This is a genomic window from Streptococcus sp. 9903 (genome assembly GCF_013276625.1).
Lineage (GTDB): Bacteria > Bacillota > Bacilli > Lactobacillales > Streptococcaceae > Streptococcus.
The window spans coordinates 39,457-94,572 of the sequence record NZ_VMLI01000023.1 but is presented as its reverse complement, the minus strand read 5'-3'; the positions used below and the strand labels follow the sequence as shown (position 1 = coordinate 94,572).

Sequence of the window (55,116 nt, the reverse complement as noted above, 5' to 3'; positions counted from 1 at the left end):
GTTTGAATTTGATTTTCGAAGAGTATTAATCTAAATGTTCTTTCTTTTCCAAATGAAGGGCGATCATGCGCCACTCTGGATCCTCTTGCCAACCTTCTATCGAACTAATATAGCTAGCCACTTTTCTGGCTTCTTCTAAAATCGGAAAATCTTCGATAATATCAGCCACTTGAAATTCTGGAAGTCCTGACTGTCTGGTTCCAAAAATCTCACCCGAACCCCGCATTTTTAAATCTTCCTCAGCAAGAACAAAACCATTGGTGGTTTCTGTCATGATGCGCATACGGTCTTTCCCAGAGTCCGTCTTGGGATTGGCAACAAGAACTGCATAGGACTGCTTATCTCCCCGACCAACACGACCTCTGAGCTGGTGAAGCTGGCTGAGACCGAAGCGATCGGCATCCATGATAATCATGACGGTCGCATTGGGAACATTGACCCCGACCTCGATAACCGTCGTCGAAACCAGAATATCAGTTTTTCTCTCTTTGAACTCCTGCATAATCTGGTCTTTTTCATCACTCTTCATCTTACCATGTAGAAGAGCAACCTCTGCCTTACCTGCAAAATGAGCCGTCAACTCTTCTGATAAGGCAATGGCATTTTTCAGATCCAGAGCTTCTGATTCTTCAATCAAGGGAGAGATGACATAGACTTGGGAACCTTTTTGAATTTCCCCCTCTAACCAAGTCAAGACCTGAGGTAGTTGCTCATGCTTGATCCAGCGTGTCACAATAGGCTTACGCCCTGCTGGCATCTGGTCGATAATGGAAACATCCATATCGCCAAAGGCTGTGATAGCCAGCGTCCGTGGAATAGGAGTCGCTGTCATCATGAGAACATCTGGATTGTCCCCTTTTTCCCTTAAAATCCGCCTTTGTCCCACACCAAAACGGTGTTGCTCATCGATGATAATCAAGCCCAAACGAGCATACTCCACCCCATCCTGTATCAGAGCATGAGTTCCTATAATCAAATCAGCCTCACCCTTGGCAATGGTCTCTAAAACTTCTCTCTTTTCTGCAGCTTTTAAGGAACCTGTCAAGAGAGCCAGTTTCAAGTCGGGAAAAAGGTTCTGTAAACTCTCAAAATGTTGCTCTGCGAGGATTTCTGTTGGTACCATTAGGGCAGCCTGATAACCAGCTGTCACTGCCGCAAACATGGCCAAGCCAGCAACCACAGTTTTTCCACTCCCCACATCCCCTTGTAAGAGACGATTCATGTGGTGGTCCGACTTCATGTCGGCCAAAATTTCCTGCAAACTCTTTTCTTGAGCTTGAGTCAAGGCAAAAGGCAAGCTTTCTTTGACAGCTATCACCTTTTCCTGAGACCAATCCAGAACCAGACCGCTTCCCTGAACTCTATTTTCAGACTTGAGCGTCTGCAACTGCATTTGGAAATAAAAGAGTTCCTCAAACTTGATACGGCGAAGGGCCTGCTTGTATTCTGCCAAATTCTTGGGAAAATGCATAGCATGAACGGCCTGACAACGGGACATGAGTTTATATTTGTCCAGCAAAGACTGGGGAAGATTTTCCTCAATCAAGAGGTCCAGTCCCTGATCAAAAGCCGTCTTGATGACCTTGATCAGACTGGCCTGACTGATTCCCTGAGCCAAGCGATAAACAGGCTGGAGGTCATCTTCCACCTGAGCCAGGACCTTCATCCCAGTCAAACTAGCCTTGGCACGGTCCCATTTTCCAAAGACAGCAAGGGTTGCTCCCAACTCTATCTTATCAGCTAGATAAGGCTGGTTAAAGAAATTCACCGCAAAAACGACTTCTCCCTGCTTGAGGCTAAAACGCAGGCGATTGCGCTTGAAACCATAATACTGGACACTAGCAGGAGTCACGACTTGACCAGAAAGAACCGCCTTCTCACCGTCTTCTAGCTCCAGCACCTGCTTGGTTTTGAAGTCTTCATAACGGAAAGGAAAGTAGAGCAAGAGGTCTTGCAAGTTTTCAATTCCTAGTTTGGCGTATTTTTCTGCTGACTTTGGTCCCACACCAGGTAAGACATGCAAGGGTTGATGTAGATTCATGCTCCACTCCTTTCTTTTCTAATAATATTCTCTCGGAATGCGGTCGCTGAGAAGACAAACCACCTCATAGTTAATGCTTCCACGGTAGACTGCTACCTGAGTCGCTGTGATTTCCTTATCTCCGTCGGAGCCAATCAAGGTTACCTTTGTTCCTAAGGGATAAAGCTTAGGCAGACGAATGGTGATTTGGTCCATCGAAACCCTGCCGACGATTGGGCAAGTTTGGCCATCTACCAAGACAGAAAAATTCTGCATGTCACGTGTCCAACCATCCGCATAGCCAATCGGCACGGTCGCGATGACTTGCTCGCTGTCCGCCTGATAGGTGGCTCCATAGCCCATGCAAGCTCCAGCTGAAACTGTCTTGACATGAACCAGGGCAGATTCCAAGGTCAAGGCTGGTTTCAAGTCATAAGGTAAGTCCAAAACCTCTCCGCTAGGGTTAAGACCATACATAGCATCTCCCATACGGACCGCATTGAAAATAGTCTCTGCATGCCAAAGGGTCGTTGCAGAATTGCTAGCATGAACCAAGTCTGGAAGACCTTTCATACTAGCTAAAATAGTTTTAAACCGTTCTAACTGGGCATTAAAGTAGTCATCTGATTTCTCGTCTGCAGTAGCAAAGTGGGTAAAAATCCCTTCAACACGAGCACCATGTTGTTGGAGCAAATCTTGAGCCTGCTCGGCTTCACTAGCCTCTCGAAAACCAATCCGTCCCATTCCTGAGTCAATCTTGAGGTGAACTGTCAATCCAGTTAGGTCTTCTTCCTTATCTAAGAGTGCTTGAATCCACTCCAGTCCAGCCACAGTCAAGGTGATGTCATATTCTTTAGCTAGAGCAACAACTTCTAGCTCAGAAACTCCTAAAATGAGGATTGGCTTGCTGAGTCCAGCTTGTCTGAGTTCAACGGCTTCATCAATATTGGAAACGCAAAAACCGTCTACATCTTCTTGGATTGCCTTGGCAACAGCTACTGCCCCATGCCCATAGGCATTGGCTTTGACCACTGCCCACTTGAGTGTCCCCTCAGGGATATGAGCCCCCATTTGCTGAATATTGTGTCGAATAGCTCCCAGATGAATCAGAGCCTTGGTTGGTCTATGTGGACTAGCTTTCATGATTTTCCTCCAAAATGACACTGGCTGTCACAAACTGATCTGTATGGCTGATAGAAAGCCAAATCTTTCCTGAAAATGGTGCCTGACTAAAATAAGGTGCCCCGCGTTCATTATTCAAGACTTCCAAATCCTGAAAACCAAGCTTGCCAATGCCCGTCCCCAGAGCCTTGGAAAAGGCCTCCTTAGCCGACCAGCGACCAGCCAAATATTCAATCTGCCTGCGCCCTTTAAGACTGTTAAACCGTTCCATTTCCTTAGCGGTCAGCACGCGCTTAGCAAATCCTTCATGTCGTGTAACTGCACTTTCTATCGAAGCCAATTCTTCGATGTCAATTCCGTGTCCAACTATCATTCTCATCAAAAGGAGTTGAGATTCCCCAACTCCATCCTTTTCACTTATTTTGTCAAGGTAGCGTAAATCTCTTCTACCAAGGCCTCTGTATTTTCCCAACCTAGGCAAGGGTCAGTAATAGAGCAACCAAAGACCTCTGGTTGGTTTTGGCGACCATCTGCTAGGTAAGATTCAATCATAAAGCCTCGAACTGTCTTTTTGATTTTCTCATTCCAATCACGATTTTGCAAGGTCTGACGAACAATTCGAATCTGCTCCATATATTGCTTGCCGGAGTTATCATGGTTGGTGTCGATGAGGATAAAGGGATTTTCAAGTCCCATAGTTTCATAGCGTTCAATGGCTTGGAGTAGGTTTTCATAGTAGTAATTCGGCATATAATTGCCATACTCGTTAACTGCTCCACGGAGGATGACATGGGATAAAGGATTACCTGAAGTCTCAACTTCCTGCCCATGATAAAGGAAGGTTTGCTTGTTTTGAGCAGCATAGATGGCGTTAAACATAACACCCAAATTTCCAGAGGTTGGATTTTTCATCCCTACTGGTGCATCAATCCCAGAAGCCACAAAGCGGTGCTCTTGGTCTTCCACAGAACGAGCGCCAACGGCATGATAGCTGACCAAGTCATCCACCAAGATTAGATTTGACGGATAAAGCATCTCATCTGCCGTCGTCAAACCAGTCTCTGTAATCACGCGGTAGTGCAACTGGCGCACAGCCTGCAAACCGTTAATCAGGCTTGGAGCCTTAGAAGTATCTGGCTGGTGCACCAAGCCCTTATAGCCGTCTCCATTGGTACGAGGCTTAGCAGTATACACGCGCATAACCATGAAAATCTTGTCCGCTACCTTCTTTTGCAAGGCGGATAAACGGCGAGCATATTCCAAGACCGCCTCTTCATTATCAGAAGAGCAAGGACCAATCACCAAGAGGATACGGTCATCTTCCCCTGAAATAATGTCTGCCAATTCTCTATCACGGCTTTCCTTGAGTCTCAAGGCTTCCGCAGACAATTGGGTTTCAGCCTTGATGACTTCCATATCGATTTCTTGACCTTTTTCACTAAATGCCATCTTATTCTCCTAACGTTTTGTAAATTTCTCTGACAAGAGCTTCTGTGTTATCCCAACCCAGGCAAGGGTCTGTGATAGACTTACCAAATACTTCTGGCTCATTTTGTCGACCATCTTCCAGATAAGACTCAATCATAAAACCACGAACGAACTGCTTGATTTTTTCATTCCAAGCACGGTTAATCAAGGTCTGGCGGACAATTCGAATCTGATCCATGTATTGCTTACCAGAGTTGTCATGATTGGTATCAATGATGATAAAAGGATTTTCCAAGCCCATTTTCTCATACTGGGCAATGGTATCAATTAAATTGTCATAATAGTAGTTGGGAATATTTTTTCCATACTCATTAAGAGCACCACGAAGAATAGCGTGCGAAAGCGGGTTCCCAGTTGTTTCCACTTCTTTTCCTAGGAAAAGGAAACTTTGTTTGTTTTGAGCAGCATAAATCCCATTAAACATGACATTGAGATTTCCAGAGGTTGGATTTTTAAAACCAGTAGAAAATCCTGCCCCACTTGCCACAAAGCGGTGTTGCTGGTCTTCAACTGAACGGGCACCAACCGCCATATAAGAAATCAAATCATCTACAAGCGGCAGATTTTCAGGATAAAGCATTTCATCAGCTGTTGTCATACCGGTTTCCGTGATGACACGATAATGAAGATGGCGAACAGCCTTAATTCCATTGATAAGACTAGGCGCTTCTGTCGCGTTAGGCTGGTGAATCAAGCCCTTATAGCCATCTCCGTTGGTACGCGGTTTAGCAGTGTAAACACGCATAACCATAAAGATACGGTCTGCTACTTCTTCTTGCAAAGCTGCCAAACGCTTAGCGTACTCAAGGACAGCTTCTTCATTATCAGATGAGCATGGCCCAATTACCAAGAGAATTCGCTGGTCTTCTCCACGTATAATGGCTTCTAGCTCTTGATCGCGCTGTGATTTTCTCTCCAAAGCTTGACCTTCTAATTTTGATAAGGCACGAACTTCTTCAATATTAATTTTAGGACTTTTTGCTGTAAATACCATAACTCATCTCCTTATAAATCAAACGGATACCAAGTAAAAATTTACTTTTCACAAGGTATCCGCCTCTAAACTATCTCATTTTATTGTCTTTTACCGTGACAGTTTTTAAACTTCTTACCAGAACCACATGGGCAAAGTTCATTCCGTCCAATCTGGCTCAAATCCAAATCTTCAGGCATATTTGCTTGGTGGGCAGCGATATTGCGAGTCGCTGTTGTACTGATATGGTGTTCTGCCTGTGGTCTTTCTTGTTCATGAATTTGTGCTTTCATCATCAAGCGTGTCACATCAAACTCAATCGAACCAATCATGTCATTAAACATACGGAAACCTTCTGCCTGATACTCAACAACAGGATTGTTCTGAGCATAGCCACGAAGTCCAACCGCGTTACGTAATTGATCGAGGGCATCGATATGATCTGTCCACTTGTTATCTACCACTCGTAGAATCAAGACTTTTTGGAACTCTTTAACTGCTTCTTCATCACGTAGTTTTGAAACCTGACTATCGTAAACCTTCAAGGCACGTTGGAAAAGCTCTTCCTTAATAGCCTTATCAGACAAGCCTGACAAGTCTTCTATCGTAATAGAATCTTCAGGAAGCAAGTTGTACTTAGCAAAGTTCAAAATCGCTTCTAGTTTTTCATCTTGTTTGGCACGCGCATGACCATCAACGACACGTTCAATCGTGCGTTTAATCATAGACTGAATTTCAGGTGCCAAGTCACGATCTGCAGTGATAACGTCGTAACGTTGAGCGTAAATAATTTCACGTTGCTCACGCATGACGTCATCGTATTGAAGGACTTGTTTACGGGTATCGTAGTTATTTCCTTCGACACGTTTTTGTGCTGCTTCAACCTGACGTGTCAACATACGAGACTCAATCGCCTCTTCAGACATGTTGAGACGTTCAAAGATTCCCTTCAAGCGTTCAGAACCAAAACGTTTCATCAAATCATCTTCAAGAGATAGGTAGAATTGTGACTCACCTGGATCACCTTGACGACCTGAACGTCCACGAAGCTGGTTATCGATACGACGGCTTTCATGACGCTCTGTACCAATCACACAAAGTCCACCAAGTTCACGAACTCCTTCACCAAGCTTGATGTCGGTACCACGACCGGCCATGTTGGTTGCGATGGTAACGGCACCACGTTGACCAGCATTCATGATAATTTGGGCTTCTCTATAGTGGTTTTTGGCATTCAAGACTTCGTGAGGAACGCCAGCTGCGACCAATTTCTTAGAAATGTAGTCACTTGTTTCAACCGCTACTGTACCAACCAAGACAGGCTGACCTTTTTGGTAACGAGCCTTAACGTCTTCAACAACCGCCTTAAACTTAGCCTCGATACTTGCATAAAGAAGGTCTGAGTGGTCAATACGTTGAACAGGACGGTTGGTTGGAATTGGAATCACACGAATGTTGTAAATTTCACGGAATTCTTCTTCCTCAGTCTTACCTGTTCCCGTCATACCAGACAATTTCTTGTACATACGGAAAAGGTTTTGGTAAGTGATAGAGGCAGATGTCTTAGTTTCATCCTGAATTGGCACACCTTCTTTAGCTTCAATAGCTTGGTGCAATCCATCAGAATAACGACGACCTTCCATGGTACGACCTGTAAATTGGTCAACGATCAAGATTTCTTGCTCTTCGCTCACCACATAGTCAATATCGAGAAGCATGATGTAGTTGGCACGAAGGGCGTTATCGATAAAGTGAGTCAGAGCTACGTTTTCGATGTCATAGAGGTTTTCAAGTTTGAAGTAGCTTTCAGCCTTGTCAATCCCTGAATCAGATAAACCAATAGTCTTAGACTGCACATCGATGATGTAGTCGTCTTTGTCCAAAGATTTTACATAGTGGTCTGCCATGTGGTAGAGCTGACTAGTTTCGACCGCATTAGCACCTGATACGATCAAAGGTGTACGGGCCTCGTCAATCAAGATTGAGTCAACCTCATCGACCAAGGCATAGTTAAGCGGACGTTGTACCATGTTTTCAGCGCGAACGACCATGTTGTCACGAAGGTAGTCAAATCCGATTTCTGAGTTGGTTGAGTAAGTAATATCACACTCATAGGCTTCTTTTTTCTCCATTGGAGATTTGGCGGCCAAGTTAATCCCTACTGACAAACCAAGCCACGAGTACAATTCACCCATCTCAGTCGCGTCACGTTCTGATAGGTATTCGTTAACTGTAACTACGTGGACCCCTTTACCTGAAAGAGCATTGAGGTATACGGGCATGGTCGCAGTCAAGGTTTTCCCTTCCCCTGTACGCATTTCTGGCACGTCACCATGGTGAAGAACGATTCCCCCCATGACCTGAACCTTATATGGGAAGAGACCTAGGACACGTTTAGCACCTTCACGGACAACCGCAAATGCTTCATAAAGCAATGAATCCAGTGATTCTCCATTTTGATAACGTTCTTTAAATTCAACTGTTTTTGCTTTTAGTTGGTCATCTGTCAAAGCAGCCATTTGGTCTTCGTATTTGAAAACCTTGTCAGCCATCTTTTCCAGACGACGGATTTCTCCTTTATCATTTTCGATAATTGTTTTTAAAATATTAGCCATGTTTTTCCTTACTTTAAATTCCGAATATTTTAGAATGTTCTTTTAATTTTAGCACAATTACTGATTATTTTCAAGGAAGAATCCCCATTTTGAAAAGGAAAAAGAGGCTAGTTTCCAAGCTAACCTCTCTGACTTTTATGATGATTTAATTGCCAACAAAAATCGGCAAAATCGCAAATAGGATAAATAGATTTATCCAAAGAGAAAAACAGCAGATCAATCCAAAAACAAAGAGACTGACTTTCTTGGACAGCAAGGCCATCAAAATAGACAGAATACCAAAAACTAGCAAGACTTTCTGTATGCTGAAGAGGTCAATCTTTCCCCCCAGAATCGGACTGCCCCAAGGAAGAAAGAAGAAAGCAATCCAGATCAACAGAACTAAACCAATATAGACCTTAGAATAGCGTGTAATAAATGATTTTAGATGTGCCATAAGCCACCTCCTACAAATAAAAACCGATATAAATCAATGCCTTCCGCCTTTAGACTTCCCTAGTTCTCGTCTCAAGCGAAGCATTTTTTTGAAACAGGAATAAGTTAACCAATTCAGACCAATAGCTAGCAGAATAAAAAGAAACCAAATGCCCCATAACTTGATATCTGTCAAATTTCTCAAGACGATATTGAAAAACAGAACTGAAACAACTGCCCAAGCAAGGCTAAAAAGAGCATAGAGGGGAATGTAAAACCAGTAAAAATAGTAAAAAATTGGGAAAAATTTACTTTCTCTATTATCCTTTTCAATCCAGCTGAAAAAGTAAAACCAGGGAAATAAGATTATAAATTTAAACAAATGTTTCATCGACACCTCCTTTTTGATAGCGTTTTCTATTATTTTATTATATCAAAAAAATCTGGAAATGTCATTCCAGATTCTACTTTTTTATTTGCGTTTTCTTGCGATGAGATGGATTGGAGTCCCCTCAAAGACAAAGGCCTTGCGGATTTGATTTTCCAAGAAACGCAGGTAAGAAAAGTGCATAAGTTCTTCTTCGTTGACAAAGATGACAAAGGTTGGTGGTTTGGTTGCCACTTGGGTCGCATAAAAAATCTTGAGACGTTTTCCTTTGTCTGTCGGTGTTGGGTTAATGGCAATAGCATCCATAATCACATCATTCAAGACAGCTGATGGAATACGTGTATTTTGACTTTCGCTGATTTGCTTGATCATCTCAGGAAGTTTGTGGAGACGTTGCTTGGTCAAAGCAGATACAAAGATAATCGGTGCGTAAGGCAGGTATTGGAACTGCTCACGAATATCTTCTTCCCAGTTTTTCATAGTATGGTTGTCTTTTTCAAGAGTATCCCACTTGTTGACCACGATAATCATCCCTTTACCAGCTTCATGGGCAAATCCTGCGATACGCTTGTCGTATTCACGGATTCCTTCTTCCGCATTGATGACCATTAAGACCACATCTGAACGGTCAATAGCACGCATGGCACGCATGACAGAGTATTTCTCGGTATTTTCATAAACCTTACCAGATTTACGCATACCAGCCGTATCAATCATGGTAAACTCTTGACCATCTGTATCTGTAAAGTGGGTATCAATAGCGTCACGCGTTGTTCCAGCAACAGGACTAGCAATGACACGGTCTTCGCCCAAAATAGCGTTAATCAAGCTTGATTTTCCAACATTGGGACGTCCAATTAGGCTAAACTTAATCACATCTGGATTTTCTTCTTCATATTCATTTGGAAGATTTTCTACGATCGCGTCTAGCACATCCCCTGTACCGATACCATGGACAGATGAGATTGGCAGTGGTTCCCCCAAACCAAGAGCATAGAAATCATAGATATCATTTCGCATCTCAGGGTTGTCCACCTTGTTAACTGCGAGGATAACTGGTTTGTGGGTCTTATAAAGCTTACGAGCTACGTATTCGTCTGCATCAGTAATTCCTTCCTTACCAGACACGACAAAGACGATAACATCTGCTTCTTCCATGGCAATTTCTGCCTGATGCTTGATTTGTTCCATGAAAGGAGCATCGACATCATCGATTCCTCCTGTATCAATCATGCTAAAGGAACGATTGAGCCACTCACCCGTTGCATAGATACGGTCACGTGTCACTCCTTCGACATCTTCTACAATGGAGATTCGCTCACCAGCGATCCGATTAAATAGGGTTGATTTCCCAACATTGGGACGTCCTACAATGGCAATAGTTGGTAGGGCCATAATTTCTCACTTTCTACAATAACTTCTTCTGTTCAAGATTTTTTCTAGTTGAGCTTGGTTCTGCTTGACCAAACTGTTCTGCTAGACGCTGACTCCAGCTTGTGGTTGCACGCGCCCCAGCATAGTCAGCCTGTACACGGTCATAAGCTTGGATTGCCTCAGTTGACTGTTCTTGGTATTCTTCCTCAAAGACAATATTCTCTAGTGGCAGTCTTGGTTTCACATCATGATTTTGATTTGGCACACCTAGCGCCATTCCAAAGACAGGATAGGTGTAGTCAGGCAGGTTAAAGAGCTCTGCCACTTCTTCTGACTTGTAACGCACCAAGCCAATAATGACACCACCATAGCCCAAGCTTTCAGCTGCCAGCAGGGCATTTTGACCAGCAAGAGCTGCATCGACCGAACTAATCAAGAGACTTTCTACACCTTGTGGTTGGAATGAGTCAGTATGAAGCTGGGCTCCCTTTTCTGCTCGGTTCAAATCTCCGACAAAGAGAAGGAAAACAGCTGACTGGCGAATGGCTTCTTGAGGCACCAATTCATACAAGGCATCTTTCTTTTCCTGACTTCGTACCACAACAACAGAGTAGGATTGAAAATTCTTCCAAGACGAGGCCATCTGGGCTGCAGTCAGGATTTCAGTCAAGTCTTCCTGAGGAAGGGCTTGCTCCTTAAATCTTCGAACAGACTTATGAGCTTTCATCAGTTTAATCGTTTCTGTCATCGACGGTTTACTCCTTCTAAACGAGTCTCCTCAGCCAAATAACGGATGCGTTCCATGACGCGTCTGGCTTCCCAGGTTTCGTCATTTCCATGTTTCCCTTTAGCAAAATGCTGCTCCAATTCTTCAAAGTTGAAGTTGGAGGTGAAAAAGGTCGGTAAATCTTCCTGCATCCGATATTGGAGAATGACCTGCAGGATTTCATCACGCACCCAAGCTGTTGATTGCTCGGCACCAATATCATCTAAAATCAGGACTTCAGAAAGCTTAAGCTCGTCCACCAAGGTCTTAACATTGCCATCACCGATAGCATTTTTGACATCGATGACAAAACTAGGATAGTGGAGGAGAGTGGAGGAAACACCACGTTTTTCTGACAAATCATGGGCTAAGGCAGCCACCATGAAACTTTTACCCACACCAAAGTCTCCATATAAGTAAAGACCTTTTCGAATAGCTGGATATTGCTCCACGAAGGCTAATAGCTTTTCAAAAACTGGCAAGCGCCCCAAATCATCCAAGTCTACTTGAGCCAAGCTAGCTTGCTTGAGACTGGCTGGCAGATTGATTAACTTGAGACGATTCTTAATAGCCGCTTCTTTTTCAGCCGCAATTAGTTCAGGAGTTTCTTCATAAGAAACGTCCGCATAACCATGATTCATAACCAAAATCGGCTTGTAGCCTTTGGCGATATAATCCGTATCCCCACGGAGAAACTTGTCGCGCTCGGTGATGTACTGATTAAACTTGGAGATACTGCGATTCAATTCCTCTGGAGTCAAGGATTCTTGCTGGATAAAGGCCGCAACATCAGGATCCTTCATGATTTTTTGGACCAAATCTTGATAATGAAAACGGCTAGGTTGACGTTTAAGTACGTCTCCGACACTTTCCATCTAATCTCCTCCTTTTTCTAATCGAGCTAATAGTTCTTGTTTCTTACGTTCTAGTTCCAGACGAGTTTCCTCGCTGGTTTCATTTTTATAATCTGGATTGCTCCACTTGGGTACATTGGACTTGGTAGGACTAGGGTTACTGCTTTTTTGAGCCTGACTTTTCTGCCCACGTTCACGAATGCGCAAGACTGCCTCTTCTGCCGAATGAATCTTTTGATAGGCATAGTCATTGGCTACCTTCATGGCATATTTCTCATTGATATTTGCCGAATCCACCTTATTAAAGGTCAATAAGAGAATGATATTGATGACTTCGTCCAGCAAGCCCAAGCCAGCCATCTGTTGCAAAAGTTCTCTTTCTGTTTGGGTAATAGTCCCCTTGCGTGTTTGCTTGATTTCTGCCAAGAACTGCAAGGCCGTTTTACTTTTGGCTTCTTTGATAATGGTTGTTTCCTTAGGACTAAAGTCAGAGGAAACAGGTTTTTGAGCAATTTTTTTCCGCATGCGTTTGGTTGAAATAACCTGGGAAACAGCTGTTGACTTGGCCAATTGATAGGTCTCAAACCAAGTCCATTTCTTCTCCTCGGCAATGGCAAAGAGGTTCAAGACATCGGACTGCTCATCCGCAAAGCGAAGCCCATCTCGAGCCATAAGCTGACGAAAATGATCCAAGTCAAAATCGTTGGCCACTTTCTTCTTGAGACCAAGGTCTTCTTGACTTCCTAGTTCTGCCAAGTCTGGAAAGACTTGATTGAGTGAGACAGGTATTTCTTCTCCCTCAGCACTCTCAACTTTTAAATCCTCCACAGCTACATCGCCAATTTTTTTCTCCAAGAGTCTGCGATAAACAGGATGTTCCAAGAAATCCTGACTAGATAGAGGGGCATGGAGGGCTAGCTGATAGGTATCCCCCTTTTGATAGAGAGTCAAGAGATTAAAAGCAGATAAGATTTTCAATGATTTTATCAGTCTATCCATCCCAAAGTTGAGATGATTGAGGATACTTGAAAAAAGATATTCTTTTCTACCATTATCCCAAAAACTAATCGTATAAAGATAAAGGCTCAGTGCCTCCTGACCGATAATCGGGAGGTAGCACTGTACCAGAGATGAGGTATCTTGCGACACCCGATTATTCTTTAGATAAGAAAAACGGTCAATTGGCTTCATTTATCTTTCCTTTTTCTTTTTAGAGGACTGGGTAATTTGTTGGAGCAAGCTCTCTAACTCACTCACATCCTTAAAACTACGGTAGACGCTGGCAAAACGTACATAGGTAATCTCATCTAACTCAGCCAACTCCTCCATGACGAGTGAACCAATGTCCTCACTTTGAATTTCATTTTCATTTCGACCACGGAGTTTCTGTTCGATACGATTGACTACCATGTTGATTTCATCACTTGACACAGGACGTTTCTGGGCTGAGCGGATAATCCCATTAAAGATTTTATCTCTGGAGAACTGTTCCCGTGTGCCATCTTTTTTAACAACCACTAAGGTTCTTTCTTCTACTCGTTCGTAGGTTGTAAAACGGTGTTGGCATTCGTCGCACTCACGTCTTCTACGAATGGTGTTCCCTTCTTCTGCTTGGCGACTATCGATAACACTTGACTTGGTAGCCCCACATTTTGGACAACGCATCCTTTCCCTCCTTATCGTTTTCTTTTCATTATACCATTTTTTAAACGATTCCCAAAACAATTCTTCTTTTTGCTTGACAAGTTTTTTGTTTTGTTGTATTATTTAATTAAGACAAAAGGATAAAAGAAAGGAGACCAAGATGTCCTGGACATTTGACAACAAAAAACCCATCTATTTACAGATTATGGAGAAAATCAAGCTTCAGATTGTTTCCCATACACTGGAACCCAATCAACAACTTCCAACCGTGAGAGAGCTAGCTAGCGAGGCAGGTGTCAATCCCAACACCATCCAAAGGGCCTTGTCAGACCTCGAACGAGAAGGATTTGTCTACAGCAAGCGAACAACTGGACGATTTGTGACTGAGGATAAGGAGCTAATCGCCCAATCACGCAAACAATTATCGGAAGAAGAATTGGAACACTTCGTTTCCTCCATGACCCATTTTGGCTATGAAAAAGAAGAACTACCAGGCGTAGTCGGCGATTATATTAAAGGAGTTTAAGCCTATGTCATTACTAGCATTTGAAAATGTATCCAAATCTTATGGAGCAACCCCAGCCCTTGAAAATGTTTCTCTTGACATTCCAGCTGGAAAAATTGTTGGTCTCCTTGGGCCAAACGGCTCAGGGAAAACAACATTGATTAAACTAATCAATGGCCTCTTACAACCAGATCAAGGACGTGTCCTCATCAACGACATGGACCCAAGCCCAGCAACCAAGGCCATCGTGGCTTATTTGCCGGATACGACCTATCTCAATGAGCAAATGAAGGTCAAAGAAGCCCTAACCTACTTCAAGACCTTCTATAAAGATTTCAATCTTGAACGCGCCCATCATCTACTTGCAGACCTCGGTATTGATGAAAATAGTCGTCTCAAGAAATTATCAAAAGGGAATAAGGAAAAGGTACAACTGATTTTGGTTATGAGCCGTGATGCTCGTCTCTATGTTCTGGATGAACCCATTGGTGGGGTGGATCCAGCAGCCCGTGAGTATATCCTCAATACCATTATCAACAACTACTCCCCAACTTCTACCGTTTTGATTTCTACCCATTTGATTTCTGATATCGAGCCAATCTTAGATGAAATTGTCTTCCTCAAAGATGGAAAAGTCGTCCGTCAAGGCAATGTAGACGATATTCGCTATGAGTCGGGTGAATCCATTGACCAACTCTTCCGTCAGGAATTTAAGGCTTAAGCAAAGGAGATTATTTATGTTTTGGAATTTAGTTCGCTACGAATTTAAAAATGTTAACAAGTGGTATTTAGCCCTCTACGCTGCTGTGCTAGTCCTTTCTGCCCTTATCGGGATACAAGCACAGACCTATAACAATCTGCCTGTCAAAGAAAGTCGACCTGTTTTACTTATTTTTCTAGCCCTCGTCTTTGGTGGCTTGATGATTACACTAGGGATTTCAACTATTTTCTTAATCATTAAACGCTTCAAAGGAAGTGTCTATGACCGACAAGGCTATCTGACTTTGACCTTGCCAGTTTCTGAACACCATATCATCACAGCCAAACTAATCGGTGCTTTTATCTGGTCGTTGATTAGCACTGCTGTCTTACTCCTATGTATCTATATTATCTTACTGTCAACAAATTTTGATGAAGTTCAACTTTCTATTCTTCTATCATTTGTTGGAGAACATTTTACCGGCTTTGGTCTTACTGTCTTATCCTTCCTGCTTAGTACAATTTCATTTATCCTCTGCATTTACTTGGCCATTTCCATCGGACAACTTTTCAACGAATACCGTACAGCACTCGCTGTTGCAGCCTACATTGGAATCCGAATCGTCATTGGAATTATAGAAATCTTCTTCAATACCAGTGCTAACTTCTATGTCAATTCACTTGCAGGATTTAATGATAATTTCTATATGGGAGCAAGCGTAGGCATTGTTGAAGAACTCATATTCATAGCTATCTTTTACCTCGGAACCTACTATATTTTGAGAAATAAGGTTAATTTGCAATAATTTTAAAATCAAATAAGAAAAACACAGAAAGTCAAATTAATAAAAAATTGATTTTCTGTGTTTTTTAGATTATTGCTAACTAATTTTGGTTTTAGCCAACACCAATAACAATTATTGACTCTAGAATACATAGAATCATGGTTATAATCATCTTTTTATTCATATAAACAACCTCACTTTCTTTTTTATATATGATATAATATTTTGAAAACATACTAAAAAATTCCCATATAAGCAATTGAGGTGACAGAAATGAAAAATTACGGAAAAATTTTTAAACAATTTAGAGAATCACGTGGATTAACATTAAAAGATGTTGCAAAACATGGTCTATCTACATCACATATTTCTAGATTTGAAAGAGAAAATTCTGATCTGACGATTGGTAAATTTATGCAAGCATTAGATGCTATTAATATGCCTGTTGAAGAATTTATGTATGCTGCAAATGACTTTCATCGGGATGAAATAAATGAATTATTAGAGCAAATTCGACTTCTAAGCTCTAAAAGAGATATTTCAGGAATGGAAAAACTACTTATTTCTCAACTTGAAAAGACTACAAAAAGAGAGAAATTCTATACTCTGAATACCATTCTAGTAAAAATTCGCTTACAAGATTTGTCAGAAAAAATCTATTACCATGAATCTGATATTAAATATCTATCTGACTATCTTTTTTCTGTGGAATACTGGGGATGCTATGAATTACTTTTGTTTATGAATACTATAGATGTATTATCTCACCCTACTATGATGTGCTTATCAAGAGAAATGTGTCAACGTTCCGAATTCTACAGAGATTTACCACATTATCGTAGATTGCTTGCCACCATGTTACTAAATGGATATATCACGTGTATAGAAAGAGAGGAATTTTTAGATTCTTTATATTTTAAAAAGCAACTAAAACATTGTTATTTTACAGAAACTGAGATATATGAAAAATTAGTTTTTCACTATGCCGAAAACTTATATACTTTAAAAAAAGACAAAAATAAACGTTCTGTTTTAGAAATGAGAAAGTGCATAGCAACAATGAAGTTAGTCCACAGCGATAGCTTAGCAAAAAAATTTGAAAAACATTTAGCAAAGGTAATAGAAGAACTGAAATAATTTTCTTATATGGGAAAATTTTTAATTATTATTTCAAAAAGAGTATCATTAAATCATCAAATTAAGGAGGTGAAAATATGAGAACAGTGCAAATTATTGACCTTGAAGATCTATTAGATACAGATCAAACTTACTCCGTACCAGGTCATTGTGGTCCAAGCCATTCTTGTGGTGGCGGACGATAGTTTTCTATGAGACGAGTTCTCACTCGTCTCCTTTATTTTATAATGGTGATATTATGCTAAAAAAAATATATACTAATATTGGAGATTATTATTTCGATAGTGAGAAATTCACATTATCTACTTCTTCAGTAGAGGGAACTACCTCCTATAAGCCCCCCTACATCCCCAAAAATGTTTTACAAAAAATTGTTATTAACATATCTAACAGTTGCAATTTATCCTGTTCTTACTGTTATGCGGATGGTGGAAATTACGGCATGGATAATAAAATCATGACTCTAGATACTGCTGATAATATTATTAACGAAGTCAAATTTAGAGGTATAACACAAATTAATAGACTTATCCTATTTGGTGGAGAACCTTTTCTTAATACTCAATTATTCGAATACATTATTAAAGAATTTTCCAAATTTACAACTATACTTAAAATAGAAACCGTGACTAACGGAACAATACTAAATAATAATGTTAAAAAAATAATAGATAATTTCCAACCATATCTAACTATTAGTTTAGATGGTCCAGAATTTATACATGATAAATTAAGAGGTAAAGGTAGTCATCGTAAAACTACTAAATTTATCCACTATTTAAAAACTATAAACTACACTAATTTTGAAATTGCTTCAACATACACTAGACTACATCAATTACATTCTCTAAGTAGAGATGATATTTTCCAATATTTTACAAATATGGATGTACACTTTAACATCAATGACGTATTTAGTAAAAATAAGGTGCTTGTGGTTAAAGAAATGGAAAAAAGCTTAGTAGATAGGAAAAAATTCATTACTGATTCTATAAATAATATTGTTGAAAATAATGAAAAAGCTTTTATAAGTCCCATCCTATATGATGTTTTAATTTCTATGATTTATAAGAGTACTAATCATACATTCTGCGACGATATAGATCCTTCAAATACCATAACTTTTGATGTTGATGGTAGCAAAAAATTGTGTTTTAGATTTTGGGGAACTCATAATAGCTCTAAAGCAGAGCTATTTAATAATAAAGAATACTTCCAACAATGTAAAGATTGTTGGTGTAAAGGTATGTGTCTTGAATGCGTTGCTAATATCATTGATGGTTATTCTTCAGTAATTAACGAAGATGGACAATTTATAGAATGTCATAAGCCTGAATTAATGGAATATTGTATTAAAGAAATCATTTATCTTTCACAAGATCAATCCAAAATATCTAAACTCGTTAATAATTTCAAAAGGTTTATCCGCTATGCTTAAAAATTTCTTTTCCAAGAAACACCTCATACTTTACTTCTTTTCTATTGCGATTACTTGGCTGGAAGCAATTATCACACCAGCCCTTGTTCAGAATATTGTTACCAGTTTTACCAATCAAGAGCTAGGCCTTCTTTGGAAAGTTTTGATTTTGGGAATCCTTGGAAACCTCATCCTCTTACTAGGCTTAGCTGGGAAACGCTATTACTACGCTCGTTTGATTACTGACTTCAAATATGGAATCAAGAGTGCTATTTTCAAGCGATTTTTAAACAGTTATGAGATTGATGAAAAGGATATTTTGTCCGACCTAGAAAATGACGTCAAGCAACTAGAAGAAAGCTATATTGAGCCAACGGTCATCATCATTTCTTCTCTTGGCTTCACAACTGTGTCCATTCTCTATGCCCTATGGACTAATTTTTACCTAGGCTTGATTTTCATCCTCTTCTACTCCTTTCCTGTACTCTGCAGTGCTATCGGATCAAAGCGTTTGGACTCACTTTCTGAAAAGCGGTCCACTGTTAACCAGAGCTACTTAGCAAGCTTGACAAATTTTATTGGTGGTAGCCAACAAATTCGCCATTATCAGGGACAAGACTACTTTTTTACTCGCTACCAAAAACAATTACAAACCAGTCTAGATGCCGAAATCAACTATGAAAAACAACGCACTTTAAACAGTCTCTTGATCAATAGCATCGATGCCTTTTGTTCTGTCACACCAATCGTCATCGGTGGCTTTATGACCTACTATAATTATTTAGATGCGGCGAGTTTTGTGGCTATCTATCTAGTTTCCCATAATATCGGCTATCAATTCCAAGAGTTGGCTTACTTTACCAACACCCGAAAAGCGACTCGAACTCTTCTCAACAAATACCAAAAACTTTTGAACCAGTCTGATCCCATCTCGCCTAGAAGCATAGAAAATATTTTCCCTATCCAACTTGACACCATCTCCCTTGAAAAAGAGGGGAATAGCCTCTTGTCTCCGATTTCCATACACATCAAGCAAGGAGAAAAAATTGCCATTATCGGGGAAAGTGGCTCTGGTAAAACAACCCTGCTCAATATCATTCATGGAGAAGAGACACCAACAAGTGGTCAGATTAGCTTTGCTGGTCAGAACCTGTCACGTCAAGAAATCACAAGTATTAGTTCCTATATTCTCCAAGATAGCCATTGCTTTGACACGCTATCTCTGGAAGACAATATCCTTCTAGGACTGGATAAAAATCCAGAGACTTTAAATCATATCCTCAAAAAAACAGGATTAGAACATTTGAAAAATCGACCCCTCAGCAATGATAGTCTATCTGGTGGCGAGAAACAACGCCTAGAAATCGCTCGCGCCCTCTACCATGATAGCCAACTCATCTTAGCAGATGAGATTAAGGCCAATCTTGACTCGGAAAATAGCAGAAAAATTAGCGACTTGCTCTTCTCCCTACCTCAAACAGTCATTGAAGTCATTCACCACTACACGGAAGAAGACTTAAAACACTACGACCAAGTCATTCACTTAAGCAAAGAAAAGTAATATTCTTCGAAAATCGCTTCAAACTATGTCAGTTTGACCTACAAACCCAATACTTTGTTTTGAGCAACATGCAGCTGACTTCCTAGTTTGTTCTTTAATTTTCATTATCCCTTATGCATTTGCTTGAAATTTTCTGAAAAAAGAGTAAACTGGTATGCAAGAAGTCTATTTCGTGGAGTTTAGGATGAAATTATATGTTCAATTAATGATTCTCTTTGTGATTTCTCTAATCGGAGAGGGGATTTCCAGTTTCTTTCATTTGCCCATCCCAGGCAGTATTATAGGTTTGATTATTCTCTTTCTCGCTCTACAATTCAAGTGGCTGAGAACTAGGCATGTCAATATGGTTGGGAATTTCTTGCTGGCCAATATGACCATTCTCTTTTTGCCGCCAGCAGTGGGAATCATGGAGAAGTTTGATGTGATTGCTCCCTATCTTTTGCCCATTGTTTTGATTGTCTTTTTTGCAGCAGTCATCAATATTATCCTCATAGCCTTGGTAGTTCAGTTCATCAAGAGACGGTTTGAGGGAGATTATGAGAAAGGAGATGCCAAATGAGTGAATTTGTTTCCAATCCCCTGTTTGGGCTTGCTCTGTCTATCCTAGCCTATCTAGTGGGGATGTTGATTTACAGACGTTTTCCCCATCCATTGACAACGCCCTTACTTTTGTCAGCTGTTTTCATTATCATCTTTCTAAAGGTGACGGGTATTTCTTACCAAGATTACTATCAAGGTGGGGTTTATCTGAACAACTTAATTGTCCCATCGACCGTTGCTCTAGGGATTCCGCTTTATAAGAGTTTTCACTTGATGAAGCACCATGCTCGGAGTATTCTCTTTGGTAGTTTGCTATCAGTAGTTGTCAATACCTCTTTCACAGCCCTTGTGGCGAAAATATTTGGCATGGACTTTTTCCTAGCTATTTCTCTCTTTCCCAAGTCAGTAACAACCGCCATGGCAGTGGGAATCACAGAAAAATTGCAAGGTTTGACGACTGTGACCTTGGTGGTAGTAGTGGCAACTGGGATTTTAACCAGTGTGATTGGCCCAACCCTTTTGAAATGGTTGAAAATTGACGATCCAGTAGCTGTTGGTCTTTCTCTTGGAGGAACAGGCCACGCAGTTGGAACGGGAACAGCCTTCCGATACGGCTCTATAGCAGGAGCCATGGGTGGTTTGGCTATCGGTGTCACCGGTATTCTCTATGTCTTTGTCAGCCCTATCGTAGCCAGTTTGATATTGAGTTAAAAAGCAAGGAATTCGAGCAATCTCATTATGGTAGTGACATGGGGGTCTAACTTCTTATATTTATACATTTCTCCAATCAGTTAGTTGATTACAATCGAGATTTTCTATACTCTCCTTATAAGATTTTCGCATAAGATGAGACAGCACACACTGAAGACGTCTATGTTATTTAGATTTAATGCAATCTTTTCAAAGAGTTTTGATAATCTATATTTCTTATTTAGTTTAGTTGATTTCATATCACTATACTATAATGCTTATCCAAATGATTACACTATCAAAATACCCTATTATTAGATGCTTACGAAACAGATTTTTATACTCTTCAAACCACGTCAGCTTGTCCTTAGTTTGTATATGTTACTGACTTGGTCAGTTCCTAAACCTCAAAACATAGTTTCGAAGATCCTTCCGCTAACTTCCCAGTCTGATTTCCATTGAATATTAAAGATACTTTATCACATAAAGAGTCTGGATGAAAAGTCTTCACAATCAAAAAACGCATACTATCAGGTCTTGAAAAATCCTGGTAGTATGCGTTTTTTGTGAGCTGACTTATTTTCTTTCACTATATCGCAAAATGAAATAAGAACGGAAAACGATGGGATTTTGGAATTCAAATCAATTTATAAGAATGTTTTAGAAGCAATATTATCCTATTCCAGATTCAGTTCACTATACAATCAAGTTTTCAAGTAACCTATTTACATAATGTGTAAGTAATTAGGTTCGTGATTCCACTCTTTTCATCTCTAAAAAACCTCGCTTTCGCGAGGCTCTTCTATTTATAAGATAAGGCACGTTTAAAGGTTTTCCAGATTCCTAAATCATCTGTTTGAAGGACTAGACTAGCATACATGCGTCCGATAAATCCGGTTGCTACCACTGCAAAAATCACTGTAATAGCAAGTGAAATCCATGCTTCTACTCCCCCTGCATAGCCATTAATGGTTCTAAATGGCATGAAGAAAGTCGAAATAAAGGGAATATAAGAACCAATCTTCAAGAGGAGATTGTCACCAGCTGCACCTAGAGCTGTCACTCCAAAAAAACCACCCATAATCAAAATCATCAAAGGCGACAAGGCTTTTCCTGCGTCCTCAGGACGAGAAACCATAGAACCTAGAAAGGCTGCCAAGACGATATACATGAAAAGACTAACCAAAATAAAGAGCAAGGTATTTAGAGAGAAAGCATCTCCCAAGTGATCTAAAACACCAGACTGAGCCAAGAATGGCAAATCTTTAAAGAACAGAATGGCAGCGAGACCACCTACAACATAAATCCCAATATGCGTTAAAATCACTAGAAATAGAGCCATCATCCGCGCATAGAAATAGTGACTTGCCCTTATGCTAGAAAAGACGACTTCCATAATTTTGGTGCCTTTTTCACTGGCAACTTCCTGAGCCGTCACACCCGCATAGGTAATCAGAATCATATAAAGAAAGAATCCTAAGGCGCCTGCTGCAATTGTTTGAATAAACTTTTTATTTTCCTTGGCTTCATCAATCTTTTCTGTGAATTGAACTGTCTGCGCTAAGCGTTTTTCCTGCTCTTGAGACAAGGAAGCAGTTGAACGATTAAGCTGATTTTGTAGTTCATTGAGTGTACCTGTAACCTCAAATTTAATTCCATTTTCAAGCGATGTTTCGCCATGATAAACTGCCTTTAGAACACTATCTTCTTGATCAATAGTCAGATAGCCTTTTAATTTTTCATCTTTAATCGCTTCTTTGGCACTTGCTTCGTCTTTATAGTCAAAGTTAACACCATTTACATTCTTCAGCCCTTCTGCTACAGACGGTACTGTTGTCACTACTGCCACTTTATCATTTTTAGCCATTGAAGAGCCTTGGAGATAGGCAATTCCTACAGAGATTCCTAAAAAGAGGAACGGTGAAATCACCATAAAGAAGAAACTCCACGATTTGACATGTCGAAGATAGGTTTCCTTGATTACAACCCACATATTTCTCATACTTCCACCCCTGATTCTAGTTTAAAGATTTCATCGATTGTTGGCGCTTGTTGATCAAAGGTTGCGATATACTGCCCCTGAGTCAAGATTGGGAAAAGTTCCCTTCCAGCGCTCTCATCCTCCAAAATCAATTTCCAACTGCCTTGCTTGGTCAAGCTCACCTGTTTGACATGAGGAAGTTTTTCCAATTCTTCCTTGCTTCGTTCACTTGAAACAAAGAGACGTGTTTTCCCGTATTGATTGCGAACATCCTGAACGGGTCCATGCAAGACCACACGACCATCTCGGATCATGAGAATATCGTCACAAAGCTCCTCGACGTTAGTCATGACATGGTCAGAAAAGATAATGGTTGCCCCACGTTCTTTTTCCTGAAAAATGACTTGTTTGAGCAATTCTGTATTGACTGGGTCCAATCCACTGAAAGGCTCATCCAAGATAATCAAGTCTGGTTCATGAATCAGAGTAATGATGAGCTGAATCTTCTGCTGATTTCCTTTTGACAGGCTCTTGATTTTATCAGTCAGCTTCCCTTTCACTTCCAACCTCTTCATCCATTGAGGGAGTTTTTCCTTGACCTCCTTGGCATCCATACCTTTTAGAGTCGCCAAGTAGCGAACTTGTTCAAGAACTGTCAATTTAGGCATGAGACTGCGTTCTTCAGGCAGATAACCAATCCGAGCATAGGTCTCCTGACGAATATCCTGACCATCCAGACTGATTTCTCCTTGATATTCTAAAAACTTCAAAATACTGTGGAAAATCGTTGTCTTCCCAGCACCATTTTTCCCGACTAATCCCAAAATACGACCTGGTCGTGCTTGAAAGTCAATACCAAACAAAACTTGCTTGGATCCAAAACTTTTCTCTAGACTTCTTACTTCTAGCATCTTTAACCTCCGAAATTTCTTTCACTCATTATACTCTTTTTGATAGCCTTTACAATGACTTCTGTCCATTTTTAGAAGACTAATGCTATGTAAAATATGGCCTGGAGCACGTTTAGTGATAAATCCATTATACAGTAGTAAACTTAATTTATCCACTCTGCTCCTCAACTGTCTATTTTTGATCCTGAATTGTTATTTGAGTAACTCCTTTTTCCCCATAAAGTTCTCTTCCTCTAAAACTTCTGGAAAAAAGCGAATAATTTCTTGACAACATTTTTATAAGAAACAAGTTCATCTGTCATTTCAAGCAGGAGTAATCCTTTATCTACTAATGGACGGAACGGAATTCAACCGCCTGTCCGATATGTTTTCTAAGGAACATATCTACTATGCACATCCTTATGCCTCTTGGGAAAGGGGAACTAATGAGAATCACAACAGGCTCATTCATAGATGGTTACCTAAGGAAACTAAGAAAACGATTCCCAAAGAAGTCGCATTCATCGAAAAGTGGATTAACAACTATCCTAAAAAATGCCTGAAATACAAGTCCCCCAGGGAAGACTTCTGGATGGCTAACTTGAACTCGAAATTTAGCAATAATTCATTCACCGTCTAACTATATTTAGTAATTATTTCAGAACTGATTAATATTAAAATTAACTAACGATTCAAAAGATTCATACTAGACATAAATTACGTCCATCAGAGAGACTCTTATTATTTTTAGATTTTAGTCTTTCTAGCTTCAGAACACATCTAAACTTTAGAGAAGATGACTATTCAAAAGCTCGAATGCCTCAAAATTATATCAGATAAGCTATTCGAAACGTAGAATACTTGTAAATTTATGGAATTACGATTATTCTAAACTTAGAATACATGTAAACTTTAGGAAGTATACCTATTTACTTTCTATTCCTCATCAAAAAGACTCATTCCCCCTTTCTCCTCCAAAATATGGTATAGTAGAGTTATACTATCTATGAGGAGTTTACATGTCACAGGATAAACAAATGAAAGCTGTTTCTCCCCTTTTACAGCAAGTTATCAACATCTCATCGATTGTCGGTGGTGTTGGGAGTTTGATTTTCTGTATTTGGGCTTATCAGGCTGGGATTTTACAATCCAAGGAAACCCTCTCTGCCTTTATCCAGCAGGCAGGCATCTGGGGTCCACCTTTCTTTATCTTTTTACAGATTTTACAGACTGTCGTCCCTATCATTCCAGGGGCCTTGACCTCGGTGGCTGGGGTCTTTATCTACGGCCACATCATCGGGACTATCTACAACTATATCGGCATCGTGATTGGCTGTGCCATTATCTTTTATCTGGTGCGCCTCTATGGGGCTGCCTTTGTCCAGTCTGTCGTCAGCAAGCGCACCTATGACAAGTATATCGGCTGGTTGGACAAGGGCAATCGTTTTGACCGTTTCTTTATCTTTATGATGATTTGGCCCATTAGTCCAGCTGACTTTCTCTGTATGCTGGCTGCCTTGACCAAGATGAGTTTCAAGCGCTATATGATCATCATCATTCTGACCAAGCCCTTTACCCTCGTGGTTTATACCTACGGTCTGACCTATATTATTGACTTTTTCTGGCAAATGCTTTGACACGTAAAAAATCCGTTTGGTTTCCCAAGCGGATTTTTAAAGCGTAGATTAACTATAGCTTAATACTAAATATACTTTGGTATGGAAATCATGCATATTTTTCGATAGTAAGGCGAGGACTTACCTAGCCTTTCCGCCGTGATAGAAACACCTGAAATCTAATGGTTTCAGGTATTCGGAAACTTTGAGACATTAGGCTCAAAGTTTAGGTATGGAATTTCGAAGAAAGTCGCTACCGTCCGTAATCACTTAAGGAAAGGCTCAAAAATATTATTTGCAACCACAAAATCCGTTTGGTTTCCCAAGCGGATTTTGTGCTTTATTTTGAAACTTCTTTTGCAAGGACAAAGTTTCCAAGAGTAGCAGAACCATTTCCTGCGACTGCTGGCGTCACGATGTAATCACGCACATCAGGTACTGGTAGGTAGCCATTGAGAAGAGATGTAAATTTCTCACGGACACGGTCCAGCATGTGTTGTTGAGCCATGACCCCTCCACCAAAGACAATCACGTCTGGGCGGAAAGTCACTGTCGCATTAACCGCAGCTTGAGCGATATAGTAGGCTTGAACATCCCAAACAGGGTTGTTGAGTTCAATGTTTTCCCCACGAACACCTGTACGAGCTTCCAAACTTGGACCAGCTGCATAGCCTTCCAGACATCCCTTATGGAAAGGACAAACACCCTTAAACTCTTTTTCAATATCCATTGGGTGTCTAGCAACATAATAATGACCCATTTCAGGGTGACCCACACCACCGATAAACTCACCACGTTGGATAACACCTGCACCGATACCTGTACCGATTGTGTAGTAAACCAAGTTTTCGATACGACCACCCGCATTGTTACGGGCAACCACTTCACCATAGGCAGAGCTGTTTACGTCGGTTGTGAAGTACATTGGCACGTTGAGGGCGCGACGAAGGGCACCAAGCAAGTCCACATTTGCCCAGTTTGGTTTTGGAGTCGTCGTGATAAAGCCATAAGTTTTTGAGTTTTTATCAATATCAATCGGACCAAATGAACCAACTGCAAGACCAGCAAGGTTGTCGAATTTTGAGAAGAACTCAATGGTTTTATCGATTGTTTCGATTGGAGTTGTTGTTGGAAATTGTGTTTTTTCTACAACGTTAAAGTTTTCATCACCGACAGCACAGACAAACTTTGTACCGCCCGCTTCCAAGCTTCCATATAATTTTGTCATGATAAACCTCTTGTTTTTATTTTCTTTATTATAGCATATTTCGAAAGTCTAAATTTCTCTATTTTTTAGATTTTCCTCTGTAAATCTTACCATTCAAGCAAAAACGAACAAACATGTCATTTGTTCGTTTTCACATTAGAGAGGATTGATTAGATTTTCACTTCGATCACAGCATCCCCCTTAGCAACTGAACCTGTTGCTACTGGAGCTACTGAAGCGTAGTCAGCTGTATTTGTAACGATAACCATTGTTGTATCATCAAGACCAGCTGCAGCAATTTTGTTTGAGTCAAATGTTCCAAGAACATCGCCAGCTTTAACCTTGTCACCTTGAGCAACTTTTGCTTCAAAACCGTCACCGTTCATAGACACAGTGTCAATACCAACGTGGATCAAAACTTCAGCACCATCAGTTGTTTTCAAACCAAAAGCGTGTCCTGTTGGAAAGGCAATTGAAACTTCAGCATCAGCTGGTGCATAGACCACACCTTGACTTGGTTTCACAGCGATACCTTGTCCCATAGCTCCGCTTGAGAAAACAGGGTCATTAACATCAGCAAGAGCGACAACATCACCGACGATAGGAGTTACAAGTGTTTCATTTTGAAGAGTTGCTGGAATGTTACCAGTTGTTTCTTCTTGGACCAAACGTTCTGTCTCTACTTCAGTAGCAACTTCTTTTTCATCCTCATAACCAAACATGTAAGTGAGGGCAAAACCAAGTGCAAATGATACAGCTACCATAAGAAGGTATTGGGCAAGTTGTCCGTTACCGATGTAAAGCATTGTACCAGGGATGATGGTGATACCATTACCAGTACCAGCAAGTCCAAGGATAGAAGCCAATCCACCACCGATTGCACCAGCAATCAATGAAAGGAAGAATGGTTTGCGGAAGCGCAAGTTCACCCCGAAGATAGCAGGCTCTGTAATACCGAGGAAGGCAGAAAGAGCAGCTGGGAAAGCAAGTGTTTTTAGTTTTGGATTTTTAGTTTTAACACCAACCGCAACAGTTGCAGCACCTTGAGCTGTCATAGCAGCAGTGATGATAGCGTTGAATGGGTTAGCATGGTCAGCAGCAAGCAATTGAACTTCAAGCAAGTTGAAGATATGGTGCACACCTGACACGACGATCAATTGGTGAACCCCACCAATCAAGAAACCACCAAGACCAAATGGCATACTAAGGATCGCTTTTGTCGCGATAAGGATGTAGTTTTCAACAACGTGAAAGACTGGTCCGATGACAAATAGTCCAAGGATAGACATAACCAAAAGTGTCACGAATGGTGTTACCAAAAGGTCAATGACATCTGGAACGACCTTGCGGACAGCTTTTTCAAATTTAGCTCCGACAACCCCGATGATGAAGGCTGGAAGAACGGAACCTTGCAAACCAACAACAGGGATGAAACCAAAGAAGTTCATAGCTGTTACTTCACCACCTGAAGCAACTGCCCAAGCGTTTGGAAGTGAGCCAGAAACAAGCATCATACCAAGAACGATACCAACGGCAGGGTTACCACCGAATACACGGAAGGTTGACCAAACAACCAAACCTGGCAAGATGATGAAGGCTGTATCTGTCAAGATTTGTGTGTAAGTTGCAAAGTCTCCTGGAAGTGGCATTTCAAGAGCAATGAAAAGACCACGCACACCCATGAAGAGACCTGTCGCTACGATAACTGGGATGATTGGAACGAAAACGTCACCGAAAGTACGGATAGCACGTTGGAACCAGTTCCCTTGTTTAGCAGCTTCTGCTTTCATGTCATCTTTAGATGATGTTGGTAAACCAAGTGCAACAACTTCATCGTACATTTTGTTTACTGTACCAGTACCAAAGATGATTTGGTATTGACCTGAGTTAAAGAAAGCACCTTGAACTTTTTCCAAGTTCTCAATCACTTCTTTATTGATTTTTCCTTCATCTTTGACCATGACACGAAGACGAGTCGCACAGTGAGCTACACTGTTGACATTTTCACGTCCACCCAAGGCATCGATGACTTTTTTTGCAATTTCCTGATTGTTCATTTGCAAAAATCTCCTTATATAAAATTTTGTTCTTGTTTGAAAGCGATTTTATTCGCCCTACGACTATTATTTTATCATGTTTTAGAAATATGTCAAGCGTTTTGCAGAAAAAATATTCTATCCACTTAGTTTGCTCGCTTTAGATTGATTGATTTTGACTGTTTTATCAGGTGTTCCTTAAAAAAATAAGTTTAAAATCTTGGTTAAAAGGGTTTTATTTCATTCTCTTTCATATTTTTGTGAAAATTTGATTGATTTCCTGCATTTATTTTATGATAAACGTTTGACAGTTTTTTCTCTTTTTTAACATAAAAGTCTTGCTTTTTTTTCCGAAAACGGTTACTATTAAAAGTGATAAGATTTTTGGAGGAATAGAAGAATGGAATGGACAACTGAGCGTCGTTACAGACTTTATCAAGATTGGACGCAAGAAGAAATTCAAAATATAAAGAAAAATATAGCACAATCTCCATGGCATACTCATTACCATGTTGAGCCAAAAACAGGACTTCTCAACGACCCAAATGGCTTTTCTTACTTTGATGGCAAGTGGATCCTCTTTTACCAAAACTTTCCTTTTGGTGCAGCCCACGGTTTAAAATCTTGGGCACAGCTAGAAAGTGATGATTTGATTCACTTTAAAGAAACTGGAATCAAAGTTTTACCAGATACTCCATTAGATAGCCACGGTGCCTACTCTGGTTCTGCCATGCAGTTTGGCGATAACTTGTTCCTATTTTATACAGGAAATGTCCGCGATGAAAACTGGATCCGTCACCCTTACCAGATTGGAGCTTTGATGGATAAGGATGGCAAGATTACAAAGATTGATAAGATCTTAATCGACCAGCCAGCAGACTCTACTGACCACTTCCGTGATCCGCAAATTTTTAACTTCAAGGGCCAATACTATGCTATCGTCGGTGGACAGGACTTGGAGAAACAAGGCTTCGTCCGTCTCTACAAGGCTGTAGACAACGACTATACAAACTGGCAAGCCGTTGGCAACCTTGACTTTGCTAACGACCGTACTGCCTACATGATGGAATGTCCAAATCTGGTCTTTGTAGGGGAACAACCTGTCCTTCTCTACTGCCCACAAGGATTGGATAAAAAAGTTCTAGACTACGACAATATTTATCCAAATATGTATAAAATCGGGGCTTCCTTTGACCCTGAAAATGCTAAAATGGTAGATGTATCTCAACTTCAAAACATGGACTATGGTTTCGAAGCCTATGCAACTCAAGCCTTCAACGCTCCTGATGGACGTGCTCTAGCTGTTAGCTGGCTTGGTTTACCTGATGTTTCATATCCATCTGACCGTTTTGACCACCAAGGAACCTTCTCTTTGGTCAAGGAACTCACTATCAAAGACGGCAAGCTCTACCAATACCCAGTTGCAGCTATCAAGAACCTTCGTGCCTCTAAAGAAGCCTTCTCAAATCGTATTCAAACCAAGAACACATACGAACTCGAACTCAACTTGGAAGCTAATAGCCAGAGCGAAATTGTCCTACTTGCTGATAAAGAAGGTAAGGGACTTTCAATCAATTTTGACCTTGTAAATGGTCAAGTGACAGTAGATCGTAGCCTGGCTGGAGAACAGTATGCCCAAGAATTTGGAACTACACGTTCTTGCCCTATCGACAATCAAGCTACTACTGCTACTATCTTCATCGATAACTCTGTCTTTGAAATTTTCATCAATAAAGGAGAAAAAGTATTTTCTGGTCGTGTCTTCCCACATGCGGACCAAAATGGTATCCTGATCAAATCTGGAAATCCAACCGGAACTTACTATGAATTAGATTATGGTCGCAAAACTAACTGATGTCGCCAAACTTGCAGGCGTCAGCCCTACTACCGTCTCACGGGTTATCAATAAAAAAGGTTATCTCTCTGAGAAAACCATTCAAAAGGTAAATGAAGCCATGCGGGAATTGGGCTATAAACCCAACAACCTAGCCCGTAGTCTGCAAGGAAAATCGGCTAAGTTAATCGGCTTGATTTTCCCCAATATTTCCAACGTTTTCTATGCAGAATTGATTGATAAGCTGGAGCACCAACTCTTCAAAAATGGTTATAAGACCATCATCTGCAACAGCGAACACGACTCTGAGAAGGAACGCGAATACATCGAAATGTTGGAAGCCAATCAGGTAGACGGCATCATTTCTGGTAGTCACAACTTGGGAATCGAAGACTACAATCGCGTGACAGCGCCGATTATTTCCTTTGACCGCAACCTGTCACCAGACATCCCTGTCGTTTCTTCTGACAACTATGCTGGTGGTGTTCTTGCTGCCCAGACCTTGGTTAAGACAGGCGCCCAATCTATCATCATGATCACAGGGAATGACAATTCCAATTCGCCAACTGGGCTACGCCACGCTGGTTTTGCTTCTGTGCTCCCCCAAGCTCCTATTATCAATGTTTCCAGTGACTTTTCTCCTGTCAGAAAAGAAATGGAAATCAAGAATATCTTAACTCGACAAAAACCAGATGCCATTTTTGCTTCAGATGATTTGACAGCTATTCTGGTCATTAAAATCGCTCAGGAGCTAGGCATTTCTGTCCCAGAAGAACTCAAGGTCATCGGCTACGATGGTACCTACTTCATCGAGAATTACTATCCTCATTTGACGACCGTGAAACAACCTTTGGAAGAGATTGCCTGCCTCACTGTTGACCTCCTCTTGCAAAAAATCGAAGGCAAGGAAGTTGCCACAACTGGTTACTTCTTACCAGTTACTCTATTACCAGGAAAAAGTATTTAATACTCAATGAAAATCAAAGAGCAAACTAGGAAACTAGCCGCAGGTTGCTCAAAGCACTGCTTTGAGGTTGTAGATAAGACTGACAAAGTCAGTTACATATATCTATGGCAAGGCGAAGCTGGCGTGGTTTGAAGAGATTTTCGAAGAGTATAAGCACAAGAAAACTCAGACCGAATTCGTCTGAGTTTTTTATGATCTTAAATTTTCTAGGTAGCGCTGGGCTGTCTCTAGGTTAAAGGTTTTATCTGCGATAAGACGCTCGATTAGGGGAGCAACTTCAAACTCACTAGCACCTGCTAGGAGAGCCAAGGATTTGGCCTGCAATTTCATGTGGCCTTGCTGAATTCCTGTGCTGACTAAAGCTTTCAGGGCTGCAAAGTTTTGGGCAAGTCCGATAGACACGATAATCTGGGCTAATTCTTTGGCAGAAGGATTTCCCAGTAGTTCATGACTGAGGGCTACACGAGGGTTGAGACCGATAGAACCGCCCTTGGTCGCTACAGGCATAGGTAAGGTCAGCTGGCCCACCAATTCTTCTCTTTCCATGTCCAGCGTCCATTGACTAAGACCTTGGTAATGTCCATCTCGACTGGCAAAGGTATGGGCCCCAGCTTCGATGGCACGCCAGTCATTACCAGTGGCAATCAAAATGGCATCAATACCATTAAAAATCCCTTTATTGTGAGTAGCAGCTCGATAAGGATCAGCCTGTGCAAACTGGCTAGCCAAAGCCATTTTCTCTGCAATGTCTCGTCCTTGATCCTTTTGGCGACTCAAGTAGCGAAAGGCGAGGCGACAGCTTGCAGTCACCAGAGAATCGGTCGCGTAGTTGGACAGGATCCCCATAAGACTCTGTCCCTGACTAAGTTCTTCTAAGACTGGTTTCAAGGCTTCCAGCATGGTGTTGAGCATATTGGCTCCCATAGCTTCTTGGGTATCGACATGAAGATAAACAACGAGAAAGTCTGTTTCACCTTTAATCTGTTCTACATGTAAATCACGAGCCCCGCCCCCGCGTTTAACGATAGAAGGATAGGCTTGATTGGCAAGTTCCAAGAGCTCAGTCTTTTTGTTTGCAATCTTCTCTTGGGCTTGTTCAGGATTAGCAACTTGATAAAGGGCTACCTGTCCAATCATCTTACGCTCATGCACTTGAGCAGTAAAGCCACCTGCTCGCTTGATGATTTTGCTGGCATAGCTAGCCGCAGCAACCACGGACGGTTCTTCTGTCACATAGGGAACTGTGTATTCCTGACCGTTAACGAGAACCTCTGGGACCAGCGAATAAGGCAGAGAAAAAGTTCCCACTACATTCTCACTCAGCTGGTCTGCGACAGTCACGCTAATTTGTTCATCCTGCTCCAGACTCTCTTGTCTCTCAGGACTAAGGAGCGCCTGAGTTTTTAACAGCTCGAGGCGCTCTTGGTATGATTTTTTAGAAAATCCATTCCAACTTATCTTCATTATTTTTCAACCTTGCTATAACGGCGTTGGTGGTCAACAATTTCAACCAAGGCAAAATCTTGATTTTCATAGCCAGCAAACTGGGCAGAATTTGTTTCATCCAAGTCTACTTCCTCAAAGAAGACTTTTTCATAGTCTGCAACAGACAGGGCAGTTCGTTGGTTGAGCTTATTCAAACGGTCTTTATCCAGATAAGCTTCGTATCCTTCAACCAATTCACCACTAAAGAACTCAGCTACGGCCCCACTTCCGTAACTATAAAGGGCAATTTTATCCCCAGCCTTCAAGCTATCTGTATTTTCCAAGAGAGATAGAAGCCCAAGGAAGAGAGAACCTGTATAGATATTCCCCACCTTTTGACTGTAGAGAATAGACTGATCAAAATGCTTTTGCAAGAGGTCTTTTTTCTCTTGAGGCAGGCTCTTATCCATGATTTTTTTCAAGCCTTTTAGCGCTAATTTAGGATAAGGCAAGTGGAAGCAAACCGCCGCAAAATCATCTAAAGTAAGCTGGTAGCGTTTTTGATATTCCAGCCAAGTCGTTTTCAAACTATCCAAATATTGTTGGGTAGAATAGACACCATTTACATAAGGAGTTGTCGAGTAATTTGGACGCCAAAAATCCATGATGTCACGGGTTTGAGCTACATTGTCATTATTAAAGGCCATCATGCGTGGATTTTGTGTAATCAACATGGCCACACTTCCAGCACCCTGAGTTGGTTCTCCTGGAGTTTCAATACCGTATTTGGCAATATCACTGGCAATGACCAAGACCTTGGACTCTGGAGAATTTTCCACATGCAATTTGGCATAATGAAGGGCAGCTGTCGCTCCATAGCAGGCTTCTTTAATCTCGAAACTACGAGCAAAGGGCTGGATGCCCAGCAAACCATGTACAAAGACGGCTGCAGCTTTACTTTGGTCAATTCCTGACTCAGTCGCCACAATGACCATATCGATTTCTTGTCTTTCTTGCTCAGTTAAAATAGAGTCACTAGCACTGGCCGCCAAGGTCACGATATCCTCAGTCAAGGGCGCAATACTCAATTCCTCGAGTAAGAGTCCTTTGCTTAATTTTTCAGGGTCAATTCCCCTCGCTTCTGCTAAGTCTTGTAATTTCAAGACATATTGACTGGTCGCAAAACCAATCTTATCAATACCGATTGTCATATTTACCTCTGTTTTATCATTCATGTAAAAAATCGTTCAGTACTATTTTATCACAAATGGTAGTAAAAGAGAGAAAAAAGACTTGATTCACCAAATCAAGCCTCTTATTGGTAATAATTTTAAAGAATGATCAGTTGCTAGAGAGTTCACCAACATAAGTAGCTTTATAAGCCCCATTCTCAGTTATCAGTTCCTGGAGGATTAAATTTCCTGAGTAAGTTCTTCCCATCTCATCTACAAATTCTTGATAAAACTGACTGGTCGGAATTTCTCTGACATCCTTATCAAATGTCTTGTCAAGTGTTTTACTAACCTTTTCAGCAATCAACTGATTCTCTTGCCATCCACTTTGAAACTCTGAACCCGAACTAGAAACCATGACTGGGATAAACAACAAAGTCAGTAGACTTACAGACAATAAGAAAAATAGTGATTTTTTCATGATTTTTCCTCCTTTCTATATATAGAATAGCACATATAGAAAGCCTTGTCACTATATTTATCTCATTTTTCAGAAAATTCTTTTATTTCTGTAAATTCCCCAATGCTCAATGTGTTTTTATATAATGATACAGTCTGAGAATCACTGTTCCACTAGCCATTCCAATGGAAATGACCAGGGCCAGCATGACAACCAAGGTCGCACTTGCCAGCGCTTTATTATAATCCCCTGTCACAAAAAAGGCAGTTGTCCGATAGGAGAGATAACCCGGAACCAAGGGTGCCAAGATGGCCAAGATAAAGACTACGGCAGGAGTCTTATAAAGAATACTTAAAATCTGGCTGATACAAGAACCGATAATAGCCGCAATGAAGGTGGCTACGATAACATTGGTCGGTTCTTTAAGCAAGAGATAAATTAGCCAGACAGCCATGCCCAAAATCCCTCCTGGTAAGAGCATGGACCGCTGAACATTGAGTACGATTAGAAAGGTAATAATAGCAAGAAGACTTGCTACTGCTTGTAATAAAAAGGTTGTTAGTATCATATTAGTTCATCAATACCAAGGCGACAGAAGTTCCCGCCCCTAAAGCAAGGGTAATGAGCAGGGATTCAAACATCTTGCTCATACCAGAGTTTATGTGGTTAGTCATAATATCACGAACGGCATTAGTCAAGGCAATCCCTGGTACAAAAGGCATGACCGCACCAGCTATAATCAAGTCTGCCGTTGAAGGAAAGCCTGTGTAGCGAGCCCAAAACTGGGCAATCATTCCAAAGACGAAGGCCCCAGCAAAGGCTGTTACAAAAGGAATTCGGATAAACTTCTCCACATAGAGGGAAAAGGCAAAACCAAATAAGGTCGCCACTCCTGCCCCAAGTGCGTCGTAGATATTTCCACTAAACATAACCGAAAAGAAAGGAGCACTTAAGGTCGCAGCTAAAGTTACCTGCAACTTAGTATAGGGAAGGGGTTGGGCTTGCAAGGCCGTCAATTGCTTAAAGGCTGTTTCTAAATCAATCTGCCCCCCAACCAGCTGACGAGAAATCTGGTTGACATCGCAGACTTTTTCGATGTTATAAGAAGAGGAGGTCACGCGCTTCATGCGCGAAATATTGGTATTTTCAATGGAGAAAAAGATGGCAGCAGGCATGGCAAGGACATTGCAATCCACAATCCCCTGCGAATGCGCAATCCGAATCATGGTATCTTCTACACGATGAATTTCTGAGCCACTTTTAAGGAGAATAGTCCCCGCTAGCATAATCACATCAATAACTGCATTTAATTCTTTTGACTCTTCCATGCATTCCTCCTTTTATCAACTCCCTCTATTTTATCACAAATCTGGAGTCAAAAAAAATCTTTGCCATGAAATCATGACAAAGATTGATTACTCATTTTGATTATCCATCTGATTTTAAGGAGTAGCTGAACTTGTTTTAGGTTTGTAGATTGAAATCTTGACTCTAGTCTTATTGAGGTCTACCTTTTCACCTGCTCTAGGACTTTGTTCAACGACTGTACCTTCAGCAGTTCCAGCGGGAGCTGTCGACACTTCTACAACTTCTATATTGGCTTCCTTAATCCCAACAATTTGAATCAAATTATTCTTAGTAAACTCCAAGCTGGAACCAATGTAGCTCGGCATGGCAACACTTGTAACTTTTTTAGCTACTGTCAAGACGATTTGAGTAGGTTTACTCAAATCATAAGGGATACCTGCACCTGGACTTTGTTTCATAATCGTTCCTGGTTCGCTTTCGCTGGACTCTTCTTCCTCTATCTTAATCAAATTCTCAGGAACCTTCTTCTGCTTGAGTTCCGAGATGACTTCTGTAGAGTTCCGTCCAATATAGTTCCCTAATTGAATCGTCGTAGCTTTTTTAGCTACTGTCAAGACGATTTGAGTTGCCTTGCTCAAGTCATAGGTCGTACCTTCTGGTAAACTTTGCTTCATGACCGTTCCAGCCTCACTCTCATTCGACTCTTCTTCCTCAATTTTAATCAAATTATCTGGAACTTTTTTCTCTTTTAATTCCGCTATGACATCAGAGGATTTCCGGCCGACATAATTACTAATTTGGAAAGATTGCTTGCCTGATGAGACAACCAAATTGATTTTCGTTCCTTCTTTTCGACCAGTTCCAGCGCCAGGATCTGTACGGATAATCCGCCCCTCTTCCACCTTTTCACTGGCCTCTGACTTCTCCTCGCCAATCTCAAAATTGGCTTTCTTGAGGGTTTCCTTGGCTTCCGCAACTGTCTGACCTGCCACATCTGGAATGGCAATGGTTGCAGGAGTTCTGGATAGTATCCAAATAAGAGAAGCTGCCACCAACACAATGCTGGCCAAAAAAATCAGGTAACGCATCTTAAATCTACGTTTTTTCGGTGCTTGTGGTTGGTAAGTTTCCTCTGTCACAACCTGGCTTGTTTTTTTGATTGGTTTGTGTTCTGTCTGCGCTTGAACCTTAGGAATCGAAGTCAAGGTGCTCTGGGATACTTTTGGTAGAGTCTTGGTGTCCGCCTTAGTCGCATCATCAAAGACCAGCTTTGGTTCATTGCGACGATTATAAGACAAACTACTAGACAAGTCCACATACATTTCAGCTACTGATTTGTAGCGATCTGTCAATTTCTTAGCAGTTGCCTTGATAACAACATTCTCCAAAGCCTGGGGCACAGATGGATTCTCAGCAATAACGGACGGCAGGGGCTTTTGGAAATGCTGGAGGGCGATGGTCACTGCACTATCCCCATCATAAGGGATATGGCCTGTCAGCATCTCATAGAAGATAATCCCCATGGCATAGATATCACTTTGTACAGTCGCCTTAGAGCCACGCGCCTGCTCTGGTGACAAGTAATGCACCGACCCCAGCATCGAGTTAGTCTGAGTCAGACTCGTCTCAGCAAAGGCTACTGCAATCCCAAAGTCTGTAACCTTGACAGTCCCATCTGGTGTCAAAAGGATATTTTGAGGTTTCAAGTCCCTGTGAACAATTCCTCTGGTATGGGCCAAACGCATAGCCAAGAGAATTTGTCCCATGATACGGACAGCTTCTTCATTAGAAAGAGGATAATGTTCCTTGATATAGCGTTTAAGGTCAAGTCCAGCCACATACTCCATAGCAAGGTACTGTTGACCGTCTTCCTCGCCAATATCTGTTATCCGAACGATATGAGGATGGTCTAAATCTGCCATAGCTCTCGCTTCACGCTGAAAACGAGCTACAGCTATCGGGTCCGTCTGGTAGTTGGTCCTCAGAACCTTCACTGCCACTTCTTCCCCATCTAAGATTAAGTCTTTGGCTAGGTAGACATCCGCCATGCCTCCTCGACCAATCTGTTTGACAATCCGATAGCGCCCGGCAAAAATCTTGCCGATTTGGATCATTCTGCATCCTCCTCGTTCATAGAAACAAGGACAACCGTAATGTTGTCTAAACCTCCTGCATTGTTAGCAAAACGAACAAGTGTCTCCGTCTTATCTGCTAAAGGAATATCACTGGTTACAATATCACGAATCTCACTGCCTGAAATCATGTTGGTTAAGCCGTCACTATTGAGCAAGAGATAGTCACCTGACTCAAGGATAACTGTCCCAAAATCAGGCTGAATTTCATCTTTTTGCCCAATAGACTGGGTGATAATATTTTTTTGCGGGTGAGCTTCTGCCTCTTCTGGTGTCAATTGACCAGCCTTGAGCAATTCATTGACCAAAGAATGGTCGCTCGTCAACTGATGGTATTCTTCTCCACGAATCAAGCCGATACGCGAATCACCAATATGAGCATAGATAGCTTGATTGCCAATAATAGCAAGGACTTCCAAAGTAGTTCCCATGCCTCTGTAAGCTTCATCCTGACCAAGCTGGTGAATCTTTTGATTTTCAATTTCTAGGTAATGGGCGAACCATTCACGCACTTCATTGACTGTATCGATTTGGGTATCGACCCAAGCTATACCTAGGTCTGTTACCGCCATTTCACTAGCGATATTCCCTGCGCGATGACCTCCCATCCCATCAGCTAAAATAATCATGGTACGCCCAGCTCTATTGACATAGTGGTTGACATAGTCTTGGTTATTTGTTCGTTTCTGACCAACATCTGTTAATAATGAAATTTCCATGTGTCAGTTCCTTCCTAATCCGATATCTTGCGAAATTGACTGATGAAGAATCCATCACTTCCATACAATTCAGGTGTAATGAGGATACATCCGTCTTTCATGATATCCTTACATTCATGTTCTAGTTTTACCTGCTCGAACTCAGGATGACTTTCTAAAAACGCCTCAACGACTTGAAAATTCTCCTCTGAGACAATAGTACAGGTACTATAAGTTATTATACCACCTTTGCCTAGTGTTTGACAAACACTACCTAATATTTCTAGCTGAATTTCCTGTAAGGACGCGAAATCTGCCGTTTCTTTATTGTATTTGATATCTGGTTTGCGACGCAGAAGACCAATTCCTGAACAGGGAGCATCCACCAAAATCTTATCAAATGAATCCTGACCAAAAAACTCATGCACCTTTCTGGCATCCAATTTTTGCCTTTGAACCCGATCTGCAACTCCCAGACGTTGGGCATTTTCTTGGATTAAGTCCAACTTATGGTCGTACAAGTCCAGAGCCGTAACCTGACCTGTCGTGAGATAAGAGGCTATATGGGCTGTTTTCCCACCCGGAGCCGCACAGGCATCTAGAACCTGCTCATTACCTTGTAAATCAAGCGTCGGAGCAACCAGCTGACTGGACTCGTCTTGGATGGTAATCGCTCCATCTGCAAACAAATCATGGCCTGCAAAATGCCCCTGCTCCTTAACCAAACCAGAAGGAGACAAGGATGAATCACTGGCCTCCAACAAGGTTCGGATTTCCTCTTTTCGGCTTAAATCAGTCACTCGGATGCTGGCCTTGTTACGCACCAAAAGGCTTTCAAAAATAGCTTGCGCTCGCTCTTCTCCGTATTCTTCCTTGAGCTTGGCAACTAGCCAAACCGGGAGAGAATAGGCAATGGAATCACGTTTGTTTTTTCGTTTGATGCTAGCAATATCTGGCCAGCCTTCACGCAGAATACGACGAAGGACGGCGTTGACTAATTTTTCACTGCCTTTTTTACGAACTTTGGCCAATTCCACTGCTTCATTGACCACAGCATGATCTGGAATCTTATCCAAATAGCGGAGTTGGTAGGCACTCATGAGAAGAAGGACATAAAGCCAACTGTCTAACTGGTCTCTGTCTTCGATAAAGTGGGATAAGTACCATTCCAGAGTCAGTTTACGGGCTACCGTTCCATAGACCAGCTCGGTCACCAAACCCTTGTCCGCTGCTGAAAGTTGACTTCCCTTGAGGTGCTTATTTAAGGCGATATTTGAGTATGCTTGATTGATAAAGACATCCTCTAATACTGCTAGGGCTATACTTCTAGCCGTTTCTACTTTAGTCACCAAATCGTTCTCCTACAGTCAATGTCCGTCCAACTCCGTTGAGGAAGGAAGCAATGTCCATCTGAGGCTTACCAGCTGGTTGCACTTGTTTGAGAGATAGAGCTCCTTCTGTCGTTGCGACAATCAATTCTTTCTTGCCAATAGAGAGGATCTCACCTGGATTTCCCTGACCTTCTACTGGTAGAGCTTCATAAATCTTAAAGCGCTCACCCTTAAGGAAAGTATGGGCAACAGGCCAGGGGTTCATTCCACGGATTTGGTTAAAGAGTTGACGATTGCTTTTATTCCAGTCCAATTTTTCTTCTTCTGGCTTGATATTTGGCGAGAAAGTGACCTGACTTGGATCCTGCGGTTCAGGTTTGATTTCCCCAGCAATATAGGCAGGCAAAGTGTCCAAAAGCAAATCACGACCAACTAGAGCCAATTTTTCAAACAAGGTGCCAACATTGTCCTCATCTGTGATCGGAATGCTACGACGAGAAATCATATCCCCTGCATCCATTTCCTTAACCATCTCCATAATGGTCACACCAGCTTCCTCATCCCCTTGAATCAGGGCATAATGGATAGGTGCACCACCACGGTGTTTAGGAAGGAGGGAAGCATGAACATTGACCGCAAAGCCCATGCTATCAAGGAGTTTGCTTGGGAGAAACTGCCCAAATGCGGCAGTCACAATTCCATCTGCTCCTAGCTTCATAATAGCTTCCATCTCTGGACTTCCAGATAATTTTTCAGGTTGGTAGATTGGAAGACCCGCTTCTTTGGCAGCTTGTTTAACTGGGGTTTCCTGAATCACTTTTTTACGTCCGACAGCGCGGTCTGGCTGGGTCACAACGGCTAGAATTTCGTAACGGTCATCTGTCAAAAGCCCTTTTAAAACTGTTGCTGAAAAGTCGGGTGTCCCCATAAAGATTAGTTTTGTCATATCTTCTCCTTCTTATAAAAATTGCTGTGGCTCATGGTCAATGCTGAGACGGAGCTCACTATTTTCCCGTTCTTGAGTCAAGGCCAAGACCTGGTTGAGAGTCGGCCCCAGCTCATCTTCTAAACGGTATTTAATTAAAATCTGGTAATGGTAGAGGTTGTGAGTACGAGCGATGGGCTTGGGCGTTGGACCAAGAATGTGACTGGTTTCTGACAAACCTGACCGCAAAATGTTCATGACTTCATAGGCACGTTTGACCACCTCTTCTTCTTTCTTGTGAGAAAGGGTAATGCCAATGGTAAAATAGTAAGGCGGATAACCAAGTTGTCGTCTGATACCCATTTCATAGGTATAAAAGCCCTCGTAATCCTGATCCTTGGCAAATCGAATAGCGTAGTGCTGAGGATTGTAGGACTGTATCAGGACCTGACCAGCTTTTTCAGCACGACCTGCTCGGCCTGCCACCTGAGTCAAGAGCTGGAAGGTTCTTTCAGAAGAACGGAAATCAGGCAGATTTAAGGCCGTATCCGCATTGAGCACTCCGACTAGGGTTACATTCGGAAAATCCAATCCCTTGGCAATCATCTGAGTACCTAGTAAAATATCTGCTTCCCCTCGTCCAAACTGGTCAAGTAGAGCTTGATGACTGCCTTTCTTACGCGTCGTATCCACATCCATACGCAGAATACGTGCCTGGGGAAAGAGCTCTGCTAGCTCATCATAAGCCTTCTGAGTCCCCGTCCCATAGTAACGAATACTTCGGCTCTTACAGTTAGGGCAGGCCTGAGGAATGTCCTTCGAGAAGCCACAATAATGGCAGTTCATGGTCTTGGTATCCATGTGCAAGGTCAAGGAAATATCACAGTTGGGACAAGTATCCACGGTCCCACACTCCCGACACATGACAAAGCTAGAATAACCACGACGATTGAGCATGAGAACCACCTGCTCTTTTTTATCCAGACGGTCCTGAATAGCTTCTAACAAAGGAGGCGTAAAATTTGACGTCTCATTTTGTCCGATATAGTCCCGAAAATCAATCACTTGAACCTCAGGGATTGTAGCCAAAGGATTGGCCCGTTGGGTTAGACGTAAATGTTGATAGACGCCTTTGCCAGCCCGAGCACGGCTTTCCAGACTAGGAGTTGCTGAACCAAGCACCAAAGCTGCTTGATTATACTGAGCCCGTAAAATAGCTACCTCTCTAGCATGATAACGGGGATTGCTGTCCTGCTTATAAGTCGCTTCATGCTCCTCATCGATAATCATAACACCTAGATTTTTCAGCGGAGCAAAGATGGCCGATCTGGCACCCACAACAACTTGAGCATCTCCACGTTCCACTTTGCGCCATTCATCATACTTTTCACCATTGGACAGGCCAGAATGAAGAATGGCCACCTTGTCCCCAAATCGAGCAATAAAGCGCTCCGTCATTTGTGGAGTCAAGGAAATTTCAGGTACCAGCAAAATAGCTGTCTTGCCCTTGTCCAAGGCCCCTTGGATAATCTGCAAATAAACCTCGGTCTTCCCACTTCCTGTAATCCCTTGAAGGAGGAAGGGAGGCTGATGACTGCCAATCGCACTGACAACCGCATCACGCGCCTGTCTTTGCTCTGGATTCAATTCCAAAGGCCGACTTGCCTCAATCCCTTCAAAATAAGCAGCCGAGCGTTGAACTTCCTTTTGGACTATGGTAACAGCACCTTGTTCTACAAAGAAGTTGACTTGCTCCCGCGAATAGAACTCTAGCAAACTAGACAAGGAAGCACTCTCAGGATGAGAAAGCAAATAATCTCTCAATTCTAACTTTTTCTTGGCGCGTGTAGAAATCTCTACACTTTCTAATTGAGCAAGGTCTACCTCATACCAAGACTGGGTCTTGACCTTCTTTTGATCAATCGCCTGATATTCTAGACCAAGCAGGCCTTTTCTAGTCAAACGCATCATTTCAGCTTGCTTAGCTAAATCCAGAGAAGAAAAGGCAAGCGAATCTTCTGAACCAAACAAGCGCTCTCGGTCTTCCTGACCCAGACCTGCCAGAGGATAGAGAATCTTGTCATAGCTGGAGTTTAGAAATCCCGGTAACATAGCCTTGAGGATAGAGATTTTATAGGAAAAGACGGACTTGCGGAGCTCTTCAGCTAGCCAGAGTTGTTCTTGCGTGAGAACAGGAGAAAAATCCAGCACCTCAGCAATATCTTTTAAATCTTGCTCCATCTCTTCCTCATCTGATTGAGAATCCAAACCAAGAACAATCCCTTGAATCAGGCGATTTCCCTTACCGAAGGGCACGTGAACCCGCATCCCAACTTCTAGCATTCCCTCAAATTCCTCAGGAATCCTGTAACTATAGGGCTGGTCCGTCTGCATCAAGGGCACATCTACAATAATCTTGGCTATAGCCATCTTCTCACCTCCTCCTTGTCAGTACATTCTTGCAATAGAAAAAATAAGATTGAGTCCCCCCAACCTTAAATTTTTTCACCATCTTCTTTTTCTTTAGCAATTTGCTCTTTGATTTTCTTTTCTTCTTCTTCTTTGCGGCGTTTTTCTTCTTCGACACGGCGACGCACAGCTTCACGTTTTCCTTCTGGATCTGGGTGAATTGTAACGTTTCCTGATTCGATTTCTTCTAAAGCGCGAAGAGTTGATTTTTCAGACTTAAAACCTTGAGTTGCTGGCGCACCTGCTTCCAATTCGTGGGCACGTTTTGCTTCCAAGATTACGAGTGAATATTTTGATGGAACCTTGTCGAGCAAGGTATCAATAGAGGGTTTTAACATCATTTGCTTGTACCTATTTTCTAAATTTTATCGGGTAGTTGGAGATTTTGGTAACATCTCCTGATAGTGACCAATGACACGATCCACACGGAAGTGCTCTGCTTCGATCACACGTTTGACACGCTCAGCAGCTAGGGGCACCTGATCGTTGACAATCGCATAATCATACTCACGCATAAGCGCAATTTCTTCCTTGGCTTTTTCGATTCGTTGGGCAATCACTTCTGCACTGTCTGTTCCACGTCCTACCAAACGATCTTGCAATTCATCCAAATCTGGTGGTGTCAGGAAGATAAAGACAGCATCTGGAACCTTTTTCTTGACCTGAAGAGCGCCCTGAACTTCAATTTCAAGGAAAACATCGATTCCCTTGTCCAAGGTTTCATTGACATAGGTCAGAGGAGTTCCATAATAGTTGCCGACATATTCTGCGTATTCCAACATCTGTCCTTGACGAATCAGCTCTTCAAACTCTTCACGAGTACGGAAGAAATAGTCAACACCGTCCACTTCTCCAGGACGTTGTGCGCGTGTCGTCATCGATACAGAGTATTGAAATTGGTTTTCAGAACTCTCAAAAATCTCTCTTCTAACCGTTCCTTTTCCAACCCCTGAAGGACCAGAAAAAACGATTAGTAAGCCTCGGTCTGCCATTGTGTCTCCTTTTAGTCAGTCTGTAAAAATAAAATAAAATTTTCCTTCAGATAGTAGCATTTTACACAAACTATCCTTCTACAGTCTTTCTATCTAGTGTAACAAAAAAGCAGTAATTTTTCAACTGCTCTTTCTTATTTATTTAGCATAATCTACTGCACGAAGCTCGCGAATCACGGTTACCTTGATATTTCCTGGGTAATCGAGATTGTTTTCAATTTTCTCACGAACTTTGTGAGCCAAGATTGTGACTTTGTCGTCCTTGATTTGTCCTGGATTTACCATGATACGAATTTCACGTCCTGCTTGAAGGGCAAAGCTAGTTTGTACTCCTTCAAAGCCGTTAGCAATTTCTTCCAAATCATGAAGACGTTTGATGTAGCTTTCAAGAGACTCACTACGAGCACCTGGACGGGCTGCGCTCAAGGCATCTGCTGCAGCGACGATCACTGCAATCACGCTCTCAGCTTCAACATCGCCATGGTGGCTAGCAATCGTATTGACCACAACTGGGTGTTCCTTATACTTACGAGCCAATTCCATACCGATTTCAACGTGGCTACCTTCAACCTCACGGTCAATGGCTTTCCCGATATCGTGAAGGAAGCCAGCACGACGGGCAAGAGCCGCATTTTCACCAAGCTCACTGGCCATAATACCAGCCAACTTAGCAACCTCAATCGAATGACGCAAAACATTTTGTCCATAAGAAGTGCGGAATTGCAAACGACCCATAATCTTCATCAAGTCTGGATGAAGGTTTGGCGCACCAATCTCATAGGCAGCGGCCTCACCGTATTCACGGATTTTATTGTCGATCTCTTGACGGTTTCTCTCAACCAACTCTTCGATACGAGCTGGGTGGATACGACCATCTTTGAGCAACATTTCCATAGTCATACGGGCAATCTCACGACGAATCGGGTCAAATCCTGACAAGGTCACCACTTCTGGTGTATCGTCGATAATCACATCGACCCCTGTCAAACTTTCAAAGGTACGAATGTTACGACCTTCACGACCAATAATGCGTCCCTTCATAGTATCGTCTGGTAGATGAACTGTTGAGTTTGTTGACTCCGCTACATATTCACCAGCAATACGTTGCATAGCTTGAACCAGGATGTCCTTGGCCATTTTGTCAGAACGTTCCTTGACCTCTTGCTCAGCTTCACGAATACGGCTGGCAATCTCCTTGGTCAAGTTCTCCTCTGTCTGAGCCAAGATAATATCTCGTGCTTCTGCCTGAGACAGGGCACCAATACGCTCTAGTTCTGCTTCTTTTTGTCTTTCGACTTCCTCTAATTGCTCTTCACGCGCATCAAGGTTTTTCGCTCTATCAGAAATACTTTGTTCTTTTTGTTCAAGTGTTTGTTCTTTACTCGTCAAATTGTCGTCCTTACGGTCAAGGCTAGTAGCTCTCTCTGTCAAACGACTTTCGATTTGTTTGAGTTCTTGACGTTCTGATTTGAATTCAGCGTCCACTTCTTCACGGTATTTTCTGGCTTCTTCTTTGGCCTCCAATAGTGCTTCTTTTTTAAGAGACTTGCTTTCACGCTTAGCTTCATTAACAAGTAAATCCGCTTCACGCTCAGCTTGTCCACGTAAATTAGTTGCTTCTTGTTCAGCATTTAAAAGCATCAACTCCGCAGCTTCCTGAGATGATTTCATCTTAGCTGAGATGCTGACATATCCAATGACTAAACCAATGATGACGGCAAAAACAGCAATCGCAAGCGACATGATTTCCATGTTTTTACCTCATTTTATTGTTATTCCGAATGACATACATTCTTTTACATTCTACCATAAAAAAGTGATTTTCACAAACCTAAAATAGAATATGTTTTGGGGAAATTAGTCTGAATTTTAGGATTACACTTCTTCGGATCCCTTCAAACTTTTGAACACATCATCAATAAATATATCTGCTAATCTCTTCTTGAAAGAATCATTATTTAATAGAGCACCAAATAAATCTTGACTCTGAGAGTATCCTTCTATGAGAGCATTGTCAATCTCTTCTTCAAAAGCAAAAACGAAGTCTTCTCTGGAGTTGACACGAGCAGATTGCTTTAGTCTCGGATTCTTTTTCATCAATTCACGAATGGATACCGCTCCACTTAGACCGACTTGGTGATCAATATCCAAATCCAACTGTTCGTTAATTTCATCTAAGATTTCAGATAAACGCTTCTCCTGGTCAGTCGTAACACCTCCAGTACTTGGCTTGGTAAGTATTAACTCTGGATGATATTCCAATTCAGAAACTGACCTGAAAGAACCTGTTTGCTTATGTTTCATATAGTCCACTACGATCTTATCTGCTATTGTAAAATCATTTCCTCCAATGCGAACATCAATCATCTTGACAAGGCTTTGCAGATAATTATAACGTTCGTGCAGAACTTCATTTTGATAAGCAGTTGCCTGAATCAAGAAAGTATACATTCTAAGAAAACCTCGAATAACCTTTCGAATAGAAAGTTGTTCTTTCTCATCAAACCGTCTAACTCTATCATAACCTTGATTTAACAGAGAAACCATCTTTTGTTTTTCTCTGCTGTTTCTCTTTTCTTGGTATAAGAATTGATTAAACTCATGAACAACATCACTGTCCAAAATACCATACTCATCAATTTTCCGATCCAAGGTCAAGACATCGCTAGGTGTGACTGTATCTGCTAAAATAGTCTCACGGTAGTAGGGAGAAAAAGCTGAGCGAATATCGTCATAAGTATTTTTAAAATCAAGGATAAAGGTCTTCTTGTTGTAGCCTCTATAGATACGATTCAAACGAGACAATGTTTGCACCGCAGCAACACTTCGCAACTTTTTATCCACATACATAGCAACCAGTTTTGGTTGGTCAAACCCTGTCTGATACTTATTTGCCACAATCAGGATTTGGTAGTCTTCCGTATCAAAATGATCTTTCAAATAATCTTCCTTGACCTGATTCATTTGCGACTCAGTATATTCACTACCTTGATAATCAACCTTGCCAGAAAAGGCAATCAGGGTTCCAATACTAGTGATACTGTGGTCTTTGAAGTACTTTTGAAAGGCCAATTGATACTTAACTGCTGCCTCACGACCCGAAGTCACAATCATAGCCTTACCTTGACCACCCAATTCAGCCATAATATCATGACTGATAAAGTGATCCATGATAATTTCAACCTTTTGATTGATATTTTCATCAGATAATTCTACAAACTTTGCAATCTTACGCTTAGCAAGAGTCGTTTTTAGCTCAGGATCTTCTTCAACTGCTTTATTGAGCTTGTAATAGGTCTTATAAGTCGTATAGTTATCTAAAACATCTAGAATAAAACCTTCCTCAATAGCTTGCTTCATACTATAAACATCAAAAGGAGCTTTAGAACCATCTGCTTGTGTTGTCCCAAATAGCTGTAGAGTTGTCGCCTTGGGAGTTGCAGTGAAGGCAATGATTGAGACATTGTCCTGCTTACCTGTCCGAGCAATCTCCTGCTCGATAGCATCCGCAACACTTACTTCTTGAATCTCATCGATAGTTCCATCTTCTGTATCTGTTTCTGTCAAGACTTGACTAACCGAACTCATATAGGATCCTGTCGTTGAACTGTGGGCTTCATCAATCAGGATGGCAAATTTCTTTTTCGCAGTGTTCCCTACAGACATCCAGTTGGATTGGTTGATTTGGGCAAACTTATGAATCGTCGTAGCTATGATTTTTGTATTTCCTGCAATCGCATCCGCTAAGTCACTGGAGGTTTCTTTGTCGCCCATTACCTTGACCACTCCAGGCTTGTGGGAGATTTCCTTGACTGCTTCTTGCAATTGACGGTCAACTACGATACGGTCTGTTACGATTAATACAGTATCTACGATGTTTTGATTCTGATCATCATGAAGAGAAACTAAGCTGTGAGCCAACCATGCTATGGTATTGGTTTTACCTGAACCAGCTGAGTGCTGAATCAGATAATTACTGTCAGTATGGTTGACTTTCATGTCCTCTAGGAGACGGCTAACTGCTCTTCGCTGATGGTATCTCGGGAAAATCAGGGTCTTCTTTTTATGCTTATCCATCTCAAAAAAGATAAAACTCTCTAGTAACTGGAGAATACTATCCTTGGTCAAGACATCAAGCCACAAGTAGTCTGTATTGACACCATCAGGGTTGTGAGGGTTGCCACTTCCCATCTCAATACCTTCCCCTTTCCCCACATTAAAAGGTAGAAAATAGGTTTCTTGTCCTTTCAATTGCGTCGTCATATAGACTTCTAGGGTATCCACTGCAAAGGAAGCCAAGACTCCCTGTTCAAAACGGAAAAGACGATTCTTAGGATTGCGCCCCTTGAGCTGCTTGATGGCATCCTGAACAGACTGACCACTGGTATTAAACTTAAGCTCTATAGCAAATAGTGCTAATCCATTGATAAAGATAACAAGGTCAATGCGGTCGCTCTCCTCATAAACCACTTCTTCCATAACAGATAGACAGTTGGATTGGTATTGTTGAACAGCCTTTTCATTAAAACTAGTCGCAGGTTTACGGTAGAGAAGACGAAGTTGTTTATTTTCAATAAAGACACCCTCTTTTAAGGCGAATAAAAAGCCACCCTTGACGATTTCTTTATTAATCAGATTGACGATTGTCTCCTTGCTAAGCTTTTTAAGAAGATAGTCCATGGTCTCCTCTTGGGTCTCCATCAGAAAATCCCACAGGAGTTCCACATCCATGGCTAATCTAGGATCGTAGAAAGTAGCGTCCCGCTGAATATAGTCATTTTTTTCTTTCAAGTCTTTGATAATCCACTGCTGGAAATCATAGCGCTCCTTCAAGCCCAAATTTGCCATAGCTTCTCACTTTCTTTTTCTCTATTTCTATTACTTACTAATTTGCAAAAAATTCATTTCACTATCTATACAAGACAAATTTCAATAGTTTAAAATTTACCTCCGTTAATACGGGAGTATCTTTCTATTTTTTCTTCTTCTGTTTCTGTATCCGTGTTTGATTTCAATCTTACTTCATCCTCAGATTTATAGAATAGCATTTTTAAAAGTAGTCTTATAGAACGATATGACATACCTAAAAACACACCCGCACTAAATATCCAAATATAAAATCCAACATAATTAACTTTTATCTGATTTTCACCTAATAAAAACAATACATTGTTATGATATCGTAATTCTTGCATAATAACAGAAAATATATATATCGCAAAAGCTGACACCAAGGATTGAATTAGATTATTCTTGAATACTTTTTCAACTCTATTCTCTTCAAATTTAGTAAGCAGTATATTTCCTGCAACTAAAACAATTCCGTACATAGATGTATAAAATCCAATGATTAGTCCAGAAAACTGAATAAGTGATTCTAAAATATTTTCGTACCCTAACATGTCAGGCCCTATAGACAAACATATACTTAAAAATAAAACAAATAATCCCAGAAACCAAGGATAAGTAATATTTAGAAGAGAATTTCTCATGGTATTGTCCTATTTATTTCATGTTTACGAGCAGTTGTATTTTCATCACCCAGATATAATCTCCTCATTTCAAAAAGAACACTATCAGGATTTAATCTTTGTTTGGGTGGTAAAGTAAATTCATAACTGTCACAAATAAGCGCATTTAATAAGTTCAAAGGTTCAATTTTATTGTACTCATTCAATATAGACAAATGAGCCTTTGAAAATGAATGAGGATTTTCTTCGATTTGCTGCATAATCTTATCAACTTCTTCAACATCTAATATTTCCTCTTTATTTCTAGGCGCGGCAACAAAAGAAACCTCAACATTTAGCCCTTTTAATGGGGAAGCATCGCTTATAATTTTTTCTAAAACGCCATTAAAACTATCAGAAACCTTTCTTGCAACATTATTCTTCTTGTCAAACGTGTTCGCTGTTTTTATTGTTAGTTTTTTAACCCCATTGCATCTTCGTACTCTCTGAAATATTTCTTTAGATACTATTGGTAAAAAATCTATTTTCTGTTTATCTATTTTTTCTAAATTCCAGAAATAATTTATATATTCAATAATTCCACGAATAGACAGACCTTGAATATTTTTTTGTACCATAGCAACACAGTTTGCAGGATCGAATAGTATCATTGTATCCTGAGCAGGATATTCATTTTCTTCTAATTCAAAATCCGATTCTATATCTGAAGTCTTACGAGCTACATATGATGTTTGGATTTCACTTAATCTCGTAAAACGTAATTCCAATAGCCCATCATGATTCACATGCATGTTTTGCAAACGAATTGTGTCTCCACCAAATTCATAATTTTTATCTGAAATAGATAAACTAGACATCGCATCTGAACACCACGTAGTTAAGTCATACATCTCATGAACAATATTATTATTTTGTCTATACTCAACACGAGTTTGAAAATAGAGAAATTTGACCTTTTTTCGGTTATCATCGCCATATGCAACCATTTAATATACCCTCCTCTTCCCTGTTACATAATCATAAATAAGAGTTTGTCGTTGTTTATTAATATTTTTAATTTGCTCGTTCTTAATTTGAATAAGTTTATCTATTTGAACTGTTTTCTTATCAAGAAAATCAACAATTTTTTGTTGTTTCTCGATTTCAAATAGAGGAATAACTATATTTGAAACTAACTGCAAATTCAAACCATCTCTATCCTCGCCTTTCAAGCCTCTAATGTTATAGTAGTTTGCTACAAAAAAATAATATAAATACATATTATTCAATGTTTTGTTATCAACTATAAATGATGCAAGAGATTGATTAGAAGCCGATTCAATTGCTAAAACAGCTGCTGTTCCTTTCGTCTTTCCCTGACCATTTAATGCAAGCATGACAGTCCCATTGGGAAGTAATTTTGTTGATGTTCTTTTTAATGCTAAGTCTGTAATAGTTTCAGAGGTATACTTTACAATACCCTGATTAACCTCACCTGATGACATCCAGTTGATATTTCCATTCCAAAAAAGCGAATTATTTCTATCAGGAGTTGCTCCAGCAGAAATTTGTGAAAAATACTTAACTTTTCCTACTCCCCACCCTTCAGGAACTTGTCCAACCCAGTCGATACCTGAATCTTTCATGGGGACTGTTTTATCCAATCCTTTTGTGACTGTTTCATAAATCAAGCTAGCGCGGTAGTCTTTAAGTTTTTGAATTTGCTCTTCCAATAGGGATTTAACCTTATCTAATTGGGCAGTTTTCTTATCAAGAAAATCAGCAATTTTTTGTTGTTCTTTGATATCCAATAGTGGAATAATAATATTTGAAACTAATTGCAAATTTAAACCATCTCTATCTTCACCTTTTAAACCTCTAATATTAGAATAGTTCGCTTTTAAAAAATAATATAGATATATGTTATTCACCTTTGCATTATCAACTATAAAGGATGCTAAGGATTGATTTGATGCTGTTTCAATTGCTAAAACAGCTGCGGTTCCTTTGGTTTTACCTTGACCATTTAAAGCAAGCATCACAGTTCCTATTGGTAGCAATTTTGTGGAGGTTCTCTTCAATGCTAAAGTTGTGATAGTTTCAGCAGTATGAGTTACAACTTCCTGATTCACTTCACCTGAAGACATCCAATTTATATCTCCGTTCCAAAAAAATATATTATTTCTATCAGGAGTTGCCCCAGCAGAAATTTTTGAAAAAAACTTTACTTTTCCTAGATACCACTCCTCTGGTATCTGTCCGATCCAGTCGATGCCACTCTCTTTCATCCTAGTCATATTTTAGTTCCTCCAAGAGAGTCTGTAGTTCTGCTTCCAGTTCATAAAACTCTGCCAAGAGCTTGTCGGCACTTTCTGGTGCTTGGTAGTGATAGAAATAGCGGGTAAAAGGAATCTCTGCTCCATAGCCTTTTTCCTCATCAAACCAGTAGTGGGCGTCAGGTACATGGGGATAGACCTCACGCGCAAAATAGGTTTCCACATCCTCTGTCAGCTTAACGATTTCACTGTCCTTGGTTGTCTTATCATAGACAATCCCATCGGCAATCTCATTTGCCTTGTCTTTCTTCTTGGTTCGGATAACCTCTGCTGTCTTGTCCATTTCACTCATAGCTAAGGCTAGCGCATTGACATTGGCAGGCGTAAGCTTAAACTCTCCCAGCAAGGCCTTGATGACTTGGGCAAAGTTCTCAAAGTCAGGATAGGTCTTGTCAGAGCTTCCCTTAGCAAGAGCTGTCAGGATAGCTTCTTGCTTGGTCTTGCCAGTTACAAAGTCCTGTAATTTTTTCTCATCCTTGGCTGAACGTGGTTCCATCTCTAGCAATTCTTGGTACTTGTATTCATCAAATAGTTTAGCTAGAAAAGGAACACTTTTCGCTTTCTCAATTGTTTCTTCGCTTATCTGGCCACGACGTTGCAGAGGTTGCATAACTGTAAACTCTCGATAGAGAAACTCTTGATTGTCAAAGATTTTTACATGGTCATTTTCTTGAAAATCATCGTACCAGCGAAGGATCTGACGGATGTTATCTTGGGACAACTCACGGCGTTTTTGACCTAGAGATTTACGTAGAGGAACAAACTCCTCCGCCGCATCAATAAACTGAACCTTGTTCTGGCGCTCAAGAGACTTGTTTTTATTATAAATCCAGATATAAATCCCAATTCCTGTGTTATAGAAAAATTGACCTGGAAGGGCGACTATAGCTTCTAGCAAATCATTCTCAAGGATATAACGGCGAATCTGACTTTCTCCCGATGATGTCCCACCTGAAAAGAGGGGAGACCCATTTGAAATGATGGCTGCACGGCCATTTTCTTCTAATTTTGCAAGAGCATGAAGATGGAAGAGTAGTTGAGCATCTCCAGTTCCTGGAGTCGCGACAAAACGACCTTGACGACCTTCTGTTTTGTCAAAGAGTTGATGATCTTTCTTAACTGCATCCTCAACCCCATCATCCGCATCCTTACCACCCCAAGCTTGACCGAAGGGAGGGTTAGCGATGACAAAGCTCATTTTAGTATCTGGAAAAGGATCTGGATCTTTTAAGGTATCCACCTTCACAAAATAGTCAGAGTCTTCCTGACGAATTAGCATATCTGCACGACCAATCCCAAAGGTTTCAGGCAAAACTTCCTGACCAAAGAGTCGGACAGTGGCTCCTGTATTCAACTGACGGATATAGCTTTTAGCTGTAGCCAGCATCCCCCCAGTTCCAGCCGCCATATCTAGTATTTTCAACTCTTTTTTATCAACAAAAAGTTCTTCGTCTGCCTCGATCAAGAGGAGATTGACCATCAGAGCAATAACCTCACGAGGGGTATAGTGAGACCCCGCTTCCTCATTTTCAGAAAATCGGCGGATGATATCCTCAAACATGTAGCCCATACGCATAGAGTCAACTGAACTTGGAGACAAATCAATTTGAGAGAACTTTTTAATAACCGTGAAAAGGCGACCACTCTGGGCTAGGGTACGGACTTGCTCTTTAAATTTTAGGTTTTCAATGATGTCCTTGACACGATAGGAATAGCCATCCAGATAGGCTAGAAAATTCTCCTCGATTGCATTTGGATCGTTTTGAAGATTTTCCAACGTAAAAGGACTAACATTGTAGTAACGATAGCCTGAGAGTTTCTCCAACACTTTCTCAGGTGTATTGGGATTTGCTTTGTATTGTGCTACCACCTGATCCTTGGTTGGCAGCAAGGCAGCTTCTAAACGAGTCAGGACAAACATTGGAATGATGACATCGCGATACTTATCTGCTCGATAAGCTCCTCTAAGGGTGTTAGCGATAGACCAAACCGTATTGACATCATTAGAAATTTGGATGTCATTTACTTGGAATAGTGGTAGTTTTTCTTTGAAATTAGACATTTACTTCCCCTGTTTTTATTATTAACAATTCTCTTCATTATACCACAAATTAAGAGTTATAAAGCGGATTCAAGGGTAAAGATCGAAGTTCATATACTAATTTTTTTACTGAGTTTTTGTCTTTTGTATTAAGGATTCTGTCATTTTCTAAAAAACTTTATCTTAAACTTACTCATAAAAATTTAAAAAATAAAAAGCCCACCTTTCAGTAGACTTAGTAATGATCTTTGAAAGACAAGAAAGCCACGCTATCCCCATCCATCATATAAATCAAGCGATTTTCTGCGTCAATACGACGTGACCAGGCTCCTTGGTAGTCATACTTGAGTGGTTCTGGTTTTCCTATTCCTGTAAATGGATCACGTTGAATATCCTTGATTAGTTTATTGATTCTTTTTAGTGTTTTCTTATCCTGAGTTTGCCAGTAGCAATAATCTGCCCAGGCATCTTCTGTAAACTTGAGTAGCATTCCTCACTCCTCAATAATATGGACCTGAGTGCTTCCAGCACGGACTTGAGCCATTCCTCGCAAGACCTTGTCAGATAATTCCTTATTTTGAGCGATTCTAAGAGTTTCTTGAATACTATCCCATTCGCTCTTTGAAAGAACTACAATGTCCTCATCTGGATTTTTATTAACCACCGTTAAAGGCTCAAATTCATCATTGACCTTCTTCATGTAGTCTTTTAAATGATTTCGGAATGTTGAGTAAAGAACTGCTTCCATAACCATACCTCGTTTTACCTCTTTTCCACTATTATACACGAAAAGAAAGAAATTGTCAGGAACTTGTACAAGATTTTCTTTTCCATCTATTTATACTCAATGAAAA

48 protein-coding genes and 2 pseudogenes are annotated in these 55,116 nt (G+C 40.9%); 12 read left to right on the top strand and 38 right to left on the bottom strand.

From position 1 onward, the window contains the following. Positions 1-25 precede the first annotated feature (25 nt). The 13 genes from recG to nrdR form a co-directional block, all read right to left on the bottom strand. Positions 26-2,041 carry an ATP-dependent DNA helicase RecG gene (gene recG, locus HT696_RS08915; RefSeq protein ID WP_173219752.1) on the bottom strand — a complete coding sequence of 672 codons (2,016 nt, stop codon included), beginning with the start codon at positions 2,039-2,041 and terminating at the stop codon, positions 26-28. An 18-nt stretch (positions 2,042-2,059) separates the two neighbouring features. After that, positions 2,060-3,163 (bottom strand): alanine racemase, encoded by a 1,104-nt coding sequence (gene alr / locus HT696_RS08910; RefSeq protein ID WP_173219749.1) that lies wholly within the window; start codon positions 3,161-3,163, stop codon positions 2,060-2,062. Continuing rightward, positions 3,153-3,515 (bottom strand): holo-ACP synthase, encoded by a 363-nt coding sequence (gene acpS, locus HT696_RS08905; protein WP_240147144.1) that lies wholly within the window; start codon positions 3,513-3,515, stop codon positions 3,153-3,155. Before acpS ends, alr begins: the two co-directional genes overlap by 11 nt. A gap of 44 nt (positions 3,516-3,559) precedes the next feature. Next, positions 3,560-4,591, bottom strand: coding sequence for a 3-deoxy-7-phosphoheptulonate synthase (locus HT696_RS08900; RefSeq protein ID WP_173219743.1), 1,032 nt, complete (start codon positions 4,589-4,591; stop codon positions 3,560-3,562). A gap of 1 nt (position 4,592) precedes the next feature. Then, a complete protein-coding gene (locus HT696_RS08895) occupies positions 4,593-5,624 on the bottom strand; it encodes a 3-deoxy-7-phosphoheptulonate synthase (protein WP_173282483.1) in 1,032 nt (343 codons plus the stop codon). Between the two features lie 80 nt (positions 5,625-5,704). Continuing rightward, positions 5,705-8,218 (bottom strand): preprotein translocase subunit SecA, encoded by a 2,514-nt coding sequence (gene secA, locus HT696_RS08890; RefSeq protein ID WP_173282482.1) that lies wholly within the window; start codon positions 8,216-8,218, stop codon positions 5,705-5,707. Positions 8,219-8,363: 145 nt separating this feature from the next. Further along, entirely contained in the window at positions 8,364-8,654 is a 291-nt protein-coding gene (locus tag HT696_RS08885) for a hypothetical protein (protein ID WP_000940698.1), read from the bottom strand. 33 nt (positions 8,655-8,687) lie between these two features. Beyond that, entirely contained in the window at positions 8,688-9,023 is a 336-nt protein-coding gene (locus HT696_RS08880; RefSeq protein WP_173213017.1) for a hypothetical protein, read from the bottom strand. Positions 9,024-9,104: 81 nt separating this feature from the next. Further along, a complete protein-coding gene (gene der / locus HT696_RS08875) occupies positions 9,105-10,415 on the bottom strand; it encodes a ribosome biogenesis GTPase Der (RefSeq protein ID WP_001207696.1) in 1,311 nt (436 codons plus the stop codon). Between the two features lie 13 nt (positions 10,416-10,428). Further along, positions 10,429-11,142, bottom strand: coding sequence for an NADPH-dependent oxidoreductase (locus tag HT696_RS08870; protein WP_050241929.1), 714 nt, complete (start codon positions 11,140-11,142; stop codon positions 10,429-10,431). After that, the gene (dnaI, locus tag HT696_RS08865) at positions 11,139-12,035 is read right to left on the bottom strand and encodes a primosomal protein DnaI (protein ID WP_050241928.1); all 897 of its coding nucleotides are present in this window, start codon (positions 12,033-12,035) and stop codon (positions 11,139-11,141) included. The genes HT696_RS08870 and dnaI overlap by 4 nt, the downstream gene beginning before the upstream one ends. Continuing rightward, positions 12,036-13,205: a replication initiation and membrane attachment family protein gene (locus HT696_RS08860; RefSeq protein WP_173282481.1), complete on the bottom strand. Its 1,170-nt coding sequence runs from the start codon at positions 13,203-13,205 to the stop codon at positions 12,036-12,038. Further along, a complete protein-coding gene (gene nrdR / locus HT696_RS08855; protein WP_001203672.1) occupies positions 13,206-13,679 on the bottom strand; it encodes a transcriptional regulator NrdR in 474 nt (157 codons plus the stop codon). 139 nt (positions 13,680-13,818) lie between these two features. On the opposite strand from nrdR, the gene HT696_RS08850 reads away from it, so the two are divergent. The 8 genes from HT696_RS08850 (at position 13,819) to HT696_RS08815 (ending at position 21,013) form a co-directional block, all read left to right on the top strand. Then, on the top strand, positions 13,819-14,184 hold the full coding sequence (locus HT696_RS08850) for a GntR family transcriptional regulator (RefSeq protein WP_000119149.1): 366 nt from the start codon (positions 13,819-13,821) through the stop codon (positions 14,182-14,184). A gap of 4 nt (positions 14,185-14,188) precedes the next feature. Continuing rightward, positions 14,189-14,884 carry an ABC transporter ATP-binding protein gene (locus tag HT696_RS08845; RefSeq protein ID WP_000054197.1) on the top strand — a complete coding sequence of 232 codons (696 nt, stop codon included), beginning with the start codon at positions 14,189-14,191 and terminating at the stop codon, positions 14,882-14,884. 16 nt (positions 14,885-14,900) lie between these two features. Next, positions 14,901-15,668: a hypothetical protein gene (locus HT696_RS08840; RefSeq protein WP_173282480.1), complete on the top strand. Its 768-nt coding sequence runs from the start codon at positions 14,901-14,903 to the stop codon at positions 15,666-15,668. Between the two features lie 252 nt (positions 15,669-15,920). Further along, on the top strand, positions 15,921-16,784 hold the full coding sequence (locus HT696_RS08835; protein ID WP_173219720.1) for an Rgg/GadR/MutR family transcriptional regulator: 864 nt from the start codon (positions 15,921-15,923) through the stop codon (positions 16,782-16,784). 238 nt (positions 16,785-17,022) lie between these two features. Then, positions 17,023-18,222: a radical SAM protein gene (locus HT696_RS08830; RefSeq protein ID WP_173219717.1), complete on the top strand. Its 1,200-nt coding sequence runs from the start codon at positions 17,023-17,025 to the stop codon at positions 18,220-18,222. Beyond that, entirely contained in the window at positions 18,215-19,762 is a 1,548-nt protein-coding gene (locus HT696_RS08825) for an ABC transporter ATP-binding protein (RefSeq protein ID WP_173282479.1), read from the top strand. The genes HT696_RS08830 and HT696_RS08825 overlap by 8 nt, the downstream gene beginning before the upstream one ends. 184 nt (positions 19,763-19,946) lie before the next feature. Beyond that, entirely contained in the window at positions 19,947-20,321 is a 375-nt protein-coding gene (locus HT696_RS08820) for a CidA/LrgA family protein (protein ID WP_000781325.1), read from the top strand. After that, positions 20,318-21,013 (top strand): LrgB family protein, encoded by a 696-nt coding sequence (locus tag HT696_RS08815; RefSeq protein ID WP_173269707.1) that lies wholly within the window; start codon positions 20,318-20,320, stop codon positions 21,011-21,013. The genes HT696_RS08820 and HT696_RS08815 overlap by 4 nt, the downstream gene beginning before the upstream one ends. A gap of 63 nt (positions 21,014-21,076) precedes the next feature. Here the strand turns inward: HT696_RS08815 and HT696_RS10790 are convergent. The 3 genes and pseudogenes from HT696_RS10790 to HT696_RS08805 form a co-directional block, all read right to left on the bottom strand. Continuing rightward, a pseudogene (locus HT696_RS10790) lies at positions 21,077-21,226 on the bottom strand (IS630 family transposase); the annotation flags it as partial. 568 nt (positions 21,227-21,794) lie between these two features. Continuing rightward, positions 21,795-22,994, bottom strand: coding sequence for an ABC transporter permease (locus tag HT696_RS08810; RefSeq protein ID WP_173283567.1), 1,200 nt, complete (start codon positions 22,992-22,994; stop codon positions 21,795-21,797). Next, positions 22,991-23,884: an ABC transporter ATP-binding protein gene (locus tag HT696_RS08805; RefSeq protein WP_050241923.1), complete on the bottom strand. Its 894-nt coding sequence runs from the start codon at positions 23,882-23,884 to the stop codon at positions 22,991-22,993. The genes HT696_RS08810 and HT696_RS08805 overlap by 4 nt, the downstream gene beginning before the upstream one ends. Positions 23,885-24,200: 316 nt before the next feature. Here HT696_RS08805 and HT696_RS08800 point away from each other — a divergent pair. Then, a pseudogene (locus HT696_RS08800) lies at positions 24,201-24,503 on the top strand (hypothetical protein); the annotation flags it as partial. Positions 24,504-24,882: 379 nt separating this feature from the next. Further along, positions 24,883-25,500, top strand: coding sequence for a TVP38/TMEM64 family protein (locus HT696_RS08795; protein WP_164226650.1), 618 nt, complete (start codon positions 24,883-24,885; stop codon positions 25,498-25,500). A gap of 319 nt (positions 25,501-25,819) precedes the next feature. Here HT696_RS08795 and scrK read toward each other — a convergent pair whose 3' ends face one another. Together scrK and HT696_RS08785 are read right to left on the bottom strand one after the other, a co-directional pair. After that, a complete protein-coding gene (gene scrK / locus HT696_RS08790; protein WP_000164310.1) occupies positions 25,820-26,707 on the bottom strand; it encodes a fructokinase ScrK in 888 nt (295 codons plus the stop codon). Between the two features lie 149 nt (positions 26,708-26,856). Then, a complete protein-coding gene (locus HT696_RS08785; RefSeq protein ID WP_188110409.1) occupies positions 26,857-28,743 on the bottom strand; it encodes a sucrose-specific PTS transporter subunit IIBC in 1,887 nt (628 codons plus the stop codon). A 379-nt stretch (positions 28,744-29,122) separates the two neighbouring features. Between HT696_RS08785 and HT696_RS08780 the strand changes: the two genes are divergently transcribed. Both HT696_RS08780 and HT696_RS08775 read left to right on the top strand, forming a co-directional pair. Continuing rightward, positions 29,123-30,577, top strand: coding sequence for a glycoside hydrolase family 32 protein (locus tag HT696_RS08780; RefSeq protein WP_173282478.1), 1,455 nt, complete (start codon positions 29,123-29,125; stop codon positions 30,575-30,577). Next, a complete protein-coding gene (locus HT696_RS08775) occupies positions 30,558-31,523 on the top strand; it encodes a LacI family DNA-binding transcriptional regulator (protein WP_045612170.1) in 966 nt (321 codons plus the stop codon). Before HT696_RS08780 ends, HT696_RS08775 begins: the two co-directional genes overlap by 20 nt. Before the next feature lie 189 nt (positions 31,524-31,712). On the opposite strand, the gene HT696_RS08770 is transcribed toward HT696_RS08775, so the two are convergent. The 20 genes from HT696_RS08770 to HT696_RS08675 all read right to left on the bottom strand — a co-directional run bounded on the left by HT696_RS08770 (position 31,713) and on the right by HT696_RS08675 (position 55,010). Beyond that, a complete protein-coding gene (locus HT696_RS08770; RefSeq protein ID WP_173282477.1) occupies positions 31,713-32,987 on the bottom strand; it encodes a hydroxymethylglutaryl-CoA reductase, degradative in 1,275 nt (424 codons plus the stop codon). Then, a complete protein-coding gene (locus tag HT696_RS08765) occupies positions 32,987-34,159 on the bottom strand; it encodes a hydroxymethylglutaryl-CoA synthase (protein WP_050252772.1) in 1,173 nt (390 codons plus the stop codon). Before HT696_RS08765 ends, HT696_RS08770 begins: the two co-directional genes overlap by 1 nt. A gap of 130 nt (positions 34,160-34,289) precedes the next feature. Next, a complete protein-coding gene (locus tag HT696_RS08760; protein ID WP_173282527.1) occupies positions 34,290-34,538 on the bottom strand; it encodes a hypothetical protein in 249 nt (82 codons plus the stop codon). 169 nt (positions 34,539-34,707) lie between these two features. Further along, a complete protein-coding gene (locus HT696_RS08755; protein ID WP_173283566.1) occupies positions 34,708-35,148 on the bottom strand; it encodes a threonine/serine exporter family protein in 441 nt (146 codons plus the stop codon). A 1-nt stretch (position 35,149) separates the two neighbouring features. Then, complete coding sequence (locus HT696_RS08750; RefSeq protein WP_023943605.1) at positions 35,150-35,908, bottom strand: threonine/serine exporter family protein; 759 nt, start codon at positions 35,906-35,908, stop codon at positions 35,150-35,152. A gap of 114 nt (positions 35,909-36,022) precedes the next feature. Further along, on the bottom strand, positions 36,023-38,002 hold the full coding sequence (stkP, locus tag HT696_RS08745) for a serine/threonine-protein kinase StkP (RefSeq protein ID WP_166732302.1): 1,980 nt from the start codon (positions 38,000-38,002) through the stop codon (positions 36,023-36,025). Then, positions 37,999-38,739, bottom strand: a complete 741-nt coding sequence (locus HT696_RS08740; RefSeq protein WP_173282475.1) for a Stp1/IreP family PP2C-type Ser/Thr phosphatase — start codon at positions 38,737-38,739, stop codon at positions 37,999-38,001. The genes stkP and HT696_RS08740 overlap by 4 nt, the downstream gene beginning before the upstream one ends. 14 nt (positions 38,740-38,753) lie before the next feature. Further along, complete coding sequence (rsmB, locus tag HT696_RS08735) at positions 38,754-40,067, bottom strand: 16S rRNA (cytosine(967)-C(5))-methyltransferase RsmB (RefSeq protein WP_173282474.1); 1,314 nt, start codon at positions 40,065-40,067, stop codon at positions 38,754-38,756. After that, positions 40,060-40,995: a methionyl-tRNA formyltransferase gene (fmt, locus tag HT696_RS08730; RefSeq protein ID WP_173282473.1), complete on the bottom strand. Its 936-nt coding sequence runs from the start codon at positions 40,993-40,995 to the stop codon at positions 40,060-40,062. The genes rsmB and fmt overlap by 8 nt, the downstream gene beginning before the upstream one ends. Positions 40,996-41,007: 12 nt before the next feature. After that, a complete protein-coding gene (locus HT696_RS08725; protein ID WP_173282472.1) occupies positions 41,008-43,404 on the bottom strand; it encodes a primosomal protein N' in 2,397 nt (798 codons plus the stop codon). Positions 43,405-43,469: 65 nt separating this feature from the next. Next, positions 43,470-43,784, bottom strand: coding sequence for a DNA-directed RNA polymerase subunit omega (gene rpoZ, locus HT696_RS08720; RefSeq protein WP_173282471.1), 315 nt, complete (start codon positions 43,782-43,784; stop codon positions 43,470-43,472). 24 nt (positions 43,785-43,808) lie between these two features. Beyond that, the gene (gmk, locus tag HT696_RS08715) at positions 43,809-44,435 is read right to left on the bottom strand and encodes a guanylate kinase (protein ID WP_000775041.1); all 627 of its coding nucleotides are present in this window, start codon (positions 44,433-44,435) and stop codon (positions 43,809-43,811) included. A gap of 138 nt (positions 44,436-44,573) precedes the next feature. Beyond that, positions 44,574-46,187: a ribonuclease Y gene (locus HT696_RS08710; protein WP_173249593.1), complete on the bottom strand. Its 1,614-nt coding sequence runs from the start codon at positions 46,185-46,187 to the stop codon at positions 44,574-44,576. A 123-nt stretch (positions 46,188-46,310) separates the two neighbouring features. Continuing rightward, complete coding sequence (locus tag HT696_RS08705) at positions 46,311-49,283, bottom strand: DEAD/DEAH box helicase family protein (RefSeq protein ID WP_173282470.1); 2,973 nt, start codon at positions 49,281-49,283, stop codon at positions 46,311-46,313. A gap of 89 nt (positions 49,284-49,372) precedes the next feature. Next, positions 49,373-49,927: a hypothetical protein gene (locus tag HT696_RS08700; RefSeq protein WP_173282469.1), complete on the bottom strand. Its 555-nt coding sequence runs from the start codon at positions 49,925-49,927 to the stop codon at positions 49,373-49,375. Further along, a complete protein-coding gene (locus HT696_RS08695) occupies positions 49,924-50,892 on the bottom strand; it encodes a DUF6731 family protein (RefSeq protein ID WP_173282468.1) in 969 nt (322 codons plus the stop codon). Before HT696_RS08695 ends, HT696_RS08700 begins: the two co-directional genes overlap by 4 nt. Continuing rightward, positions 50,893-52,182 carry a restriction endonuclease subunit S gene (locus HT696_RS08690; protein ID WP_173282467.1) on the bottom strand — a complete coding sequence of 430 codons (1,290 nt, stop codon included), beginning with the start codon at positions 52,180-52,182 and terminating at the stop codon, positions 50,893-50,895. Then, a complete protein-coding gene (locus HT696_RS08685) occupies positions 52,175-54,283 on the bottom strand; it encodes a class I SAM-dependent DNA methyltransferase (protein WP_173282466.1) in 2,109 nt (702 codons plus the stop codon). The genes HT696_RS08690 and HT696_RS08685 overlap by 8 nt, the downstream gene beginning before the upstream one ends. A gap of 214 nt (positions 54,284-54,497) precedes the next feature. After that, entirely contained in the window at positions 54,498-54,752 is a 255-nt protein-coding gene (locus tag HT696_RS08680) for a Txe/YoeB family addiction module toxin (protein ID WP_000924730.1), read from the bottom strand. A gap of 3 nt (positions 54,753-54,755) precedes the next feature. Continuing rightward, positions 54,756-55,010, bottom strand: a complete 255-nt coding sequence (locus HT696_RS08675) for a type II toxin-antitoxin system Phd/YefM family antitoxin (RefSeq protein WP_173254102.1) — start codon at positions 55,008-55,010, stop codon at positions 54,756-54,758. Between the last annotated feature and the right edge of the window lie 106 nt (positions 55,011-55,116).

Bases quoted from the DNA above. Each gene is read 5' to 3' on its own strand.
- alr (WP_173219749.1), bottom strand. From the start codon at position 3,163: ATGAAAGCTAGTCCACATAGACCAACCAAGGCTCTGATTCATCTGGGA.
- scrK (WP_000164310.1), bottom strand. From the start codon at position 26,707: ATGACAAAATTATATGGAAGCTTGGAAGCGGGCGGTACAAAGTTTGTC.
- HT696_RS08885 (WP_000940698.1), bottom strand. From the start codon at position 8,654: ATGGCACATCTAAAATCATTTATTACACGCTATTCTAAGGTCTATATT.
- stkP (WP_166732302.1), bottom strand. From the start codon at position 38,002: ATGATCCAAATCGGCAAGATTTTTGCCGGGCGCTATCGGATTGTCAAA.
- HT696_RS08785 (WP_188110409.1), bottom strand. From the start codon at position 28,743: ATGAACAATCAGGAAATTGCAAAAAAAGTCATCGATGCCTTGGGTGGA.
- HT696_RS08750 (WP_023943605.1), bottom strand. From the start codon at position 35,908: ATGGAAGAGTCAAAAGAATTAAATGCAGTTATTGATGTGATTATGCTA.
- HT696_RS08810 (WP_173283567.1), bottom strand. From the start codon at position 22,994: ATGAGAAATATGTGGGTTGTAATCAAGGAAACCTATCTTCGACATGTC.
- HT696_RS08870 (WP_050241929.1), bottom strand. From the start codon at position 11,142: ATGACAGAAACGATTAAACTGATGAAAGCTCATAAGTCTGTTCGAAGA.
- HT696_RS08805 (WP_050241923.1), bottom strand. From the start codon at position 23,884: ATGCTAGAAGTAAGAAGTCTAGAGAAAAGTTTTGGATCCAAGCAAGTT.
- HT696_RS08895 (WP_173282483.1), bottom strand. From the start codon at position 5,624: ATGGTATTTACAGCAAAAAGTCCTAAAATTAATATTGAAGAAGTTCGT.
- secA (WP_173282482.1), bottom strand. From the start codon at position 8,218: ATGGCTAATATTTTAAAAACAATTATCGAAAATGATAAAGGAGAAATC.
- HT696_RS08900 (WP_173219743.1), bottom strand. From the start codon at position 4,591: ATGGCATTTAGTGAAAAAGGTCAAGAAATCGATATGGAAGTCATCAAG.
- HT696_RS08710 (WP_173249593.1), bottom strand. From the start codon at position 46,187: ATGGAAATCATGTCGCTTGCGATTGCTGTTTTTGCCGTCATCATTGGT.
- HT696_RS08685 (WP_173282466.1), bottom strand. From the start codon at position 54,283: ATGTCTAATTTCAAAGAAAAACTACCACTATTCCAAGTAAATGACATC.
- HT696_RS08705 (WP_173282470.1), bottom strand. From the start codon at position 49,283: ATGGCAAATTTGGGCTTGAAGGAGCGCTATGATTTCCAGCAGTGGATT.
- rpoZ (WP_173282471.1), bottom strand. From the start codon at position 43,784: ATGATGTTAAAACCCTCTATTGATACCTTGCTCGACAAGGTTCCATCA.
- HT696_RS08840 (WP_173282480.1), top strand. From the start codon at position 14,901: ATGTTTTGGAATTTAGTTCGCTACGAATTTAAAAATGTTAACAAGTGG.
- HT696_RS08740 (WP_173282475.1), bottom strand. From the start codon at position 38,739: ATGGAAATTTCATTATTAACAGATGTTGGTCAGAAACGAACAAATAAC.
- nrdR (WP_001203672.1), bottom strand. From the start codon at position 13,679: ATGCGTTGTCCAAAATGTGGGGCTACCAAGTCAAGTGTTATCGATAGT.
- dnaI (WP_050241928.1), bottom strand. From the start codon at position 12,035: ATGGAAAGTGTCGGAGACGTACTTAAACGTCAACCTAGCCGTTTTCAT.
- HT696_RS08675 (WP_173254102.1), bottom strand. From the start codon at position 55,010: ATGGAAGCAGTTCTTTACTCAACATTCCGAAATCATTTAAAAGACTAC.
- HT696_RS08695 (WP_173282468.1), bottom strand. From the start codon at position 50,892: ATGGTTGCATATGGCGATGATAACCGAAAAAAGGTCAAATTTCTCTAT.
- HT696_RS08690 (WP_173282467.1), bottom strand. From the start codon at position 52,182: ATGACTAGGATGAAAGAGAGTGGCATCGACTGGATCGGACAGATACCA.
- HT696_RS08680 (WP_000924730.1), bottom strand. From the start codon at position 54,752: ATGCTACTCAAGTTTACAGAAGATGCCTGGGCAGATTATTGCTACTGG.
- HT696_RS08825 (WP_173282479.1), top strand. From the start codon at position 18,215: ATGCTTAAAAATTTCTTTTCCAAGAAACACCTCATACTTTACTTCTTT.
- HT696_RS08775 (WP_045612170.1), top strand. From the start codon at position 30,558: ATGGTCGCAAAACTAACTGATGTCGCCAAACTTGCAGGCGTCAGCCCT.
- HT696_RS08700 (WP_173282469.1), bottom strand. From the start codon at position 49,927: ATGAGAAATTCTCTTCTAAATATTACTTATCCTTGGTTTCTGGGATTA.
- HT696_RS08765 (WP_050252772.1), bottom strand. From the start codon at position 34,159: ATGACAATCGGTATTGATAAGATTGGTTTTGCGACCAGTCAATATGTC.
- HT696_RS08815 (WP_173269707.1), top strand. From the start codon at position 20,318: ATGAGTGAATTTGTTTCCAATCCCCTGTTTGGGCTTGCTCTGTCTATC.
- HT696_RS08795 (WP_164226650.1), top strand. From the start codon at position 24,883: ATGTCACAGGATAAACAAATGAAAGCTGTTTCTCCCCTTTTACAGCAA.
- fmt (WP_173282473.1), bottom strand. From the start codon at position 40,995: ATGACAAAACTAATCTTTATGGGGACACCCGACTTTTCAGCAACAGTT.
- gmk (WP_000775041.1), bottom strand. From the start codon at position 44,435: ATGGCAGACCGAGGCTTACTAATCGTTTTTTCTGGTCCTTCAGGGGTT.
- acpS (WP_240147144.1), bottom strand. From the start codon at position 3,515: ATGATAGTTGGACACGGAATTGACATCGAAGAATTGGCTTCGATAGAA.
- HT696_RS08725 (WP_173282472.1), bottom strand. From the start codon at position 43,404: ATGGCTATAGCCAAGATTATTGTAGATGTGCCCTTGATGCAGACGGAC.
- der (WP_001207696.1), bottom strand. From the start codon at position 10,415: ATGGCCCTACCAACTATTGCCATTGTAGGACGTCCCAATGTTGGGAAA.
- HT696_RS08860 (WP_173282481.1), bottom strand. From the start codon at position 13,205: ATGAAGCCAATTGACCGTTTTTCTTATCTAAAGAATAATCGGGTGTCG.
- recG (WP_173219752.1), bottom strand. From the start codon at position 2,041: ATGAATCTACATCAACCCTTGCATGTCTTACCTGGTGTGGGACCAAAG.
- HT696_RS08830 (WP_173219717.1), top strand. From the start codon at position 17,023: ATGCTAAAAAAAATATATACTAATATTGGAGATTATTATTTCGATAGT.
- HT696_RS08760 (WP_173282527.1), bottom strand. From the start codon at position 34,538: ATGGTTTCTAGTTCGGGTTCAGAGTTTCAAAGTGGATGGCAAGAGAAT.
- HT696_RS08845 (WP_000054197.1), top strand. From the start codon at position 14,189: ATGTCATTACTAGCATTTGAAAATGTATCCAAATCTTATGGAGCAACC.
- HT696_RS08770 (WP_173282477.1), bottom strand. From the start codon at position 32,987: ATGAAGATAAGTTGGAATGGATTTTCTAAAAAATCATACCAAGAGCGC.
- HT696_RS08880 (WP_173213017.1), bottom strand. From the start codon at position 9,023: ATGAAACATTTGTTTAAATTTATAATCTTATTTCCCTGGTTTTACTTT.
- HT696_RS08755 (WP_173283566.1), bottom strand. From the start codon at position 35,148: ATGATACTAACAACCTTTTTATTACAAGCAGTAGCAAGTCTTCTTGCT.
- HT696_RS08850 (WP_000119149.1), top strand. From the start codon at position 13,819: ATGTCCTGGACATTTGACAACAAAAAACCCATCTATTTACAGATTATG.
- HT696_RS08835 (WP_173219720.1), top strand. From the start codon at position 15,921: ATGAAAAATTACGGAAAAATTTTTAAACAATTTAGAGAATCACGTGGA.
- HT696_RS08780 (WP_173282478.1), top strand. From the start codon at position 29,123: ATGGAATGGACAACTGAGCGTCGTTACAGACTTTATCAAGATTGGACG.
- HT696_RS08820 (WP_000781325.1), top strand. From the start codon at position 19,947: ATGAAATTATATGTTCAATTAATGATTCTCTTTGTGATTTCTCTAATC.